The 57,671-nt window shown below is 53.1% G+C and carries 55 protein-coding genes (2 of these 55 only partly in view); 34 read left to right on the top strand and 21 right to left on the bottom strand.

Features of this window, described 5'->3' with window-relative positions; all coding sequences use genetic code 11:
- The 6 genes from topA to acnA all read left to right on the top strand — a co-directional run.
- Positions 1–723: the final stretch of a type I DNA topoisomerase gene (gene topA, locus PYW49_RS04455; protein ID WP_134350540.1), read on the top strand. It extends 1,875 nt beyond the left edge of the window; the window shows 723 of its 2,598 coding nt (coding positions 1,876–2,598); the start codon falls outside the window, past its left edge; the stop codon is at positions 721–723.
- A gap of 187 nt (positions 724–910) precedes the next feature.
- The gene (gene cysB / locus PYW49_RS04450) at positions 911–1,885 is read left to right on the top strand and encodes an HTH-type transcriptional regulator CysB (protein ID WP_006175683.1); all 975 of its coding nucleotides are present in this window, start codon (positions 911–913) and stop codon (positions 1,883–1,885) included.
- Between the two features lie 336 nt (positions 1,886–2,221).
- Complete coding sequence (locus PYW49_RS04445) at positions 2,222–2,362, top strand: YmiA family putative membrane protein (protein WP_216689425.1); 141 nt, start codon at positions 2,222–2,224, stop codon at positions 2,360–2,362.
- Positions 2,363–2,364: 2 nt separating this feature from the next.
- A complete protein-coding gene (locus PYW49_RS04440; protein WP_048339061.1) occupies positions 2,365–2,535 on the top strand; it encodes a hypothetical protein in 171 nt (56 codons plus the stop codon).
- Positions 2,536–2,673: 138 nt separating this feature from the next.
- Positions 2,674–2,772 (top strand): small membrane protein YmiC, encoded by a 99-nt coding sequence (ymiC, locus tag PYW49_RS04435; protein ID WP_407057603.1) that lies wholly within the window; start codon positions 2,674–2,676, stop codon positions 2,770–2,772.
- A 161-nt stretch (positions 2,773–2,933) separates the two neighbouring features.
- Positions 2,934–5,609 (top strand): aconitate hydratase AcnA, encoded by a 2,676-nt coding sequence (acnA, locus tag PYW49_RS04430; protein ID WP_320385796.1) that lies wholly within the window; start codon positions 2,934–2,936, stop codon positions 5,607–5,609.
- Between the two features lie 39 nt (positions 5,610–5,648).
- Here acnA and ribA read toward each other — a convergent pair whose 3' ends face one another.
- Positions 5,649–6,239: a GTP cyclohydrolase II gene (gene ribA / locus PYW49_RS04425; RefSeq protein WP_134350538.1), complete on the bottom strand. Its 591-nt coding sequence runs from the start codon at positions 6,237–6,239 to the stop codon at positions 5,649–5,651.
- A 197-nt stretch (positions 6,240–6,436) separates the two neighbouring features.
- On the opposite strand from ribA, the gene pgpB reads away from it, so the two are divergent.
- The 5 genes from pgpB (at position 6,437) to yciH (ending at position 10,086) form a co-directional block, all read left to right on the top strand.
- Complete coding sequence (gene pgpB, locus PYW49_RS04420; protein ID WP_134350537.1) at positions 6,437–7,204, top strand: phosphatidylglycerophosphatase B; 768 nt, start codon at positions 6,437–6,439, stop codon at positions 7,202–7,204.
- 148 nt (positions 7,205–7,352) lie between these two features.
- Positions 7,353–7,661, top strand: coding sequence for a LapA family protein (locus tag PYW49_RS04415; protein ID WP_023312067.1), 309 nt, complete (start codon positions 7,353–7,355; stop codon positions 7,659–7,661).
- Positions 7,662–7,667: 6 nt separating this feature from the next.
- Positions 7,668–8,837 (top strand): lipopolysaccharide assembly protein LapB, encoded by a 1,170-nt coding sequence (gene lapB, locus PYW49_RS04410; RefSeq protein ID WP_320385795.1) that lies wholly within the window; start codon positions 7,668–7,670, stop codon positions 8,835–8,837.
- 185 nt (positions 8,838–9,022) lie between these two features.
- Complete coding sequence (gene pyrF / locus PYW49_RS04405; RefSeq protein WP_320385794.1) at positions 9,023–9,760, top strand: orotidine-5'-phosphate decarboxylase; 738 nt, start codon at positions 9,023–9,025, stop codon at positions 9,758–9,760.
- A complete protein-coding gene (gene yciH / locus PYW49_RS04400) occupies positions 9,760–10,086 on the top strand; it encodes a stress response translation initiation inhibitor YciH (RefSeq protein ID WP_320385793.1) in 327 nt (108 codons plus the stop codon). Before pyrF ends, yciH begins: the two co-directional genes overlap by 1 nt.
- A gap of 105 nt (positions 10,087–10,191) precedes the next feature.
- Here the strand turns inward: yciH and osmB are convergent, their stop codons facing one another.
- The 3 genes from osmB to PYW49_RS04385 all read right to left on the bottom strand — a co-directional run bounded on the left by osmB (position 10,192) and on the right by PYW49_RS04385 (position 11,652).
- Positions 10,192–10,410 (bottom strand): osmotically-inducible lipoprotein OsmB, encoded by a 219-nt coding sequence (gene osmB, locus PYW49_RS04395; protein ID WP_008501216.1) that lies wholly within the window; start codon positions 10,408–10,410, stop codon positions 10,192–10,194.
- 263 nt (positions 10,411–10,673) lie between these two features.
- Positions 10,674–11,426 carry a DNA-binding transcriptional regulator YciT gene (yciT, locus tag PYW49_RS04390; RefSeq protein WP_134350535.1) on the bottom strand — a complete coding sequence of 251 codons (753 nt, stop codon included), beginning with the start codon at positions 11,424–11,426 and terminating at the stop codon, positions 10,674–10,676.
- Positions 11,427–11,469: 43 nt separating this feature from the next.
- Positions 11,470–11,652: a YciZ family protein gene (locus PYW49_RS04385; protein ID WP_134350534.1), complete on the bottom strand. Its 183-nt coding sequence runs from the start codon at positions 11,650–11,652 to the stop codon at positions 11,470–11,472.
- A gap of 194 nt (positions 11,653–11,846) precedes the next feature.
- Between PYW49_RS04385 and PYW49_RS04380 the strand changes: the two genes are divergently transcribed.
- A complete protein-coding gene (locus tag PYW49_RS04380) occupies positions 11,847–12,716 on the top strand; it encodes a crotonase/enoyl-CoA hydratase family protein (RefSeq protein ID WP_134350533.1) in 870 nt (289 codons plus the stop codon).
- On the opposite strand, the gene pdeR is transcribed toward PYW49_RS04380, so the two are convergent.
- The 6 genes from pdeR to crrC all read right to left on the bottom strand — a co-directional run bounded on the left by pdeR (position 12,713) and on the right by crrC (position 22,768).
- Complete coding sequence (pdeR, locus tag PYW49_RS04375; protein WP_134350532.1) at positions 12,713–14,704, bottom strand: cyclic di-GMP phosphodiesterase; 1,992 nt, start codon at positions 14,702–14,704, stop codon at positions 12,713–12,715. The genes PYW49_RS04380 and pdeR overlap by 4 nt on opposite strands.
- A 322-nt stretch (positions 14,705–15,026) precedes the next feature.
- Positions 15,027–16,961 (bottom strand): exoribonuclease II, encoded by a 1,935-nt coding sequence (locus PYW49_RS04370; RefSeq protein ID WP_134350531.1) that lies wholly within the window; start codon positions 16,959–16,961, stop codon positions 15,027–15,029.
- A gap of 88 nt (positions 16,962–17,049) precedes the next feature.
- Positions 17,050–18,036 (bottom strand): CMD domain-containing protein, encoded by a 987-nt coding sequence (locus PYW49_RS04365; protein ID WP_320385792.1) that lies wholly within the window; start codon positions 18,034–18,036, stop codon positions 17,050–17,052.
- 154 nt (positions 18,037–18,190) lie between these two features.
- Positions 18,191–18,979 carry an enoyl-ACP reductase FabI gene (gene fabI, locus PYW49_RS04360; RefSeq protein WP_134350529.1) on the bottom strand — a complete coding sequence of 263 codons (789 nt, stop codon included), beginning with the start codon at positions 18,977–18,979 and terminating at the stop codon, positions 18,191–18,193.
- Positions 18,980–19,249: 270 nt separating this feature from the next.
- The gene (locus PYW49_RS04355; protein ID WP_320385791.1) at positions 19,250–22,345 is read right to left on the bottom strand and encodes a multidrug efflux RND transporter permease subunit; all 3,096 of its coding nucleotides are present in this window, start codon (positions 22,343–22,345) and stop codon (positions 19,250–19,252) included.
- A 36-nt stretch (positions 22,346–22,381) separates the two neighbouring features.
- Positions 22,382–22,768 carry a colistin resistant protein CrrC gene (gene crrC, locus PYW49_RS04350; protein WP_320385790.1) on the bottom strand — a complete coding sequence of 129 codons (387 nt, stop codon included), beginning with the start codon at positions 22,766–22,768 and terminating at the stop codon, positions 22,382–22,384.
- A gap of 271 nt (positions 22,769–23,039) precedes the next feature.
- Here crrC and PYW49_RS04345 point away from each other — a divergent pair, with 271 nt between their 5' ends.
- A complete protein-coding gene (locus PYW49_RS04345) occupies positions 23,040–23,744 on the top strand; it encodes a response regulator (protein WP_320385789.1) in 705 nt (234 codons plus the stop codon).
- Entirely contained in the window at positions 23,741–24,805 is a 1,065-nt protein-coding gene (locus PYW49_RS04340) for an ATP-binding protein (RefSeq protein ID WP_320385788.1), read from the top strand. The genes PYW49_RS04345 and PYW49_RS04340 overlap by 4 nt, the downstream gene beginning before the upstream one ends.
- A gap of 14 nt (positions 24,806–24,819) precedes the next feature.
- Here the strand turns inward: PYW49_RS04340 and PYW49_RS04335 are convergent, their stop codons facing one another.
- The 7 genes from PYW49_RS04335 to pspF form a co-directional block, all read right to left on the bottom strand.
- A complete protein-coding gene (locus PYW49_RS04335) occupies positions 24,820–25,734 on the bottom strand; it encodes an ATP-grasp fold amidoligase family protein (RefSeq protein WP_320385787.1) in 915 nt (304 codons plus the stop codon).
- A 158-nt stretch (positions 25,735–25,892) separates the two neighbouring features.
- Positions 25,893–26,699, bottom strand: a complete 807-nt coding sequence (gene sapF, locus PYW49_RS04330; RefSeq protein WP_047348277.1) for a putrescine export ABC transporter ATP-binding protein SapF — start codon at positions 26,697–26,699, stop codon at positions 25,893–25,895.
- 1 nt (position 26,700) lies between these two features.
- Entirely contained in the window at positions 26,701–27,693 is a 993-nt protein-coding gene (gene sapD, locus PYW49_RS04325; RefSeq protein ID WP_033145732.1) for a putrescine export ABC transporter ATP-binding protein SapD, read from the bottom strand.
- Complete coding sequence (gene sapC / locus PYW49_RS04320; RefSeq protein WP_134350523.1) at positions 27,693–28,583, bottom strand: putrescine export ABC transporter permease SapC; 891 nt, start codon at positions 28,581–28,583, stop codon at positions 27,693–27,695. The genes sapD and sapC overlap by 1 nt, the downstream gene beginning before the upstream one ends.
- Positions 28,570–29,535: a putrescine export ABC transporter permease SapB gene (gene sapB / locus PYW49_RS04315; protein ID WP_023335929.1), complete on the bottom strand. Its 966-nt coding sequence runs from the start codon at positions 29,533–29,535 to the stop codon at positions 28,570–28,572. Before sapB ends, sapC begins: the two co-directional genes overlap by 14 nt.
- A complete protein-coding gene (gene sapA, locus PYW49_RS04310; protein WP_134350522.1) occupies positions 29,532–31,172 on the bottom strand; it encodes an ABC transporter substrate-binding protein SapA in 1,641 nt (546 codons plus the stop codon). The genes sapB and sapA overlap by 4 nt, the downstream gene beginning before the upstream one ends.
- 88 nt (positions 31,173–31,260) lie before the next feature.
- A complete protein-coding gene (gene pspF, locus PYW49_RS04305; RefSeq protein WP_320385786.1) occupies positions 31,261–32,238 on the bottom strand; it encodes a phage shock protein operon transcriptional activator in 978 nt (325 codons plus the stop codon).
- A gap of 166 nt (positions 32,239–32,404) precedes the next feature.
- Between pspF and pspA the strand changes: the two genes are divergently transcribed.
- From pspA to PYW49_RS04230, 15 genes are all read left to right on the top strand, one after another.
- The gene (pspA, locus tag PYW49_RS04300; protein ID WP_320385785.1) at positions 32,405–33,073 is read left to right on the top strand and encodes a phage shock protein PspA; all 669 of its coding nucleotides are present in this window, start codon (positions 32,405–32,407) and stop codon (positions 33,071–33,073) included.
- A gap of 49 nt (positions 33,074–33,122) precedes the next feature.
- The gene (gene pspB / locus PYW49_RS04295) at positions 33,123–33,347 is read left to right on the top strand and encodes an envelope stress response membrane protein PspB (RefSeq protein ID WP_134350516.1); all 225 of its coding nucleotides are present in this window, start codon (positions 33,123–33,125) and stop codon (positions 33,345–33,347) included.
- Positions 33,347–33,706 (top strand): envelope stress response membrane protein PspC, encoded by a 360-nt coding sequence (gene pspC / locus PYW49_RS04290; protein ID WP_023617934.1) that lies wholly within the window; start codon positions 33,347–33,349, stop codon positions 33,704–33,706. The genes pspB and pspC overlap by 1 nt, the downstream gene beginning before the upstream one ends.
- Positions 33,707–33,718: 12 nt before the next feature.
- The gene (pspD, locus tag PYW49_RS04285; protein WP_320385784.1) at positions 33,719–33,943 is read left to right on the top strand and encodes a phage shock protein PspD; all 225 of its coding nucleotides are present in this window, start codon (positions 33,719–33,721) and stop codon (positions 33,941–33,943) included.
- A gap of 195 nt (positions 33,944–34,138) precedes the next feature.
- Positions 34,139–35,836 carry a sugar phosphorylase gene (locus PYW49_RS04280; RefSeq protein ID WP_320385783.1) on the top strand — a complete coding sequence of 566 codons (1,698 nt, stop codon included), beginning with the start codon at positions 34,139–34,141 and terminating at the stop codon, positions 35,834–35,836.
- Between the two features lie 15 nt (positions 35,837–35,851).
- Positions 35,852–37,144: an ABC transporter substrate-binding protein gene (locus tag PYW49_RS04275; protein ID WP_320385782.1), complete on the top strand. Its 1,293-nt coding sequence runs from the start codon at positions 35,852–35,854 to the stop codon at positions 37,142–37,144.
- 22 nt (positions 37,145–37,166) lie between these two features.
- Positions 37,167–38,048, top strand: a complete 882-nt coding sequence (locus tag PYW49_RS04270) for a carbohydrate ABC transporter permease (protein WP_320385781.1) — start codon at positions 37,167–37,169, stop codon at positions 38,046–38,048.
- Positions 38,035–38,877 carry a carbohydrate ABC transporter permease gene (locus tag PYW49_RS04265; RefSeq protein ID WP_059309892.1) on the top strand — a complete coding sequence of 281 codons (843 nt, stop codon included), beginning with the start codon at positions 38,035–38,037 and terminating at the stop codon, positions 38,875–38,877. The genes PYW49_RS04270 and PYW49_RS04265 overlap by 14 nt, the downstream gene beginning before the upstream one ends.
- 28 nt (positions 38,878–38,905) lie before the next feature.
- Positions 38,906–39,958: a zinc-dependent alcohol dehydrogenase gene (locus tag PYW49_RS04260; protein WP_320385780.1), complete on the top strand. Its 1,053-nt coding sequence runs from the start codon at positions 38,906–38,908 to the stop codon at positions 39,956–39,958.
- A 17-nt stretch (positions 39,959–39,975) separates the two neighbouring features.
- Entirely contained in the window at positions 39,976–40,764 is a 789-nt protein-coding gene (locus PYW49_RS04255) for a sugar phosphate isomerase/epimerase family protein (protein WP_320385779.1), read from the top strand.
- Between the two features lie 2 nt (positions 40,765–40,766).
- On the top strand, positions 40,767–41,834 hold the full coding sequence (locus PYW49_RS04250) for a Gfo/Idh/MocA family protein (RefSeq protein WP_320385778.1): 1,068 nt from the start codon (positions 40,767–40,769) through the stop codon (positions 41,832–41,834).
- Entirely contained in the window at positions 41,828–44,107 is a 2,280-nt protein-coding gene (locus tag PYW49_RS04245; protein ID WP_320385777.1) for a glycoside hydrolase family 65 protein, read from the top strand. The genes PYW49_RS04250 and PYW49_RS04245 overlap by 7 nt, the downstream gene beginning before the upstream one ends.
- A complete protein-coding gene (gene pgmB / locus PYW49_RS04240; RefSeq protein ID WP_134350507.1) occupies positions 44,097–44,762 on the top strand; it encodes a beta-phosphoglucomutase in 666 nt (221 codons plus the stop codon). Before PYW49_RS04245 ends, pgmB begins: the two co-directional genes overlap by 11 nt.
- Before the next feature lie 13 nt (positions 44,763–44,775).
- Positions 44,776–45,858: an ABC transporter ATP-binding protein gene (locus PYW49_RS04235; protein WP_134350506.1), complete on the top strand. Its 1,083-nt coding sequence runs from the start codon at positions 44,776–44,778 to the stop codon at positions 45,856–45,858.
- Positions 45,859–45,923: 65 nt separating this feature from the next.
- Positions 45,924–46,838: an OmpG family monomeric porin gene (locus tag PYW49_RS04230; RefSeq protein WP_320385776.1), complete on the top strand. Its 915-nt coding sequence runs from the start codon at positions 45,924–45,926 to the stop codon at positions 46,836–46,838.
- Between the two features lie 34 nt (positions 46,839–46,872).
- On the opposite strand, the gene PYW49_RS04225 is transcribed toward PYW49_RS04230, so the two are convergent.
- Entirely contained in the window at positions 46,873–47,883 is a 1,011-nt protein-coding gene (locus PYW49_RS04225; RefSeq protein ID WP_320385775.1) for a LacI family DNA-binding transcriptional regulator, read from the bottom strand.
- A gap of 155 nt (positions 47,884–48,038) precedes the next feature.
- On the opposite strand from PYW49_RS04225, the gene PYW49_RS04220 reads away from it, so the two are divergent.
- From PYW49_RS04220 to tyrR, 3 genes are all read left to right on the top strand, one after another.
- On the top strand, positions 48,039–49,436 hold the full coding sequence (locus PYW49_RS04220; RefSeq protein WP_320385774.1) for a YcjX family GTP-binding protein: 1,398 nt from the start codon (positions 48,039–48,041) through the stop codon (positions 49,434–49,436).
- Positions 49,433–50,485, top strand: a complete 1,053-nt coding sequence (locus PYW49_RS04215; protein ID WP_320385773.1) for a YcjF family protein — start codon at positions 49,433–49,435, stop codon at positions 50,483–50,485. Before PYW49_RS04220 ends, PYW49_RS04215 begins: the two co-directional genes overlap by 4 nt.
- A gap of 112 nt (positions 50,486–50,597) precedes the next feature.
- The gene (gene tyrR / locus PYW49_RS04210; protein WP_134350501.1) at positions 50,598–52,139 is read left to right on the top strand and encodes a transcriptional regulator TyrR; all 1,542 of its coding nucleotides are present in this window, start codon (positions 50,598–50,600) and stop codon (positions 52,137–52,139) included.
- Between the two features lie 36 nt (positions 52,140–52,175).
- Here tyrR and PYW49_RS04205 read toward each other — a convergent pair whose 3' ends face one another.
- Entirely contained in the window at positions 52,176–53,384 is a 1,209-nt protein-coding gene (locus PYW49_RS04205) for an aldose 1-epimerase family protein (protein WP_320385772.1), read from the bottom strand.
- 275 nt (positions 53,385–53,659) lie between these two features.
- The gene (gene tpx, locus PYW49_RS04200) at positions 53,660–54,166 is read right to left on the bottom strand and encodes a thiol peroxidase (RefSeq protein ID WP_134350499.1); all 507 of its coding nucleotides are present in this window, start codon (positions 54,164–54,166) and stop codon (positions 53,660–53,662) included.
- 107 nt (positions 54,167–54,273) lie between these two features.
- Here tpx and ycjG point away from each other — a divergent pair, with 107 nt between their 5' ends.
- A complete protein-coding gene (ycjG, locus tag PYW49_RS04195) occupies positions 54,274–55,239 on the top strand; it encodes an L-Ala-D/L-Glu epimerase (RefSeq protein ID WP_320385771.1) in 966 nt (321 codons plus the stop codon).
- Here the strand turns inward: ycjG and mpaA are convergent.
- Positions 55,230–55,943: a murein tripeptide amidase MpaA gene (gene mpaA, locus PYW49_RS04190; protein WP_320385770.1), complete on the bottom strand. Its 714-nt coding sequence runs from the start codon at positions 55,941–55,943 to the stop codon at positions 55,230–55,232. The genes ycjG and mpaA overlap by 10 nt on opposite strands.
- 185 nt (positions 55,944–56,128) lie before the next feature.
- On the opposite strand from mpaA, the gene PYW49_RS04185 reads away from it, so the two are divergent.
- Positions 56,129–57,671, top strand: the 5' portion of a protein-coding gene (locus PYW49_RS04185; RefSeq protein ID WP_320385769.1) for a peptide ABC transporter substrate-binding protein. The gene runs 74 nt beyond the window's last position; the window shows 1,543 of its 1,617 coding nt (coding positions 1–1,543); it begins with the start codon at positions 56,129–56,131; its stop codon lies off the right edge, out of view.

Below are 57,671 nucleotides of genomic sequence, written 5' to 3'. Positions count from 1 at the left end.
CCAAAAGAGCGCTGCAAAACCACCATCAACCTGGTGCCTGAGAATGAAGTTCTCAACGTGCTGGAAGGTGACGATGCGGAAACTAACGCTCTGCGCGCCAAACGCCGCTGCAAAAAATGCGGCACGGCAATGGACAGCTACCTGATCGATCCAAAACGTAAACTGCACGTGTGTGGTAATAACCCAACGTGTGACGGGTATGAGATTGAAGAGGGTGAGTTCCGCATTAAAGGCTATGACGGCCCGATTGTGGAGTGCGAGAAGTGTGGTTCTGAAATGCACCTGAAAATGGGGCGTTTCGGTAAGTACATGGCGTGCACCAACGACGAGTGTAAAAACACACGTAAAATTCTGCGTAACGGTGAAGTGGCTCCACCGAAGGAAGATCCGGTTCCGCTGCCGGAATTACCGTGTGAGAAATCCGACGCGTACTTCGTGCTGCGTGACGGCGCTGCGGGTGTCTTCCTGGCCGCCAACACCTTCCCGAAATCGCGTGAAACGCGTGCGCCGCTGGTCGAAGAATTGCATCGTTTCCGCGATCGTCTGCCTGAGAAACTGCGTTATCTGGCCGATGCGCCACAGCAGGATCCGGAAGGTAACAAAACCGTGGTACGTTTTAGCCGTAAAACCAAGCAGCAGTATGTTGCGGCGGAAAAAGAGGGTAAAGCGACCGGATGGTCAGCCTTCTTTGTCGATGGCAAATGGGTTGAAGGCAAGAAATAATCTTCCCTTACCGTAACTTACCTGTAAAAGGGCCGGATTTCCGGCCCTTTTTTATTGCCTTGTTATTATTTTTTGTTCCGTACTATACAGTCAGGCTATAAATGATATAGTGGTTATAGTTAACCTGTTTTTTATTATTAAATCGTCTTAAGCGATTGACCGCGTGCGCTAAATCGGATGGTCTGGCATGAAATTACAGCAGCTTCGTTATATCGTTGAGGTGGTGAATCACAACCTTAACGTCTCTTCCACCGCCGAGGGGTTATATACCTCACAGCCGGGCATCAGCAAACAAGTTCGTATGCTGGAGGACGAGTTAGGTATCCAGATATTTGCCCGCAGCGGTAAGCACCTCACCCAGGTGACGCCAGCAGGGCAGGAAATCATCCGCATTGCGCGGGAAGTCCTCTCTAAAGTCGATGCAATTAAGTCTGTCGCAGGGGAACATACCTGGCCGGATAAAGGCTCGCTGTATATTGCCACGACGCATACCCAGGCGCGCTATGCGCTGCCGGGCGTCATTAAGGGCTTTATCGAGCGTTATCCTCGCGTCTCTTTGCATATGCATCAGGGCTCGCCAACGCAAATTGCGGAGGCGGTATCGAAGGGCAACGCGGACTTTGCTATCGCCACGGAAGCGCTGCACCTGTATGACGATCTGGTGATGCTTCCATGCTACCACTGGAACCGTTCGATTGTGGTGACGCCCGATCACCCCCTGGCGGGCAAGGGGTCGGTGACTATCGAAGAGCTGGCACAATATCCTTTAGTGACGTATACGTTTGGTTTCACCGGACGGTCTGAACTTGATACGGCTTTTAATCGGGCAGGCTTAACGCCGCGTATTGTCTTTACCGCGACCGATGCCGACGTTATTAAGACCTATGTCCGGCTTGGCCTGGGAGTGGGCGTCATTGCCAGCATGGCGGTCGATCCAGTGTCAGACCCTGACCTTGTGCGCCTTGATGCGCATGATATTTTCAGCCATAGCACCACGAAAATTGGGTTCCGCCGCAGCACCTTCCTGCGTAGCTATATGTATGATTTTATTCAGCGCTTTGCCCCTCATTTAACGCGTGACGTGGTTGATACCGCCGTGGCATTACGTTCAAATGAAGATATCGAAGAGATGTTTAAAGATATCAAACTCCCTGCAAAATAATCACATCCGGTATCTTTCCCTCACGGAAAGATACCGAAATATCGCCTCAAAGCTAAATTAGAATTATCTTCATCTACGCTTCCTGCCATATAATGTCAGTACCCTTTTAATTGGTGTGGTTATAATGTCGTGAATTGGCGACAAAAGTAGAAACTAATTAACGGCTACGCAAATTTTTCTTTTCAATTATTTATTTCTGGTCAAAAGAATGAATATTTCCTGGGTTCCGGTGCGTAAATTCACTGGCTTTTCGGCTAAAGTTTCTTTAGGATTTATCTCAACAGATGATTAATTGTACCAATTGTTTGGTCCTAAATGATAAGCGATATCGATTGTATGAGGTTAGCAATGCCTTCAGGAAGTGAAGAACCGCAAAGGGATCCTGCGCTCAAGCGTAAAGCCTGGCTGGCGGTCTTTCTCGTCTCCGCCCTGTTTTGGGTGGCAGTTGCTCTCCTGGCCTGGAAATATTGGGGTTAAATATGGCAGTGACGGTTCGTACAGCAACGGTAAAACAGATGTGTCAGCATCGTGACAACGGCCACAGAGGGCGTAAAGCACCTGCGACGGTTGTGCCTGCGTCCTGGAAACTGACGCCGCAACAGCAAGCGTTTATTGATGTGTTCGCAGAAGACGAACCTAAAAAACAATAATTTAGTTTATTGCGTAATGATGCAAATAGTCTGAATAAAGACTCTGCACTTTTGTACTCTTTAATAAATACACATCAGCAATATAGCACTGAGGACAAACCTCGGAACTTTTTATAAATAATGCCTGGTGTCCCTATGATGAATAACATGACGTCTCACAAATACTGGTCATGGATCGGCGTTTTTACCGTGTCGATTCTGTTCTGGGGTCAGCTCATCTGGTTGGCCCTCCACTAAATTGTAAAACCTCGCTACGGCGGGGTTTTTTGTTTCTCCCCTCTGGATCAATCTGAAATTTATCAATTTGGGTTGTTATCAAAACGTTACGACATCCTTGTGTTATCTTTAATTACGGCCCTGATGATTGTCAGGGTATCTCTGTGATTAAGGAGGAGCTTATGTCGTTAACCCTACGCGAAGCCAGTAAGGACACATTACAGGCAGAAAATAAAACCTGGCATTACTACAGCCTGCCGCTGGCTGCCAGAACGCTTGGGGACATTTCGCGTTTACCCAAGTCATTGAAAGTTTTACTGGAGAACCTTTTGCGCTGGCAGGACGGTGACTCCGTCACGCTTGAAGATATCCAGGCGCTGGCAGGGTGGCTTGAGAATGCCCATGCCGACAGAGAGATCGCCTACCGCCCGGCAAGGGTCCTGATGCAGGACTTTACCGGCGTTCCTGCCGTGGTTGATTTAGCCGCGATGCGCGAGGCCGTTAAGCGTCTCGGGGGGAATACGGCAAAAGTGAATCCTCTTTCCCCCGTTGACCTCGTCATTGACCACTCCGTCACCGTAGACCACTTCGGTGATGACGACGCCTTTGGTGAAAATGTGCGTCTGGAGATGGAACGTAACCACGAGCGCTACGTATTTCTGAAGTGGGGGCAGCAGGCGTTCAGCCGGTTTAGCGTGGTCCCGCCGGGTACCGGTATTTGCCACCAGGTGAACCTGGAATATCTGGGGAAAGCCGTCTGGAGCGAATTGCAGGATAAGGAGTGGGTGGCTTATCCGGACACGCTGGTGGGCACGGACTCCCATACCACCATGATCAACGGTCTGGGGGTGCTGGGGTGGGGTGTCGGCGGTATTGAAGCGGAAGCCGCCATGCTCGGCCAGCCGGTCTCCATGCTCATCCCTGATGTGGTGGGCTTCAAGCTGACAGGCAAACTGTCTGAAGGCATTACCGCTACCGATCTGGTGCTCACCGTCACCCAGATGCTGCGTAAGCATGGTGTAGTGGGCAAATTTGTTGAGTTCTACGGTGACGGGCTGGATTCGCTGCCGCTGGCCGACCGCGCCACCATTGCCAATATGGCTCCGGAATATGGTGCAACCTGCGGCTTTTTCCCGATCGATGATGTCACGCTGGAATATATGCGCCTTAGTGGCCGCAGCGAGGAGCAGGTGGCGCTGGTGGAGGCGTACACCAAAGCACAGGGCATGTGGCGAAATCCGGGCGACGAACCGGTCTTCACCAGCACGCTCGAACTCGATATGGGCAGCGTCGAGGCGAGCCTTGCCGGGCCTAAACGTCCCCAGGATCGGGTTGCGCTGACTGATGTGCCGAAAGCGTTTACCGCCAGCAATGAGCTGGAAGTGAACGTGGCGAAGAAAGACCACCGTCCAATCGACTATGTTCTGAACGGTCATCAGTATCAGCTTCCGGATGGAGCGGTTGTTATTGCCGCCATTACCTCCTGTACCAACACCTCGAACCCCAGTGTGTTAATGGCGGCCGGTTTGTTGGCTAAAAAAGCGGTAGAGCTTGGGCTGAAACCTCAGCCGTGGGTCAAGGCCTCGCTGGCGCCGGGCTCCAAAGTGGTGTCGGATTACCTTGCTCAGGCCAGGCTGACACCGTACCTCGACGAACTGGGCTTTAACCTCGTGGGCTATGGCTGTACGACCTGTATCGGTAACTCCGGTCCGCTGCCTGAGCCCATTGAAATGGCGATTAAGCAGGGCGATCTGACGGTTGGCGCCGTCCTTTCCGGTAACCGAAACTTTGAAGGGCGCATACATCCGCTGGTAAAAACCAACTGGCTCGCCTCGCCGCCGCTGGTGGTGGCCTATGCCCTGGCAGGGAACATGAACATCAACCTGGTGACCGATCCAATTGGCCACGATCGCAAGAATGACCCTGTCTATCTGAAAGATATCTGGCCGTCATCGCGTGAAATCGCGTTAGCCGTTGAAAAGGTCTCGACCGAAATGTTCCGCAAAGAGTATGCGGAAGTTTTTGAAGGCACCCCGGAATGGAAAGCGATTAACGTCGCAGGTTCGGATACCTATGACTGGCAGGATGACTCGACCTATATTCGTCTGTCGCCGTTCTTTGATGAGATGCTGGCCGAGCCGGCACCGCTTAAGGATATCCACGGCGCGCGCATCCTGGCAATGCTGGGGGATTCTGTCACGACTGACCATATCTCTCCGGCGGGGAGTATCAAAGCCGATAGCCCGGCAGGACGCTATTTGCAAAGCCGGGGGGTGGAACGCCGTGATTTTAACTCCTACGGATCGCGACGTGGCAATCATGAAATTATGATGCGCGGCACGTTTGCCAACATCCGCATTCGTAACGAAATGGTACCGGGCGTAGAAGGGGGTATGACCCGCCATCTGCCGGGTACGGAAGTCATTTCGATTTATGATGCGGCCGTTAAATATCAGCAGGAAGGAACGCCGCTGGCGGTGATTGCCGGGAAGGAGTACGGTTCCGGCTCAAGCCGTGACTGGGCGGCAAAAGGCCCGCGTCTGCTTGGCGTTCGCGTGGTTGTCGCCGAATCCTTTGAACGTATTCACCGCTCGAATCTGATCGGTATGGGGATCCTGCCGCTTGAGTTTCCACAGGGCGTGACGCGCAAAACGCTGGGCCTGACCGGGGAAGAGCAGATTGATATCAGCAGCCTGCAAAACCTGAAGCCGGGTAAAACGGTGCCGGTGCAGTTAACGCGAGCTGACGGGAAGACAGAGGTGCTGGAATGCCGGTGTCGTATTGATACGGCAACCGAGCTGACCTATTACCAGAACGATGGCATTTTACATTATGTGATTCGTAAGATGCTGGATTGATGAAACGAGCCCGGCACACCCGTGCCGGGCTTTTTACGTTTACTCGTTCAGGAGATGGCCCATTTTGGCCGCTTTGGTATCTAAATAGTGGGCGTTTTTCGGGTTACGGCCGACAATCAGCGGGACACGCTCAACGATATTGATCCCGGCTTCGGTCAGGATCTCCACTTTTTTCGGGTTATTGGTCAGCAGGCGAACTTCATCCACGCCAAGCAGCTTGAACATATCGGCACACAGGGTGAAGTCACGTTCGTCAGCGGCAAAGCCGAGTTGATGGTTCGCTTCGACCGTATCGTAGCCCTGATCCTGAAGCGCGTAAGCGCGGATTTTATTCAACAGACCAATGTTTCGGCCTTCCTGACGGTGATAAAGCAGCACGCCGCGACCTTCTTCAGCAATATGAGAAAGGGCCGCTTCCAGCTGGAAACCGCAATCACAGCGCAGGCTGAACAACGCATCGCCGGTAAGACACTCGGAATGTACGCGGGACAGTACCGGCGTCTGCCCTGAAATGTTGCCATACACCAGGGCGACATGATCCTGTCCGGTTGCCAGTTCTTCAAATCCGACCATCAGGAAATCGCCCCATGGGGTTGGCAGTTTGGCTTCTGCCACACGTTTAAGCTGCATGTGATTCTCCAGAGTAGGCTGACACGTTCCGTGTCTTTGCCCTGTTTTGCTTTCTGTATCAGTTCATTTTGCCACAAGCTCAGCACGTTCGCCTAATGGGCACCATGCTATATAAACGTTAAACGCACGATCCGACATATCCACCCGGTGAGTAAATTTCAGTTATGATTGTGGCGCTTAGCAAAAAAGGAGAAGACATGCTTTCAATTGCCAGACGTACGGCAGCAGGTGCAGCCATTTTACTGATTATGCCTCTGGCCGTATGGGTCTCAGGCTGGATGTGGCAGCCCGGGCAGAACGCCACGTGGCTGAAAACATTATACTGGATAACGGAAACGGTTACCCAGCCGTGGGGGATCATAACCCACGTACTCCTCTGCGCCTGGTTCCTGTGGTGCCTGCGCTTTCGTCTGCGCGCGGCGCTGATGCTTTTTGCGATCCTCGGTGCTGCCATTGTTATTGGTCAGGGCGTAAAGTCCTGGGTTAAAGATCGCGTTCAGGAGCCACGTCCTTTTGTCGTCTGGCTGGAAAAAACGCATCATGTTCCGGTGGATGAGTTCTACAATTTAAAGCGTAAAGATCGCGGTGCGCTGGTGAAAGAACAGCTTTCGGAACAGCAGGATATCCCGAAATTTTTACGTAAGCATTGGCAAAAAGAGACGGGGTTCGCGTTCCCTTCCGGTCATACCATGTTTGCGGCCAGCTGGGCGTTACTGGGGGTTGGGCTGCTTTGGCCAAGACGTCGGACGGTCACTATCGCGATTTTACTGGTCTGGGCTACGGGGGTAATGGGCAGTCGCTTATTACTGGGAATGCACTGGCCTCGGGATCTCGTCGTCGCTACGCTGATCTCATGGCTGCTGGTCACGCTGGCGACCTGGCTTGCTGAACGATTCTGCGGTCCGCTAACGCCACCGCCAGAAGAGAAAGAAGAAATAGCCGAAAGGGAGCAAAGCGACGTCTGACGGTTGATATTGCGTATTTTGCCCATAAATCCATAGCTGGCGCGTTACTTTTTCCGTTTCGCGCCCGTCACTAAAATGGTAGTTTATAAGACTGATTGCGGTGAGTTGAACACACTTTATTCGCTTGAACCACATAACGGGAAGTAATGTGAAATATTTACTCATTTTCTTACTGGTATTGGCGATTTTTGTCATTTCAGTCACATTGGGTGCACAGAACGATCAACAGGTGACGTTTAACTATCTGCTGGCCCAGGGCGAGTATCGCGTGTCGAGCCTGCTGGCGGTCTTATTTGCTGCTGGCTTTGCCATTGGCTGGCTAGTTTGCGGTCTGTTCTGGTTGAAAGTCCGTGTTTCACTTGCGCGCGCTGAACGTAAAATCAAACGACTTGAAAATAACATTGCGCCTGCGTCCGACATTCCGGAGAGCTCTGGTGTGCCGGTCGTGAAGGAATAATCGACTATGCTGGAGTTGTTGTTTCTGCTTTTGCCTGTCGCCGCAGCCTATGGCTGGTATATGGGCCGCAGAAGTGCGCAACAAACAAAACAGGATGAGGCCAATCGTCTCTCCCGCGACTACGTTGCGGGGGTGAACTTCCTCCTGAGTAATCAGCAGGACAAAGCGGTAGATCTGTTCCTCGACATGCTGAAAGAGGATACGGGGACCGTTGAAGCGCATCTCACCCTGGGCAACCTGTTCCGCTCGCGCGGTGAGGTCGATCGCGCCATCCGTATCCACCAGACCCTGATGGAAAGCGCCTCGCTGACCTACGATCAGCGTCTCCTTGCGGTGCAGCAACTGGGGCGCGATTACATGGCCGCGGGACTGTACGATCGCGCTGAAGATATGTTCTCGCAACTCGTGGATGAAACGGATTTCCGTATCGGTGCGTTGCAGCAATTGCTGCAGATTTACCAGGCCACCAGCGACTGGCAGAAAGCCATTGATACGGCTGAACGACTGGTGAAGCTGGGTAAAGATAAGCAGCGCGTTGAAATAGCCCATTTCTACTGTGAGCTTGCCCTTCAGCAGATGGGCAATGACGACATGGACAAAGCCATGGCGTTGCTGAAGAAAGGCGCCGCCGCGGATCGCAACAGCGCCCGTATCTCCATCATGATGGGGCGTGTCTTTATGGCGAATGGTGATTATGCCAAAGCCGTTGAAAGCCTGCTGCGGGTTATCGACCAGGACAAAGAGCTGGTCAGTGAAACGCTGGAAATGCTGCAAACCTGCTACCAGCAGCTGGGCAAGCAGGAAGAGTGGGTGGCATTCCTGCGTCGTTGTGTGGAAGAGAATACCGGTGCGACCGCTGAACTGATGCTCTCAGACGTGGTTGAGCAGTATGAGGGGAGCGACACCGCGCAGGTTTATATTACCCGGCAGCTGCAACGCCATCCGACCATGCGGGTATTCCATAAGCTGATGGATTACCATCTGAACGACGCTGAAGAAGGGCGCGCCAAAGAGAGCCTGATGGTGCTGCGCGACATGGTTGGCGAGCAGGTGCGCAGTAAACCGCGCTATCGCTGCCAGAAGTGTGGTTTTACCGCTTATACGCTGTACTGGCATTGCCCTTCATGCCGGGCATGGTCCACCATTAAGCCAATTCGCGGCCTCGACGGGCAGTAATTTTTTTAAAACACCTCATTTTAGTTACAACATACTTGTCCTTTCAAACACCTTCTGGCACCGTGCGGTTTGCCTGTCTGGCAGGAGAGCAAATGGATTCTGTCAATTTGCGGCGGCGGCAGGTAGAATGCTCGCCGTTTATCTGTTCCGCGCCGCTGCGCGCCCATAGACGAAAAGGGCTGGTCATGACGTCTGTTACATCCTCCACTTCCCGCATAGTTACGGATTCTCCTGTTGTTGTTGCGCTTGATTACAATAAGCGTGACGCAGCACTGGCGTTTGTCGACGGTATCGACCCTCGCGATTGCCGTCTGAAAGTTGGCAAAGAGATGTTCACGCTGTTTGGACCGCAAATCGTTCGCGATCTACAACAGCGCGGCTTTGACGTTTTCCTCGACCTCAAATTCCATGACATCCCGAATACCACGGCGCATGCTGTTGCAGCAGCCGCAGAGCTGGGCGTATGGATGGTCAACGTCCATGCGTCGGGTGGGGCGAGAATGATGACGGCTGCCCGTGAAGCGCTCCTGCCGTTTGGCAAAGATGCGCCACTGCTGATTGCGGTCACCGTGTTGACCAGTATGGATGAAAACGATTTACGTGACCTCGGCGTGACGTTGTCACCTGCAGGGCATGCCGAGCGTCTCGCGCGTCTGACGCAGCATTGCGGTCTTGATGGCGTCGTCTGCTCCGCGCAGGAAGCGGTACGTTTCAAATCAGTGCTGGGTCAGGATTTTAAACTGGTCACCCCGGGGATCCGTCCTGCAGGCAGTGAAGTCGGCGATCAGCGCCGTATTATGACGCCTGAGCAGGCGCTGGCTGCTGGCGTTGACTACATGGTCATCGGGCGTCCGGTGACGCAGTCTGCCAACCCGGCAGAGACGCTTAAGGCTATCAACGCGTCGCTGAAAAAGGGGGCATAATGACCGATTCCAACAGTCGCCTGGTCTACTCAACCGATAGCGGGTGTATAGACGAACCGAAGGCGAAAGTAGAGCGTCCGAAGGGAGATGGTATCGTTCGGATCCAGCGTCAGACCAGTGGTCGAAAAGGGAAAGGGGTTTGCCTTATCTCCGGAATTGACCTGGATGATGCGGAGCTGACAAAGCTGGCGGCCGAGTTGAAAAAGAAATGTGGCTGCGGCGGTGCTGTGAAAGACGGCATTATCGAAATCCAGGGTGATAAACGCGATTTAATAAAATCTCTGCTGGAAGCCAAAGGCATGAAAGTCAAACTGGCGGGCGGCTAAAATAAATGAGCCACGGCAAATGCCGTGGCTCGTGTTATATACGTGCGTATGTCAGACCTGAAATGCGTTCAAATATTTCAATACCGCGGAAGGCTTATTGAATAATTATTTGCCAACCTGGTGACCGATAATACCACCGACAGCAGCGCCACCTAATGTACCCAGCGTACTACCATCCGTTAATACTGCACCACCGAGAGCACCGGCACCGGCACCAATCGCGGTGTTACGGTCACGTTTAGACCAGTTAGAGCATGCGCTCAGGGACATTGCTACAGTGATTGCCAGAACAGCGGCGGCTAATTTTTTGCTGGTTAAGGTCATAATACTTTCTCCTGAATTATCGATTCACGGAAAGATGTACACGTTAAGTATAGACGAATCGAATACTTAATTCTGTTCTCCGTGAAAGCTGGTCGCGCAGGCGTTACGTAATCACGCAGGTGATAGTCACTTCCTGTTATATCGCTAACATTAATTTTACGACTTTAGGGCGGGTTAAACAGGTAAAAACTCTTAAATAAGTACCAGGAATCATCTCAGAGAAAGAAGGGCGTGTGCGCCCGAAATTCGGGCGCGGAGAGGGCTCAGGCGGTCGTTTTAATAATATTGACGATGAGACCATCATCTTCCAGTTTATTACGGTGCTCTTCGCTTAAACGTTCGTCGGTAATAACGCGGTTAAAGCGAGAGACGGGCCCCATCGTGTAAGGATGAACAGCGCCGAATTTAGAGCTATCGGTGAGCACAATGGCTTCACACTCTTTTTCCAGTACGGCATTCACGACGTCAGAGCGCATCATATCCCGGCCGGTGAACCCCGTCTCAGGCTGCCAGCCGTCAATCCCGATAAAGGCCTTACTGAAATGAACCTGCTGTACATACTGGCGGGTCAGTGGGCCTACCATGCTTTCACTTTTTTTCTGGTAAATACCGCCCAGAAGAATGACCTCGCAGCGCGTCTCTTTGAGCAAATGCGCAATATAGCTACTGACAGTGATGATGGTAATGTCTTTTTGATCGGCAAGCGTCCGCGCCAGAAGGGCATTACTGCTGCCGTTTTCAATAAAGACCGTCTCGCCATTGTTCACTAAAGAGGCGGCAAATTCCGCCAGTTCACGTTTGAGCGCGTAGTTATTCATCATACGCGTCTCAACGTCATCGCTGTCCAGCGGGACAGCATATCCGTGTGCGCGACGCAGGTAGCTCTGTTTTTCCAGCAGATTAAGATCCTGACGGATTGTGACTTCAGACACGCCGGTCGTTTTAGCAAGCTCGACTACGCTTACGCGTCCCTGGTCGATGACCATCTGCAAAATGAGTTGTTGTCGGGAATTCATAGCATCCATTTAATAAAGCGAAACGAGGTCGGAGACGGTGGGGTTAAACTTCCCACGGCGCTTTTGGCTGTCTGTTTTCGGGTGCCATATCAGTGCCATTCTGAGCAAGAAGTTCAGACTTCAGGATCTCGAGATTACGGATAGCAGAGTGATAATCGCCCGCCACCAGGATATCCAGCACGGTATCAATACGTTGTGCTACAGCTTGTGCATCAATAGTCGACATATTCTCACCCCCAGGCGCGAAAAGTTAATATTTTCAATGATGCAGAAATTAGGATCAAAAGAGAAGGGAAAAAATGCAATTACTAAATTACATAAACGGAAGTGATAAATTTATTCCCCCTCATATAGCGGGTTTATTGAGTGGATTAGTCTAAAACTGCGCGCAACGCGCTTTTTTATAAGAGGAAATAGACTATGACCGTTATCAATCAGCCAACCTGCACACTCTTTACCGATACTGAACGGTTCACACAGCTGTCAGGGTACTATGAGGCGGAGCGACGCACAGTCTGGATGATGCTGCGGGCTCAGCCACGTCCTTGCTTCAACCATGCGTTAATCGAGGAGATCATGAACTTTTCATGGCTGGTTCGCCAGTCTGGTTATGCGGTTGATTTTTGGGTTACCGGATCGCTGGTTCCTGAGATGTACAACGTGGGCGGGGATTTACAGTTCTTCGTCGAGTGCATTCAGAACGGACGTCGGGAAGCGCTGCGGGCGTACGCGCGCGCTTGCGTTGATTGCGTCCACGCGGCATCCCGGGGGTTTGATACGGGGGCCATCTCTCTGGCAATGGTCGAAGGCAGTGCGTTAGGTGGCGGGTTTGAGGCCGCGCTGGCGCACCATTTCGTTCTGGGTCAGCGCGATGCGCGTTTAGGTTTCCCGGAGATAGCCTTCAATCTTTTCCCGGGCATGGGAGGATATTCTCTGGTGGCACGCCGCTCAGGCATGAAACTGGCGGAGGAACTCATCTACAAGGGGGAATCTCATACGGCTGAATGGTATGAACAGCACGGGCTGGTGGATGTCCTGTTTGAGCCTGGACAAAGCTATGTCTCCACCAGAACCTTCATCGATACGCTGCAGCCAAAACTGAATGGCGTAAGGGCGATGCTGCGCGCCCGTACGCGCGTACTGCAATTGCCTCGCAGCGAACTGATGGACATCACGGAAGACTGGGTTGATGCTGCTTTCTGCCTGGAGCCGAAAGATATCGCTTACATGGAGCGTCTGGTGATGCTGCAAAACCGCCATCACGCGGCGGGTTTGCGTAAAGCCAGTTAACGCTGTTTACGCGCTTGATATCGTTTTAGCCATCGCTCGAATGCGGCAGCGGGCATCGGCTTAGCAAACAGAAAACCCTGCCGTTCGTTGACGCCATTCTTGGTCAGAAAGGCGTCTTCTTTTGCATTTTCGACCCCTTCGGCAATCACCTGCAGGTTCAACGCCTGCGCCACCGCGACGATGGCGCGCACCAGAGACTGGGAGATTGACTGCTTATGAATATCCCTGACAAAGGATTGATCGAGTTTAATGGCGTCGATTGGGAAACGGGCTAGCTGGGAGAGGGAAGAGTAGCCGGTACCAAAATCGTCCAGATGAATTTGCGCCCCGAGTCGGCTGAACTGCTGGATGACGGAGAGCGCCAGCTCTTCGTTCTCAATAAGACAGCTTTCGGTTAATTCAACGTCGACGGGGCAGTATTCAAAATCGAGATCCTTTAGCGCCTGCTTTAACTCACTGAAAATAGTCTGGTCGGCCAGCTGTCGCGCAGAGACGTTCACCGCCACGCGCAGGTTTATCCCCTTGTCTCGCCATTTCGCCACCTGGCGAACCACATCGAGCATTACCCAGCGGCCCAGCGGCACAATCAGACCCGACTCCTCGGCATACGAGATAAATTCCAGCGGCGGAATCAAACCGCGTTCCGGTGATTGCCAGCGGACCAGTGCTTCAAGGCTTCTGATTTCCCCGCGCCAGGTTATTTTAGGCTGGTAGTGGATCAGGAGCTGATCGTTATCCAACGCTTTACGCAGGTTGGTATCCAGCCAGAGATATTCAAACACACGCTGGTTCATCTCGGGTGAGAAGACGCAGAACTTGCCGCGACCGTTCTCTTTGGCGGTGTACATGGCGGTATCGGCGTTACGAATGACGCTCTCCCGGTCATTACCGTGTTGCGGAGCGAGGGCAATACCCAGAGAGCAACCGGTGTAAATCTCAATCAGACCGATTCTGAACGGCTGGCGAAGACGGGTTAAAATGCGTGATGCCATCGCTTCCAGAGAACCCTGAGAGGTATTCGTGGCCATGACGATGAACTCATCACCGCCCAGTCGCGCCAGCACCTGGCCCTCATCCAGACAGCTCAAAATGGCGAGAGCGACGGCCTGTAACAGCTGATCGCCAAACATATGCCCGTAGGCGTCGTTGACCTTTTTAAAGTTATCCAGATCGAGATACACCACGCCAACCTGCGTATCGCCGCGGTTGTCGATGGCATCAGAAATCAGTTCATGAATGGCATTGCGGTTTGGCAGGCCGGTGATGGTATCGGTATTGGCCAGTACGCGTAGTCGCTCCTGAGCGCGGCGTTCCTCGGTAATATCGGTTCCGGAACAAATAAGGAAAATTTCATTTTTACCGCTGCCGCTGTGAACGAATTTGTTTCTGAACAGAAACAACCGTTGCCCTTTCCGGGTTTTGATCCAGCGTTCGACTTCGTAGGAGCTGCCATTGCGGAAGAAGCCGGTAATATTACGCTTTGAGGCTGCCGCTTCGCTGCGGCTCATAAACAGCTTAAACACGTTCTGGCCAATCACTTCCTGTTCTTTCAGACCGGTGTACTCTTCGCTCAGCCGGTTAAAACGCTGAATATTGCCGTTATGATCGAGAATAACAATGACGGAGTTGGCCTCTGAGACAACCTGTTCCGCAAAAGAGAGACCCTGAGCCAGATCGCGTGCCACGGAGGGCGTATCGTTCCAGGCGGAAGCGGTGCCGGCCCATTCGCTGCGGGTGATTTTGCGCCCCACAAGATGGACCGGGACATCTTCCCCGTACAAGGAGAGCGACATGGAAATACTGGACGTAATTACGGTTAACTGACGGATGAGATCGGCCTGTTCATCGTCCAGCGCCACCACCTGCGTCACATCGGCATTCTCGCTGGTGGCAAGATGCAGAGCGTTGCTGTCAGCTGACAGGCGCCACCAGGGGCTGTGAGTCCCCATGTAACGAAACAGCAAATTCTGCTCCAGATCGTCCATCACGTTTTCTCCCGCCGCTGTTCATTAGCGCACAAATTATTCATTTGCAGTCGACTTTTCCGTTTTGAAGCAGCGGCAAAACCGAAGTGAACTTATTGTTTTTCCCTGTTTTCTTATAATAAAACGAGTCAGGTCAAAAAGGATACTGAGCGTATAAAAATTCACGTAACCGAATATAACAACACTCTTTTACTGTAGATAATTATGGCGATTTTGGGCGGAGGTAAACGGAAAATAGTAAGAAAAAATAATGGTTTTGTGGTGGGGGTAAAAAGAAAAATTGTCGGCCCTCCGGAAAGGACGTGGCCGACAATTTAACAGGTTATCAGGCGACAGGGCGCGCGATAATACTGCGGGTTTCCATGCGGACTTCGGCGATATTTACGTCAATCACGTCTGTGACTTTGTAAACTGTTTCACCTTTAATTTGCACAGTGCCGTTTTCCTGACTACAGACCATTTCGTCACGGACGGCATGCAGGAACGGAGCAGGGATAAAGGCGACAGCACCGTTATCGACCAGACGGACGCGCATACCCCCGCGGCTAATATCAATGATCTCGGCAGCGAAACGGATATCCGTACCGGTTTTATCCTGCAGGAAGCGCGCGTACAGCCAATCTCCAACGTCACGCTCCGCCATGCGGTTCAGGCGGCGACGTTCGGCCATCTGCAGCGTGGTGTCGTCCTGAGGACGCGCGATTGTTTCGCCTTTGATAATGGCTTTCAGCAGACGGTGGTTAACCATATCGCCATACTTACGGATTGGTGACGTCCAGGTGGCGTAAGCTTCCAGGCCGAGACCAAAGTGCGGGCCAGGCTCTGTGCTGATTTCAGCGAAGGACTGGAAGCGACGGATGCGGCTGTCCAGGAAACCGGAAGGCTGCGCGTCCAGTTCACGACGAAGCTTGCAGAAGCCCGGCAGCGTCAGCACTTCTTCCGGATCAACGTGCACATCGTGATTCTTCAGCAGAGCCGCCAGCGCTTCGGTATTCGCCGGATCAAACCCGGTATGGACGTTGTAAATACCGAAGCCCAGTTTGTCGCGCAGCACGCGTGCGGCACAAATATTGGCGGAAATCATCGCTTCTTCCACGATGCGGTTCGCAATGCGTCGCGGTTCGGCCACAATATCCAGCACTTCACCTTTCTCGCCCAGAACAAAGCGGTAATCCGGACGATCTTTGAACACTAGAGCGTGATTTTTACGCCACTCGCCGCGGTTCAGACAGATGCGATGCAGCAGACGGATCTGCGCGGCAATAGCCTCTGATTCAGGTTTCCAGCTACCGGTATTTTCAAGCCAGTCGGACACGTTATCGTAGGCCAGCTTGGCTTTCGATTCGATGGTGGCGGCAAAGAACTCGATATCGTCTTCAATCGCACCATCCGCGGTGATAGTCATGCGGCAGGCAAGCACCGGGCGCACTTCATTGGGGCGCAGTGAGCAGAGATCGTCTGACAATTCGCGCGGCAGCATCGGAATGTTGAAGCCAGGCAGGTAGTTTGTGAAGGCGCGGATTTTCGCCGCGTCATCCAGCTTGCTCCCTTCGGCAATCCAGGCTGTCGGATCGGCAATGGCGACCGTCAAATGCAGTTTGCCGTCATCGCTCTCTTCAGCGTAGAGCGCGTCATCCATATCTTCTGTGCTGGCGCTGTCGATGGTGACAAACTCCAGGGCAGTGAGATCGCGACGCGTCAAACCTTCGTCCTGCATCTCAGTCGCTACGCCATTCGGTGCTTCTTTTTCAAGATTGTGGCGCGCCAGCGTGACCCACCATGGCACGAAATGGTCGGCGCCAAAGGTAATGAACTGGGTCAATTCAGCATAAAAACCGCGATCGCCTTTCAGAGGATGACGGCGCATTTCTGCTACGGCCCAGTCACCTTCTTTAAAATCATGCTCAACACCACGGGCGGCGCGGCAGGGAATGGCATCTTTCAGCAGAGGATGATCCGGCACGATAGACAGACGATCGTCTTTTCTCTGCACCTTACCCACAAAACGGGTCAGGAACGGTTCGATCAGTTCTTCCGGCTCGGCGGACTCTCGTTCCTTTTCAGTATGAATGACGGCCATGACGCGATCGCCATGCATCACTTTCTTCATCTGCGGTGGCGGAATGAAGTAGCTTTTCTGCGCGTCAACTTCAAGGAAGCCAAAGCCCTTTTCCGTGGCTTTTACGACCCCTTCTGCACGCGGCGTCTGGGAATGCAGTTGCTGTTTAAGCTGCGCTAGCAGCGGGTTGTCCTGAAACATAATGTTCTATTTTCGTAGCCATTGAGCGGCTGACAGTTTTACGCGATTCTCACTGTCTCAGCAAGCGGTCTTTGGGTAATTAGTATGGTTATTCCTCTTTACCAAACGCGACTTTCAGACGCGTAAGCCAGCCATCAAACGCACTTTGGGTAAGCAGTGCGATGGCGTGTTCGGCAGAGAGTCCTTGATCCGTGAGCGGGGTAAACTGTGCGGCACTGAAGCGGTCCGGAGAGCGTGTCAGCAGTTCGACCGCTGCCGAAAGTGCGGGAGATGTCAGAGAAATCTCTTCGCGACTGTTGATCAGGATTTCTCCCGTCAGGTCGAGCAGTGACGGTTCATGGCAAAGAACCGGCGTCAGAATCTCAAGCGCGGATTCTGCCTGCCAGCGGGACAGCGACTCAAGCTGATGTGCACTCGCATAACGCAGCTCGACGACAGGCAAAAGCGGCACCCACGCCTCGTGGCTCGGGGGCAGGGTGTGGGGCTGAATATGATGGCCCGGCAACCAGCGCACGGGTTGTCCTAACAGCGCCTGAAAAACCGCGACCACGCGCGCCTGAAAACCAATAAAGCCGATGATCTGGTTAATCACCACAATGTCGTACGTTGACAGGCCAACCTCATCGAGTTGGTTCTGCGCTTTATCATCAATGACATCTGGGGAGCTGGCGAGCTGGCGGGCATACTGCGTGATTTGCGCCAGGCGTCGGTTGCTTTCGCGCGAGGAGTCCGGGCCGGGTAGCGGGGCGAGGAGGGCGGCGTAATGGTTACAAAGCCGCTGAACGCCACAGGCCTGGGCGACCGTCAATGCGGTACTGAGCCTATCGTAGGCGCTGAGCGTATGCAGACGATTCACGGGAATCGAGAGCGGAAACAGCTGATGGCATAAGGCTCTGGCAGGGGCAAGCCAGCCAGAACAGGCGGCGACAATCTCATCAGGCAAGGCTAAATCGAGCAAAAAACGATCGTCGACGTTAGCGGCTTCGGGCACCAGAGGCAGAACATCCGTCTGCGCGTGGTTTGACTGGGTTTCGTGGTACCAGTGGCCTTTGCCGGAAAAACGGCGTTGTTCCATGTGCGTTCCTTGATCTCAAAATGGCGATCAATATCCTGGCGTAAGGCAGATAAAGGGAAAAATATTGTTAGGTGATAACAAATAGCAGAACGGAATAACGAAGGGGTGGTGCGGGTGGGGAAACTCTCTTCCCGTGCGGGAAGAGAGTCGAAGCTTATTTAATTTCCAGCTCGTTCATTGCAGCGATGTTGAAGCCGCCGTCAACGTGAACCACTTCGCCGGAGATACCTGCGGAAAGGTCAGAGCACAGGAATGCCGCAGAGTTACCCACATCTTCAATGGTAACAGTACGACGAATCGGGGTAACTGCTTCGCAGTGTGCCAGCATTTTACGGAAATCTTTGATGCCGGACGCTGCCAGGGTGCGGATAGGGCCAGCAGAGATGGCGTTAACGCGCACGCCTTCAGGACCCATCGCGTTCGCCATGTAGCGTACGTTTGCTTCCAGAGACGCTTTAGCCAGACCCATTACGTTGTAGTTAGGGATAGCACGTTCTGCGCCCAGGTAAGACAGCGTCAGCAGGGCTGCGCCCGGGTTCAGCATCGCGCGGCAAGATTTAGCCATCGCAACGAAGCTGTAGGAGCTGATGTCATGAGCGATTTTGAAGCCATCACGGGTAACCGCGTTCACATAGTCGCCGTCCAGCTGGTCGCCAGGAGCGAAGCCGATGGAGTGAACGAAGCCGTCGAATTTAGACCATGATTTTGCCAGTTCAGCAAACATGCCATCGATGCTTTCGTCTTGTGCAACGTCACATTCCAGAACAATGCTGGAACCCAGCTGTGCGGCAAACTCTTCAACACGGCCTTTCAGCTTGTCGTTCTGGTAGGTGAACGCCAGCTCAGCGCCTTCGCGATGCATTGCCTGTGCGATGCCGTATGCGATGGACAGTTTGCTGGCAACGCCAGTCACCAGAATGCGCTTACCGGAAAGAAAACCCATAGCTTTAATCCTTATATTCATTGCTTATTTTGCCTTGTAATTCATAGCGTTACAGGCAGTATTTCAAAATCATTCGAAATTAGCTCGAAATTATAGCCCACTCACAGCCCCTTGTGTCACGATTTTTCTCGCTCTTCTCCGAAGACGCATGCCCCATGGTATGAGGCGCGGACGCGCGGGAGCGCAAAATTTCAGCATCCGTCCAGTATATCACCCGGCAGCAGCTTCACCTCATCCAACCAGCGAGGAAGCGTGATCCATCAAGGGTATTCACGCTTTTCTGATTCTGTCGATGAAGCGCGCGATGACGATAAAGAAAACCGGTACGAAGAAAATGGCGAGAAGCGTACCGCTAATCATGCCGCCAAATACTCCGGTGCCAATAGCATGCTGAGTACTGTCGCTTGCACCACTGGCCAGCATCAAAGGAACCACCCCCAGGGTAAAGGCTAACGAGGTCATCAGAATAGGGCGCAGGCGCTGGCTGGCGGCGTGTATCGTTGCTGCCAGGACCGTTTGCCCTTCGCGATGGAGCTGTCTTGCAAACTCAACAATCAGAATGGCGTTCTTGGCCGACAGGCCGATAAGCGTAATCAGGCCGACCTTGAAGAAAACGTCATTCGTCATGCCGGCAACCCATACGGCTGTCACCGCGCCGATAAGTCCCTGCGGAACGACCAGCATGACCGCAAAAGGAATAGACCAGCTTTCATAGAGAGCCGCGAGCACCATAAACACGACCAGTATCGACAGGACGATAAGGCCCGGAAGCTGAGATTCCGATTTTCTCTCCTGCAATGAACTCCCGGCCCACTCGCCCGCCATGCCCTGAGGTAAATCTCTGGACAAACTCTCCATAACCTTCATTGCGGTGCCGCTGGATTCACCAGATGCCGCACTTCCGGTAATGCGAAGAGCAGGGTACCCCTGATAACGCGTCAATTGCTGGGGGGCAACGTTCCAGGAGAGTGTGGCAAACGTTGATACTGGCACCATCTGACCTGGCCGGTTTTTCACTGATAATTTCAGTAGCTGCTCAGGCTGCATTCGATAAGGCGCATCGGCCTGAACAATCACCTGCTGAACGCGACCGTTGTTCGTATAGTCGTTGACGTAATTCGAGCCCATCGTGACGGAGAGCGTCTGGTTGATTTCATCAAATGAGACGCCCAGTGCTTCCGCTTTTTCTCTGTCAACCTGGAGCGCAAGGCTGGCTCCTTCCGGCAGGCCATCTATATAGACATCGCTGAGTTCAGGGCGCTGATTGGCCTGCTGAACCAGTAAATCGGCCGCCTTTTTTAAAGCCTGATAACCCAGTCCGGCTCTGTCCTGCACATACCAGGTGAATCCGGATGAGGTCCCCATATCAGAAATCGCAGGGGGAAGCAGGCTCATCGTGACGGCATCAGAAACGTTCGCCATGCTCTCCTGTATATGGTCGGCTTCATCTTGCGCTGTCGAACCCTGCCGATTTTTCCAGTCCTTCAGCGTGGTGAAGGCCATGGCCGAATTTGGTCCTGAACCTGAAAATCCAAACCCCAGGATCATAATGTTGCTTTCAATATCCTGTCGGGTCGCAATTTCCTCTTCAAATTTTTTAACCACTTTCAGGGTACGCTGCGTTGTGGCATCAGAAGGTAGCTGTATTGAGGACATAAAATAGCCTTGATCTTCATCCGGCAGAAAGGACGTCGGTAAAGACGACAATCCAAAAAACAGCGCAGCGCAAAGCGCAACGTACAGGAGCAACATACGCCCGGTGCGTTTCAAAACGGCACCCAGTCCAGCCTCGTAACAGGCGGTGAGCGAACGAAAGCGCGCGTTAAACCATGGCGCGAACCTTCCACTTCCGCTCTTATCTGACTTATGCGGCTTGAGTAAGGTTGCGCACAGGGCCGGGGTCAGCGTCAGGGCAAGAAACGCCGATAGCAGTATGGAGACCGCCATTGAAATACAAAATTGTCGATAGATAATCCCGACGGATCCTTCAGCAAAACCCATGGGTATAAAGACGGCGGTAAGCACCAGCGTGATCCCTATAATCGCCGGCGTGATTTCCTGCATGGCTTGCCGCGTGGCATCCCGTGGAGAGAGGTTTTTTTGCTCCATCAGTCGTTCGACGTTCTCTACGACCACAATGGCATCATCAACGATAATGCCTATCGCCAGTACCATGCCGAACATCGTCAGAATATTGATGGAGTATCCGCTCAGTAACATCACCGTGAAGGTGCCAAGAAGCGCGACGGGCGCAACAATCGCCGGGATAAGCGTACAGCGTATCTTATGCAGAAACAGCAGCATAACAAGGAAGACCAGGACCATCGCTTCCACAAATGTCTGTACGACTTTCATGATAGAAAGTTTCACAAACGGGGCCGTATCGAAGGGGACCGTAAATGTCATTCCTTCGGGTAACACCTGCGAAAGCGCGTCGATGCGTGCCCGTACGCCAGAAGCGGTGCTCATCGCATTCGCCCCAGGCGACAGCTGTATCGCGGCAGCCGTTGCGGGAACCCCATTTTCGCGTATACCAAAGGCGTAACTTTGCAGGCCAGATTCAACGCGTGCAATGTCGGATAATTTCAGTCGGGCGCCGGACGCGTCAGATTTAAGGGTGATATTCCTGAAAGCCTCTACTGAGGAGAATTGTCCCTCCACGGTGATGGGATACGTCACCCCTTGTCCTTCCGTCGTCGGTTCATCTCCCGTTCTGCCGGGCGAAACAAGGGCGTTTTGCTGGCTGACAGCGGTAAGAACATCGCTCACCGAAAGCCCATAAGCGTGGAGCTTCATTGGATCCAGCCAGATGCGCAGCGCTTTTTCGCCACCAAACAGCTGAACTTTTCCTACGCCAGGTACGCGGCGAAGCTCATCACTGACGTTTCGGGCGAAATAATCGCTTAAATCGGCTTCCTCAAATTTACCTGTCGTGGACTTCAGCCCGACCATCATTAAAAAACCTGAATTAGCGGCCTCGACGTTAATGCCGTTTTGTCTTACCGCCTGAGGTAAACGCGGCTCCACAATCTTAATCTGATTCTGAAGATCCATCTGGGCCAGCTTGATGTCCGTGCCTGGCTTAAACGTGACGGTAATCGATGCTGAGCCGGTTGTGTCACTGGATGATTCGAAATAGAGCAAATTATCTACCCCGGATATTTCACGCTCAATCAACGACACCACTGACGTATTCATGACATCGGGGCTGGCGCCCGGGTAGCTGACGGAAATAATGATCCCAGGCGGAGCCACCGCCGGATACTGGGCTACCGGTAAACGCGGAATAGAGAGTACGCCCGTCAGGATGATAAAAAGCGCCACTACCCAGGCGAAAACGGGGCGTTCAATAAAAAAATGAGGCATTAAATTAATGTCCAGATACGTAAGTAGTGCGATGGCTTAAATCATCCTCATGATGAGGTACAGCGGTGAACCGCCAAAAAAGATGATCAAATAGCATTCGTAGTAAAAGACCAGATCGTCGATATCGGGCGTCGCGTTTAACAGCACAGTGAACGTGATGATGAGATAAACGAAAATCACCATCAGCCAGAAGGCAATGACAAGTAACTCTGTGAGCGCACCGGCTTTATGTTGTATTACCAGAGTGAAAACCGACAACGCGATGCAGCCGTAGATAATGGGTGAAGAAGGCAGCGTCGAGGCGACTTGTTCATCCATTCGGTGTATTAGCACCAGCCAGGTATAAAGTAATCCCCACGACAGCAGCAGGAATAGCGAATATACGCCGATCTTTTTAGGGGAGAAATATTTTGAAAGTTCCATGTTCATTATTTCAGCAAAATTCATAAAGTCTTAATGCATTAGGGTTAATTGGCAACATTCAATGAAAAAAGGTTTATGCCTGAATAGCTATTTTGAACGGGTATTGTCGAGTCTTTATTGCCGGAATGTGTAGCCTGTGTGGAGAAATTGCCGGGCATTTAAATCAACCTCAAAATTTTCACGACCGCGGCACTTTTTCCCGGAGGCTATGTCTTATTGTGCTAAAGACATCTAATAGCGTGCTAAAAGGGATTTCACCCGCGGAGATAAAATGAACAAAAATACGCTGATCCTTGTTGTTGAAGATGAAGACGAAATCGCCGATATACTGATGAGCTACCTGGAGCGTTCGGGAATGAAAACGCTCAGGGCCAGACAGGGCGAGCAAGCGATAACGCTTAATCGCCTCCATAAGCCGGATCTCATATTGCTGGATATTCATTTGCCCGTTTGTGATGGCTGGAGCGTACTCACCACGCTTCGCCATGAAAGTTCCGTGCCCGTTATTATGGTGTCCGCCCTCGATCAGGATGTCGATAAGCTCATGGGACTCAGGCTTGGCGCGGATGATTACGTGATCAAGCCCTTTAACCCTTCCGAAGTGGTCGCACGGGTTGAAGCTGTGCTGCGCAGAACAAAACCCACAGTTCAGCAAACGGGTTCGATGCCTCTTCGTACGCCATTTATTACGGTCTATCCGGATGATTTTTACGTGGAGGTCACCGTGGGCGAAGAGGTTATCTCCCCGGTATTAACGACGACCGAATTTAAATTACTTACTTATCTGGTGAGATATCCGCGAAAGGTGTGTTCCCGCGAAGAGTTACTCAACGCGTGTCTGCCTGAAGGCGATACGCTCGACAGAACGGTCGACAGCCATATGAGCAAGCTGCGTAAAAAACTTGAGCTTGCCGGCCTTTATGGCGTTCCCGAGAGCATCAGAGGGATGGGCTACCGGCTTGGGGAAAAGAAATGAACAAAGAGCCTGTTCTGAGTCGCCAGATCTTAACGTACATGCTGTTGCTGACGTTTACGATAATTGCCATCGCCATACTGGGCTCCTGGTTTTTTTACTCTTTTATTCTGGATCACCTCCCCGGCGGCGCTGCTGCGGGAGATGAAGATCAGATGACGATGTGGGACTGGGTGTGGATCGGGACAGCGACAACCATCAGTCTGATCATTGCCGTATTTTTTACGGTAAAACTCTCTTCGCGAATTCTCACCCCGTTAAACGCGGTGGCATCCAGTCTGAAAAAAATTTCTCAGGGCGATCTGGACGCCCGGGCATTTTGTGCCAGTTCCCGGCTTGGGGAGATCAACCACCTTGTCACGGATTTCAATGAAATGGCGGAAAAACTCCAGACGCTGGATATCCAGCGGAAATCCTGGAATGCCGCGATTGCGCATGAACTGAGAACGCCGGTCACAATTTTACGCGGGCGGCTTCAGGGGCTGGTTGACGGCGTTTTTGCCCCGGATCCAGTACTGTTTAATAACCTTCTCAAGCAGACGGAAGGGTTAACCCGTCTGATTGAAGACCTCCGGGTTATCAGTTCGGACGGTGGGGCGGGATACACGTTATATCAATCCAGAACCGATCTAAAAGGGACAATACAGGATGCTCTCGATACTTTTATGCCCGAGTTCAACCGTAAAGAGTTCATCATTAATACAGAACTGAGGGAGCAGCAATGTGTGTTCGATCCGTTGCGTATCAATCAGTGTCTGACCGTCCTATTTGACAACGCATTACACTATTCAACCTCGCGCAAACTCATCGTCAAAAATGGGGTTTCAGATAAAGGAAATTATATCCTTATTCAGGACGGGGGACCGGGCATCCCCAGAGAGTTTCATGACTTCTTGTTTCATCCCTTCCAGCGCGATAATAGCGCCAGACGGGTGAACCCGGAGGGCTGTGGGTTAGGCTTATCGGTGGTAAAAGCCATCATGCTTGCTCATGGTGGCGATGTTACCTATACCTTATCGACGCAAAATCACTCGATTTTCAAACTCACCTGGCCAGATTCCTGAGTTTCAGCGGCTGGTCAAACGTGCCTGCCCGTAGATAGCGGTAAGTGCCATATTTTTCCTAACCTGGCATCCCATTCCCGTGGGGTAATGGTCAGTTTACCGCGTCTCGGGCTCAGGGTTATTTCACTGAAATAGATTTCATGCTTTTTTAGCATCAGATCAACGCGACAGTAGTCAATTCCAGCCGCCAGCTCCTGGGATGCCAGCAATGCCTGTCGGAACAATGCCGGCTCGCCTGGCTGTACCAACGTATTCGGATATTCCATCTGGAAAGGCTGTAAATTCCAGTGCCTGTCGTAAACGTTGATAAACCCGTTGCCATTATTGTCCGTAAAATCCGCTTCAACGTAGTGGGCAACACCATGAAAGCAGTGAATCCTCAGCATTTCCGGCGTGGTGTTTCTGTCGGCATCATCAAAGAGATCGATAAACGGTTCGCAAAGTATCATCGGGGTAATGTTTTTGTACTGCCATTCACGTGTGGTGTAGTACAAATTTTTCTTTAATGCGAGGCTCAGCTTTTTACACGCTTCCCTGTAATTAAATTGCGCTTTGTTTTTGCATACAATTGTGCTGCCGCTATCATGATTGCACTTAAGGACGAATTTATCCGGGAGTATTGTGAAATCAATTTGCGACGCCTTGCTGTAAACACCAATTAATGGCACCGTTGTTACTCGTTTTGTTCTCGATGTAACGTATTTCCGAACGGCGAGTTTATCGGCAAGCGTTGTGTAGAGGTCATTGCGATCGTAAACCAGTCGATGACATATTTTTTCACTCAACGTCGTGGGCGATTTAATGTCAGGCTCTTTTCCTGAGATTTTTTTGAGCCTGTTCGTATGAAAAATTAGGTCCGTCATTAAAAAAGAGCGGCATTTTCTGATGAGATACTCGGTGTATTTTAGTACGTAAGTTGCGTTATTCATTTCTTCTCCTCCGTAATGTCCGGGTATTCTGGAGAAGAACTGTTGATTGATATTGATTAGAATATGGAGCAGGAATGGAGACGCAAATTTAAAGGGTTAAATAGTCTCTACAGACTATTTAACCCTTATATTCGCAGAGTAATTTTTTACCGTCGCGCCTAGCGGTCTTTTCGCCACGCATCAGCCGTTAATGCTTCACCGAAATGACCGGCAATCAGTCGTTTTGTCAGTTCGTGGAGCGGGGAGGCCATCACATCTGCCGTGCTGCCGCGCTCGACGACTTCCCCCTGGTGCATGACCATCACCTGATCGCTGATGTGCTTCATCATCCCCAGATGTTGGGTGACGTAGATATACGAGATCCCCTGTTTTTCCTGCAGCTCCAGCATCAGGTTAATCAGCTGCGAACGCATCGACATATCCAGCGAGGCAAGCGCTTCATCCGCAATGATCACTTTTGGCCGCAAAATCAGCGCACGCGCCAGACCCAAACGCTGTTTCTGGCCGGGGGCCAGCATATGCGGGTAGTAGCTTTCGTGATCCGGTAACAGCCCAACCATGCGCAGGGTTTCAAATACGCGCTTACGGCGCGCCTCCGGCTCCAGATCGGTGTTCAGACGCAGTGGAAAATCGAGGATTTGCGAAATGCGCTGGCGCGGATTAAGCGAGGTAGACGGATCCTGGAAGATCATGCGGATGCGCTGGCTGCGGAAAGAGTAATCCCCGAATGCCAAAGGGTGATCGTCAATCAATACTTCCCCGGCGGTGGGTTCAACCATGCCGGCGAGCATTTTCGCCAGGGTAGATTTCCCTGAACCGTTCTCCCCGATGATCGCCAGGGTCTGTTTTTCACGCAGGGTAAAGCTCAGGGGTTTTACCGCTTCGACGGTTTGCCGGTGAAACAGCCCCGTACGGTAGCGAAAGGTCTTACTCAGGTTGCGGACTTCCAGTAAGGTTTCGACCATTTCACTCTCTCTCCATGTTCAGCGGGAAATGACAGGCGTAAAGATGATTTTTGGCCCCGGTCAGGCGTGGCGTCTCGATACATTTGCGCTGAGCATAAGGGCACCGCGGCCCCAGACGGCAGCCTATCGGCAAGGATTCCAGCAACGGAATCGCCCCTGGCAGAGTATTCAGGCGGCTCTTATGCGGCATGGCGCTGCCAAAATCCGGAATGGCGCGGATAAGCGCCTGCGTATACGGATGATGCGGGGCGCCGATCAGATCTTCACTCGGCGCGGTTTCGACCGTTTGCCCGCAGTACATCACGTCAATTTTATCCGCCCATTTGCTGAGCATCTGCAGGTCATGGCTGATCAGCAAAATGGTGGTGTTGTTATTCTGGTTGAGACGCGATAGCAGGCGGAAAATTTGCGCCTGCGTGGTGGGCTCCATCGCGTTCGTGGGTTCATCTGCAATCAGCAAACGCGGCTGATTGGCCAGGGCGATGGCAATCATCACTTTCTGACACTCGCCGTCGGTCAGTTCATAAGGGAAGCTGCGCATCGCATCTTTGTGATCTTTGATCCCGACGCGGTGTAAAAGCTCAATAGCGCGACGCTTGCGCCAGCCAACGCGCTGCCACCAGCGGCCTTTATAGGTCCAGCCGGGAATGTTCTGCATCAGCTGTTTGCCCACGCGTTCGGACGGGTCGAGACAGGATTGCGGCTCCTGGAAAATCATCGAAACGTTATGCCCGACCAGCTTACGCCGCTCGCGAGGGGAAAGGCGCAGCAGGTCGATATCATCAAACCGCATACGGTCAGCGGTCACGCGCCAGTTGTCTTTTGCCACGCCGCAGATGGCTTTGGCAATCAGGCTTTTTCCGGAGCCGGATTCCCCCACCAGCCCGCGAATTTCACCCTCCGCGAGGGTGATGCTGATGCGATCGACGGCTTTAACCCAGCCTTCACCGGTTTTGAATTCAATGGTGAGGTTACGAATATCAAGAAGCGGCATTATTGCACCCCCGCGTTAATTGCACGGCGTATACCGTCGCCCAGCAGGTTAATAAGCAACACGCTCACCATAATGGCCGCACCTGGCAGCATGACCGTCCACGGCGCAACGTAGATTAACTCCAGCGCGTCACCGAGCATCGCGCCCCATTCAGGCGACGGCAGCTGTGCGCCAAGATCCAGAAAGCCGAGCGCAGCGATGTCCAGAATCGCCATCGACAGGGCGCGGGTGATTTCGGTGACGAGCCCGGCGGCAATATTTGGCAGAACGGCAAACCACAGGATATTGAAGGTCGTCGCACCGTCCAGACGGGCCGCGACGACATACTCTTTTTCCAGCTCATCATGGACCATGCTGTAAACCGATCGCACGATGCGGGGCAGAATAGCGAGCCAGACGGCGAACATGGCATGCGACAGATGCGGGCCGGCAAAGGCAACGACAATGATCGCCAGCAGCAGAGACGGAATAGAGAGCAGCGTATCCAGAATGTGGTTAAGCACCGCCGAACGCAGGCCATGCGTGGAGCCCGCAAAAATACCCAGCGCCAGTCCACAGATCGTGGCCGCGAACGTCACCACAAATGCACCGCCTACCGTCGGGGCGGCGCCGCTCAGCAGGCGACTTAGCACGTCGCGTCCGAGATCGTCCGTCCCCAGGAAGAAAGAGACTTCACCGTAGCGGGACCAGGAAGGCGGCAGCAGCTGATAGCCAAGGAACTGCTGGTCAATGCCATACGGCGCAAACCACGAGCCAAAAACGCAAAGCAACACCAGCCCGGCGCAGCCATAGAGGCCGATCATTGCGGTAGTGTCACCATAGAATTTACGCCACACGGTGCGCAGCACACCGGGCGTGCGCTTTTCACTGTATACGCTATCGTAAGGCATACCATTCCTTATGCTTCAATGGGTTGGCCATAGCACCCAGAATATCGGATAACACGTTAACAATAATCACCAGCGAACCAATCACCATCACACCCGCGGAAATAGCCGCATAGTCCTGCTGGCGGATGGCGTTGATCAACCACCGCCCCAGGCCAGGCCAGCTAAAGACCATCTCGGTGATCATGGCCAGCGTGAGCATGGTGGAAAACTGTAATCCCAGACGCGGAATTACCGGTGGTAGCGCGTTATGCAGGACGTTGCGGCGCAGTATGGTCAGACGCGATAACCCGCGCGTGGCGGCGGCTTTGACATAGTTCTGGTCAAATACCTCGATAGTGCTCAGGCGCATCAAACGGATCACTTCTGTCGTCGGGGCAACCGCCAGCGTCAGCACCGGCAATACCATATGGCGCAGGGCGCTGACGATCATCTCATGACGCCACACTGAATCGGACAGCCACGCGTCAATGATGGCAAAGCCCGTCACCGTTTTAACCGTATAGAGCAGGTCAAAACGACCGGAGACCGGCAGCCAGCCCATTGTCAGCGAGAAGAAAAGCGTCAGCAGCAGCGCCAGCCAGAAGACCGGGATGGAGAAGCCGAGCAGGGCGAGAGCACTGATAAACTTATCCTGCCATTTGTTGCGATAAATCCCGGCCAGCATGCCCACGGGGATCCCGACCATCAGTGCAAAGCCGAAGGCCAGAATGCACAGCTCCATCGTGGCCGGGAAAACCTCTTTCAACTGCTCGGAAATCAGCTGCCCGTTAATGCTGGACACGCCAAAATCCCAGTGCAGCAGCCCGTTAAACCAGAAGAGCCAGGCATCCCACAGCGACGAGCCCTGGAGCGGGGCGTGCGGTGTGAAATAGCTCAGGCTGAAGCCGACAAAGTTCAGAAAAAAGAGCGTCACCAGCAGCAAAAGGAGCCGACGTAAGGTAAAAATAATCATGGTTTTTTCACCTCGTGTTCTTTTTCACGCGACACGCCGGCGAACGAAGCGTTGCCGAACGGGCTCAGCACCAGGCCTTTAATATCGTAGCGATAGGCCTGGAGACGCAGGGAAGAGGCCAGCGGCAGCACCGGCAGTTCCTGGGCAAGGATCTTCTGCGCTTCATCATAGGCGTCGATGCGAGAGGCCAGCTGTTGAGAAGCGAGCGCTTTTTGCAGCACGGCGTCAAACTCCCGGTTACACCAGTGGGCGTAGTTGGTCTGCGAGTTTATCGCCGCGCAGCTCAACAATGGTCGGAAAAAACTGTCCGGATCGTTACTGTCGGTGGCCCAGCCGGTCAGGGTTAAATCATGATTCATGTCCATCAGGCGCGCCTCCTGGAAACGGCCTTCTACCGGTACGATGATCACTTTGACGCCCACCTGAGCCATATCCGCCTGCAGCAATTCGGCGGTTTTGAGCGGGCTCGGGTTCCACGCCTGGGAACTGGTTGGCACCCAAAGTTGCAGCGTAAGGTTTTCCGCTCCTAACGCTTTCAGCTGTTCACGCGCTTTTGCCGGATTGTATTCTGTAATTTTAGCCTCACCGTCATAGGCCCACGAGGCGCGCGGTAAAATTGAGGCGGCGGTTTCCGCTGTGCCGTAGTAGATGGACTGCATCAGGCGCTGGTTGTTAATCGCCAGCGCCAGGGCATGACGAACGGCAGGGTTGTTCAGCGGCGGCTTATCCGTGTTAAAAGCCAGATAAGCGATGTTCATGCCGGGACGTAACGTCAGACGCAGACGCGGGTCGTCGCGCAAAATAGTGAGCTGGCTGGCAGCGGGCCAGGCGAGCACGTCACATTCCCCGGTGAGCAGTTTCGACAGACGTCCTGTCCCGCCAGAACCCAGATCGACCACCACCTGCGGCATGAGCGGGGTACCGCGCCAGAAATGTTCATGGCGCTGCAGACGAATATATTGTCCGGCGCGGTATTCGGCCAGCTGGAACGGACCGGTGCCGACCGGCTGACGATCGAGCAGTTCCTGACGATCTTTTTTCGTCAGCTTCGCCGCGTATTCGGCAGACATAACCGACGCATAGTGGGTCGCCAGGTGCCAGAGGAAGGAGGCATCCGGGCGCGTCAGGCTGAATTCAACCGTCCGGTTATCCAGCTTGCGCACGCTTTTAACCGTATCGGCAAACTGCAGGCTGTCGAAGTAGGGGAAGTTGCCGCCGTTAACGTTATGCCACGGGTGGTTGCGGTTAAAGATACGCTGGAACGTAAAGACCACGTCATCTGCGTTCAGCTTGCGCGTGGGGGTAAACCACGGTGTACGCTGAAATGCGACGTCATCGCGCAGATGAAAACGGTAGGTAGCGCCGTTATCCAGCACTTCCCAGCTTTCCGCAAGCTCGGGTACCAGACGGTAGGTGTAAGGGTCGACATCAAGCAGACGATCGTAAAGCTGTGCGGCAAGGGTATCCACAATCAGGCCGCTGCCCGCTTTCTGCGGGTTGAAGGTGTCCACCTGGCCGCTTACGCAATAGACGAAGCCGCTGTCACGAATGTCAGGCTGCGGCGTTTGCCCGGGCGCAGCGAACGCCAGGCTGCTAAACAGACCGAGTGCAAAAAAGGACGATAAAACCAGACGCATAATTTTTAAGGTTTTTAGGTTCGATCTGCAAAGTGTATCGCACTTACGCCTGCTTCGTAAAAATGTCTGCGGGTAAGTGCTGATATTGTCAGCGCATTTGATGCTTTTTGAGCAGTGCCCTTAATTGATGGTAGGTAAGACCCAGCAGTTCAGCCGCCCGTTTCTGGTTATACTTCGCCGCCTTCAGGCTTTGCTCCAGCAGTCGTTGCTCCTGGTCGTGCTGGAACTGGCGTAAATCAAGGGGGAGAGTGGGGACATCGCCTGAAGATGTCGGTGTGGACAGCGGCGGTGCGCTGCGCTGAAAAGGATCGATAATAATATTGTCCAGCTCCGTCTCGCTGCTGCCGTGACGGTACACAGAGCGCTCCACGACGTTTTTTAGCTCGCGGATATTTCCCGGCCAGTGGTAAGCAAGCAGGGTCTCCTGCGCATAATCGCTGAAGCCCGGGAACAACGGCAGTCCAAGCTCACGGCACATCTGAATTGCGAACTGTTCCGCCAGCAGCATGATGTCGCTTCGCCGCTCGCGCAGCGGAGGAAGCTGAACGACGTCAAAGGCCAGTCGGTCAAGCAGATCGGCACGGAATTTCTCCTCCGCCACCATCTCCGGCAGGTTGGCGTTAGTGGCGCAGACCAGGCGCACATTGACCTGCAGCGGCTGGCTACCGCCGACGCGTTCGAGCTCGCCGTACTCAATCACTCGCAGCAGTTTTTCCTGCACCAGCATGGGCGCAGTGGCCAGTTCATCAAGAAACAACGTGCCGCCGTCGGCGCGCTCAAAGCGTCCGGGATGGCGTTTCTGGGCACCGGTAAACGCGCCCGCTTCATGGCCAAAGAGTTCGGTGTCGAGCAGGTTTTCATTCAGCGCCGCACAGTTAAGGGAAATGAAGGGGCCATCCCAGCGTCCGGATAAATAATGCAGACGGTTGGCTATCAGCTCTTTCCCTGTTCCGCGTTCACCGATGATGAGCACCGGTTTATTGAGCGGCGCAAGACGGGAAACCTGTTCCAGCACTTCCAGAAAACTGTTTGCTTCGCCGAGTAAATTGTCTTTGTATCCAGGCATGATGAAATTAACCACTCCTTAGCGATATTCACCAGGGAAGAATAGTTCTTCATTGCGTGAAAATCAATCAGCGTCAGTGAAATCAATAAGATAAAAAGTTGGCATGAGATTTGTATTATCGGTACAGCAGGGCATCGCCCGATAACAGAAATATGAGGATTAGATTATGGGTATTTTTTCTCGTTTTGCCGACATCGTGAACGCCAACATCAACTCTCTGCTAGAGAAAGCGGAAGATCCGCAGAAGCTGGTACGTCTGATGATTCAGGAGATGGAAGACACGCTGGTTGAAGTGCGTTCCACCTCCGCCCGCGCACTGGCGGAAAAAAAACAGTTGACGCGCCGTATTGAGCAAGCCACCGCTCAGTTGAACGAATGGCAGGAAAAAGCGGAGCTCGCGCTGCGCAAAGACAAAGAAGATCTGGCTCGAGCGGCGTTGATCGAAAAACAGAAGCTGGCAGATATGGTTGCCACGCTCGAGCATGAAGTGACGCTGGTAGATGACACGCTCGTCCGTATGAAGAAAGAGATTGGTGAGCTTGAAAACAAATTGAGCGAAACGCGGGCTCGTCAGCAGGCGCTGACCCTGCGTCACCAGGCGGCAAGCTCTTCCCGCGACGTGCGTCGTCAGCTGGACAGCGGTAAGCTTGATGAAGCGATGGCGCGTTTTGAATCATTTGAGCGCCGTATCGACCAGATGGAAGCGGAAGCCGAAAGCCACAGCATCGGTAAACAGAAGTCGCTGGATCAGCAGTTCGCCGACCTGAAAGCAGACGATGAAATCGGCGAGCAACTGGCGGCACTGAAAGCCAAAATGAAGCAAGATAACCAATAATAATGCCTGCGGCACCTGAGCGTGCCGCATCATAAGACAAGGAGTACACATGAGCGCGCTTTTTCTGGCCATTCCCCTGACTATTTTCGTGCTGTTCGTATTGCCGATTTGGCTATGGCTGCACTACAGCAACCGTTCTTCACGAGGCGAACTTTCCCAGAGTGAACAACAGCGTCTGGCACAGCTCTCCGATGAGGCGAACAGAATGCGTGAACGCATTCAGGCGCTGGAGGCTATCCTGGATGCCGAACATCCAAACTGGAGGGACCGTTAATGTCTGGACTGAATCTGAACAAAAAGTTGTGGCGTATTCCGCAGCAGGGCATGGTGCGCGGCGTCTGTGCCGGGCTGGCCCATTATCTTGATGTCCCGGTTAAACTGGTGCGCGTGGTCACGGTGCTTTCGATCTTCTTCGGTCTGGCATTTATTACCCTGGTGGCGTACATCGTGCTGTCGTTTGTCCTTGACCCGATGCCGGAAGGGGAGCTGGCTGCGGAAGGGGCACCAACCAGCAGCGATCTCCTCAATGCCGTTGATGAGCAACTCGCCGCCGGTGAGAAGCGATTACGGGAAATGGAGCGCTATGTCACGTCAGATACCTTTACGCTGAGAAGTCGTTTTCGTCAGCTTTAAGAGAGAGAAGAGATGAAACAAAACTGGCAACAGGCCGGTCAGAAGGTAAAACCCGGCCTGAAAATCGCAGGTAAACTGGTCCTGCTGACTGCATTACGTTTCGGCCCGGCAGGTGTGGCGGGGTGGGCGATAAAATCCGTTGCCCGCAAGCCGGTCAGGATGTTGCTGGCCGTGGCGCTCGAACCGCTGTTGCAAAAGGTGGCAAAACGGCTTTCACGCCGCTACTTATCCCAATGATTCCCACTCGCGTTAGCCCTTACTCTTCAGAAAAGGGGCTAGCGGCGATTAACCGCGTTATCTCTTCTTCCGTACTTTCTTTGCGGCAGCTCACAATATTGCGCTGAGCTGCTTTGCAATCATGTTTTTCTCCTTCCCGGTCCGTTGACAGATATTTTCCATGGGAGTAGATTGCCACTTCGTGGGACCGCTACCATGGAAAATGAAATGAATACAAAAATTAAAGAACTCATTAATCTTGTTTACGGGGAAACGTTTTCTGAGGCACATTTTAATGTGCTTTTTGAAAATATTGGAAAGGCCGCTTCTGTTATTACAGAAAAGCGTAAAACGGATTGGGATGAAAAAGATGTTGTTTTGATTACCTATGCCGATCAATTTTCGGTGAAAGGAGGGAAGGCACTGCCGGTTTTTACACGTTTTTATAACAAATGGCTTTCTCACTCTTTTTCTCACGTCCATCTCTTACCCTTTTATCCATGGTCTTCTGACGACGGTTTTTCTGTCATTGATTATCAAGAGGTTGCACCTGAAACCGGAACATGGCAAGACGTTGCCGAATTAAAACAGTCAACCAGTTTGATGTTTGATTTTGTATGCAACCATATGTCTGCCAAAAGCAAATGGTTTGCTAATTACCTTAAGCAAATACCAGGATATGAAGATTTCTTCATTTCTGTCGATCCTGAAACAGACTTATCTGCGGTGACTCGCCCGCGTGCATTACCCCTTCTTACGCCTTTCACGCTTCATGATGGCAGCGTGCGACACCTGTGGACCACCTTCAGCGAGGACCAGGTCGACCTCAATTTCGCCTCTCCGCGGGTGTTGATTGCGATGGTCGACGTGTTACTGCATTACCTGATTGAAGGGGCGCGATACATTCGTCTGGATGCTGTTGGGTTTATGTGGAAAATACCTGGAACACGCTGCATCCACCTTGAACAAACCCACCAGCTCATCCAGCTTTTCCGCGCCATTACCGAGGCTGTGGCCCCCGGAACGGTGATTATCACTGAGACGAACGTTCCGCATAAAGATAACGTTGCTTACTTCGGTGACGGTGAAAATGAAGCACAGATGGTTTATCAGTTCTCTTTGCCCCCGCTTGTGCTGCATGCAGTGCATTGTCAGGACGTCCGGACGCTGAGTCAGTGGGCAACGTCGCTTGCGTTACCCTCCACGAAAACCACCTGGTTCAACTTCCTGGCCTCGCATGACGGAATCGGCCTTAATCCGTTACGCGGAATTTTACCTGAGTCGGAGATCCTCTCGCTTGTGGAGAAACTTCAGACCGAAGGCGCGTTAGTTAACTGGAAAAATAACCCGGATGGTACACGCAGTCCTTATGAAATTAATGTGACCTATCTGGATGCATTAAGTACGGGTGACTGTGATGATAATGATCGCGTTGCCCGGTTTATTCTGGCTCACGCCGTACTTTTAAGTTTCCCGGGTGTGCCTGCAATCTATATTCAAAGTATTCTTGGCTCCCGTAATGATTATGCAGGTGTTGAACGCCTGGGATACAACCGTGCAATAAACCGCGAGAAATACGTTGCAGGGCAAATTGATGGCGTGCTTGAAGGTAAAAACAGCCTGCGTTATCAGGTCTATTATAAATTAAGCCAGTTAATCGCGCTGCGTCGGAAAGAAAAAGCTTTCCACCCTGATAGTGAAGCTTATTTTAGTGCGTCAGGGGAACATGTTTTAAAAATTACTCGCGTGGCGAGCTCTGGCGAGAGAATAACAGCAGTGTTTAATTTCAGCGATCGCGCTCAAAAGGTTGAATCTGATATTCAATCTGGAAGAGAGTTGATCGCCGGAGAGGATATTACAGATACGGCTCTGACCCTTACTCCATGGCAGGTGTTGTGGATTAAAGAAAACTAAAAAAGGACCTTAAACATGAAAATGCCCAGAATTGTGCTGATATCAGCACTGGTCTCGTGCGCCTTGTTATCAGGCTGCAAGGATGACAAACCGACTGCTGTCACCATTGAGTTTATGCACTCGTCAGTAGAGCAGGAGCGTCAGGCGGTTATTACGAAACTGATCGAAAAATTCGAGAAAGAGAACCCCGGTATTACCGTAAAACAGGTGCCGGTGGAAGAAGATGCCTATAACACCAAGGTGATTACGCTGGCCAGGACGGGCGCGCTGCCAGAGGTGATTGAAGTCAGCCATGACTACGCAAAAGTTATGGACAAGGAGCAACTGCTGGATCGCGAGGCTATAGGCGAAGCCATTAAAGCCGTAGGGGAAAACACCTTCTATGACGGTATCTTGCGCGTTGTTCGTACGGAAGACGGTTCTGCCTGGACAGGAGTCCCCGTCAGTGCCTGGCTGTCCGGCGTCTGGTATCACAAGGATGTGCTTGCCGCGGCGGGTATTGAAGAGCCGCGTAACTGGGAACAGCTGTTGAAGACCTGCCAGAGTCTTAACGACCCGGCTAAAAAACATTACGGCATTGCGCTGCCAACCGCAGAAAGCGTGATGACCGAACAGGCATTCTCTCAGTTTGCCCTGTCCGGCGGTGCGAACGTTTTTGATGCTAAAGGGAATGTCGACGTCGATACCCCTGAAATGGCGAAAGCCCTGGCATTTTACAAAGCCTTGGCCGCAACCACCATGCCTGGCTCCAACGATGTCATGGAAATCAAAGACGCCTTCATGAACGGTTCTGCGCCAATGGCCGTTTACTCCACCTATATCCTGCCGGCGGTCTTCAAAGATGGAAATCCTGCCAATCTGGGCTTCGTCGTCCCCACTGAAAAAACGTCTGCAGTCTACGGCATGGTTACATCACTGACGATCACCACCGGCCAAACTGAAGATGAAACTAAAGCGGCAGAGAAATTTGTCACCTGGATGGAACAGGCTCAACACGCCACTGACTGGGTAATGATGTCGCCGGGTGCGGCTTTGCCTGTGAACAAGCTGGTGGTTGGTACGGATACCTGGAAAAACAACGATGTGATTAAAGCGTTTGGGCAATTGCCTTACGAACTGATCGCGCAGTTCCCGAATGTGCAGGTGTTTGGCGCGGTGGGAGACAAAAACTTCACCCGCATGGGGGATGTGACGGGGTCCGGCATTATCAGTTCCATGGTGCATAACGTCACGGTGGGGCAACAAGATCTCAGCGCGACCTTAAGCAACAGCCAGAAGCGACTGACTGACCTGATTTCACAACGATAGGAGCGCTTTGCGGAAGGAAATTATGAAGACGTTGTTTTCTGGTCGTTCAGATATGCCTTTCGCCATGCTGCTGTTGGCCCCCAGCCTGATTTTGCTGGGGGGCCTGGTGGCCTGGCCGATGATTTCCAATATCGAAATCAGTTTTTTACGCTTGCCGCTTAACCCGCGCATTAGCGCTGTGTTTGTCGGGCTGGACAATTACATTCGCATTCTCAGTGATGCTGCATTCTGGCATTCGCTGTGGATGACCTTCTGGTACACGGCACTGGTTGTGATCGGTAGCACGGTGCTGGGGCTGGCCGTTGCCATCTTCTTTAACCGGGAATTTCGTCTGCGAAAAACGGCGCGTTCGCTGGTGATTTTGTCCTATGTCACCCCGTCCATTTCGCTGGTATTTGCCTGGAAATACATGTTCAACAACGGCTACGGCATTGTGAACTATCTGGGCGTTGACGTGCTGCATCTGTATGACCAGGCGCCGCTGTGGTTCGACAATCCTGGCAGCAGCTTTATGCTGGTGGTGCTGTTTGCCATCTGGCGTTACTTCCCGTACGCGTTCATTTCGTTCCTGGCGATTTTACAAACCATTGATAAATCGCTGTATGAAGCCGCGGAAATGGACGGAGCAAATGCCTGGCAACGTTTTCGCATCGTCACGTTGCCCGCGATTATGCCGGTGCTGGCAACGGTGGTCACGCTCCGCACTATCTGGATGTTCTACATGTTTGCGGATGTCTACCTGCTGACGACCAAGGTCGATATTTTAGGCGTCTATCTTTACAAAACTGCCTTCGCTTTCAACGATTTGGGTAAGGCAGCGGCTATCTCCGTCGTGCTGTTCGTGATCATCTTCGCGGTGATTCTGCTGACCAGAAAAAGGGTAAACCTCAATGGCAACAAATAAACGCGTACTGGGTCGTATTGGCTTTTACCTGGGGCTGGCGGTGTTTCTGGTTATCACGCTGTTCCCGTTCTTCGTGATGTTAATGACGTCATTAAAGAGCGCGAAAGAGGCGATATCGCTTCACCCGACCATACTGCCGCAGGAGTGGACGCTGCAGCATTACGTCGACATTTTTAACCCGCTGATTTTCCCGTTTGTGGACTATTTCAGGAACAGCATGGTGGTGTCGTTGACCTCATCGGTGATTGCCGTGTTTCTCGGCACGCTGGGGGCTTACGCCTTATCCAGGCTGCGTTTTAAGGGCCGCACGACGATCAATGCAAGTTTTTACACCGTCTACATGTTCTCCGGGATATTGCTGGTGGTACCGCTGTTCAAAATCATCACTGCCCTGGGGATCTACGACACCGAGCTGGCGCTGATTATCACTATGGTGACTCAAACGTTACCGACCGCGGTGTTTATGCTGCGCAGTTATTTCGACACCATTCCGGACGAAATTGAAGAAGCCGCGATGATGGACGGGCTCAACCGTCTGCAAATCATCTTTCGAATCACCGTGCCGCTGGCGATTTCCGGCCTCGTATCGGTGTTTGTTTACTGCTTTATGGTGGCGTGGAACGACTACCTGTTTGCGTCCATTTTCCTGTCCAGCGCCAGCAATTTCACTCTGCCGGTTGGGCTGAATACGCTCTTTAGCACGCCAGATTATATCTGGGGTCGCATGATGGCGGCATCGCTGGTGACGGCGCTTCCGGTGGTCATCATGTACGCCCTGTCTGAACGTTTTATTAAAAGTGGTTTGACCGCCGGCGGCGTGAAGGGCTGAGGCAGTCAATTTTAACAAGGAGTCAGTCATGAAAAAATTAGTTGCGACCGCGCCTCGTGTGGCGGCGCTGGTGGACTATGAAGATCGTCAGGTTGCCGTACATGAAGTGAAAATTCGTGCACGCTTTGGCGCACCAAAACACGGGACTGAAGTGGTGGATTTCCGTGCGGCAAGTCCGTTTATTGATGAAGAGTTCAACACGGAGTGGCAGATGTTTACCCCGCGTGAAGAGGGCTCGGCCCGCGGGATCGAATTCGGTAAGTTCCAGCTGGGCAATATGATTGTTGGCGACATTATCGAATGCGGTGATGACGTTACAGAATACCAGATTGGCGATCGCGTCTGCTGCTACGCACCGCTGCAGGAGACGGTCATTGTGAATGCCGTCAACAACTACAAGCTGCGCAAAATGTCGCAGGGTGCCTCCTGGAAAAACGCCGTTTGTTACGATCCAGCGCAGTTTGCGATGAGCGGCGTACGCGATGCTAACGTGCGGGTAGGCGATTTTGTGGTGGTGGTGGGGCTTGGTGCGATTGGGCAGATTGCGATCCAACTGGCCAAAAAAGCCGGTGCGTCAATCGTCATCGGCGTCGATCCTATCGAACACCGTTGCGAGATAGCCCGTCGTCACGGTGCCGACCACTGCCTTAATCCGATCGGGACTGATGTCGGTCTGGAAATCAAAACGCTGACCGGGAAACAGGGCGCGGATGTGATCATCGAAACCAGCGGCTTTGCAGATGCACTGCAGTCCGCGCTGCGCGGACTCGCCTACGGCGGCACAATCTCCTACGTAGCCTTCGCGAAGCCGTTCGCGGAAGGTTTCAACCTCGGCCGAGAAGCGCATTTCAATAATGCGAAGATTGTCTTCTCGCGCGCCTGCAGCGAACCCAATCCGGATTATCCACGCTGGAACCGCAAACGCATTGAAGAGACCTGCTGGGAACTGCTGATGAACGGTTATCTGAATTGCGAAGATCTGATCGACCCGGTCGTGACCTTCACCACCAGCCCGGAAAGCTACATGACGTATGTCGATCAGCATCCGGAACTCAGTATCAAAATGGGCGTCACTTTTTAAGCTAAGGAGAGCAAATCATGAAAATCGCGACACAAAATCAGGCTTTTTTTCCGACGTCGATTCTGGAGAAGTTCCAGTATATCAAGGCGATGGGTTTTGATGGCTACGAAATTGATGGCCGACTGCTGGTCGATAATCTCGACGACGTGAAAGCGGCAATCAAAGCTACTGGCCTGCCGGTGACGACGGCCTGCGGCGGATATGATGGCTGGATTGGCGACTTTATTGAAGAACGCCGTCTTAACGGGTTAAAGCAGATTGAACGCATTCTGGAAGCACTGGCAGAGGTGGGCGGAAAGGGCATTATCGTGCCTGCCGCGTGGGGGATGTTTACCTTCCGACTGCCTCCGATGACCTCTCCACGCAGTCTTGAAGGCGACCGTAAAGCGGTGAGTGCTTCACTGTGCTGGCTGGATGAAGTGGCGGCGCGCACCGGGACGACCGTCTACCTGGAACCGCTGAACCGCTATCAGGATCACATGATCAACACCCTGGCGGACGCGCGTCGCTATATCGAAGAGAATGGCCTGAAACATGTGCAGATCATCGGCGATTTCTATCATATGAACATTGAAGAAAATTCGCTGACGGACGCGCTGCATCAAAACCGCGATCTGCTGGGTCATGTGCACATTGCTGATAACCACCGCTATCAGCCGGGCAGCGGTAGCCTCGATTTTGCCAGCCTGTTCGCACAATTGCGTGCGGACGATTATCAGGGCTATGCGGTGTATGAGTGCCGCGTCCGCGCCGACGATCCTGCTCGGGCTTACCAGGATTCACTGACTTATTTGCGTGAATGCTAAGGATGGCAAGCGCGATGAGCCCTTCAACACCTTCGCTACTGCGCGTCGCCATAATTGGCGCCGGGCAGGTTGCGGAAAAAGTCCATGCCTCGTACTACGCCACACGCGGTGATGTTCAGATGGTGGCTGTTATGGATAGCCACCCCGAACAGGCACGGGCGTTTGCTGAACGTCATGCCATCCCTTCTGCATGGCATGATGCGCGAGAGATGCTCAAGGCGGTTAAGCCGGATGTGGTGAGCGTCTGTTCGCCTAACCGGTTTCATTTTGAACACGTTATGGCAGCGCTGGAAGCAGGCTGCCACGTGATGTGCGAAAAACCACCTGCGATGACGCCACAAGAGGCTGAACGGATGCGTAACGCCGCGCGCAAGGCGGGAAAAGTGCTGGCGTATGATTTTCACCATCGTTTTGCACTCGATACGCAATTGCTGCGTGAGGCCGTGATGAACGGTGCGTTGGGTGAAATTTATTTCACCTCGGCACAGGCGCTACGGCGCTGCGGAGTTCCGGGCTGGGGCGTCTTTACCAACAAATCATTACAGGGCGGTGGACCGCTGATTGATATCGGCATTCATATGCTTGATGCCGCGATGTACGTGCTGGGGTTCCCGGCGGTAAAAAGGGTGACGGCGCACAGTTTCCAGAGGCTGGGAAACCGCAAAAGCAGCGGCCAGTTTGGCGCGTGGGATCCCGCTCAGTTTACCGTTGAAGATGCCCTGTTTGGCACCATTGAATTTTGCAACGGCGGCATTCTGCGTCTGGACACGTCGTTTGCGCTGAATATCCGTGAGCAATCGATCATGAACGTCGCATTCTGCGGTGAAAAAGCGGGCGCCACGCTTTTCCCTGCCCACATTTACCACGACGAGTCCGGTGTTTTACAGACCGTCATACAGCGTGAAGAAGCTGACGATCAGCGTCATTTGCGCAGTATGGATGCTTTTGTACGCCATGTTCTGGGGGAACCCGTAATGATCGCTGATGCGGAGCAGGGGCTGGTTATCCAGCAGCTTGTCGCCGCGCTGTATGAGGCGGCAGAAACAGGGGAAAGCGTAACATTATGCTAAACGTGTCTGTCTTAACTGAGCCGGGCTTTTGCCCACACAGCCTGAATAAATACGCCTCCATCATGGCCTGCGGTAATGGCTACATAGGGATCCGTGCTGCGCATGAAGAAGATTACACCCGGCAAACCAGAGGCATGTATCTTGCGGGTCTTTATCATCAGGCGGGTCGTAACGAGACCACTGAACTGATTAACCTGCCAGACATCACCGGTATTGATGTTGAGCTGGATGGTGTTAATTTTACCCTGCTTTCAGGCGATATCCTTGAGTGGCAGCGCGAGCTGGCATTTGCCAATGGCGAACTTCGCCGCAGCGTCGTCTGGCGCTCGCCCGACGGGAAACGCTATCGGCTGGAGAGCCGTCGTTTTGCGTCGCTGGACCAACTGTCGTTAGCGGCAATGCAGATTTCGATCACCCCCCTTGATGCCGTCTCGCAGATCGTACTGAAAACCGGCATTGATGCGACGCAAACCAATAGCGGCAGGCAGCATCTGGATGAAGTTTCGGTCAGAGTGTTCGACCAGCATTACATGCAGGGCGTGTATGAAACGCAGGACCGGACCTCAGATGTTGTTATTTCGGCGTTTTGTCAGCTCTCAACGAAGAGCGACAGCTGTTTCACCGCCAAAAATCGTCGTCTCAGCGTTCATCATTCGCTGACGGTAGCTCAGGGTGACACTGTCACGCTTGAGAAAATCGTCTGGGTGACACATCGCAGCGATAAATCACTGTCGCAGGCGTCATTCGCTCGTAGTGCGCTGGCCGATCTCAAAGTCTGTGCGGCAAGAGGCTACAACGCGTTGCTTGAGAGTTCATCGTATGCCTGGAAAGACGTCTGGCTTGACGCTCGGGTGGAGGTCACTTCAGCGGAACATCAGGATCAGATCGCGCTGGATTACGCCGTCTGGCATCTGACCACCATGACGCCAGCCCATGATGAACGAAGCAGTATTGCCGCCAAAGGGCTAACGGGTGAGGGGTATAAAGGCCACGTCTTCTGGGATACCGAAATTTTTCTGCTGCCTTTCCATCTCTTCACGCGTCCCCTGGTCGCCCGTAGTCTCCTACGTTATCGTTGGCTCAACCTGTCCGGGGCTCGGGAAAAAGCCCGTCGTAACGGCTGGCCTGGTGCGCTTTTCCCGTGGGAAAGTGCTGCGAGCGGGCAGGAAGAGACGCCGGAGTTTGCCGCCATCAACATTCGAACGGGCACGCGCCAGAAAGTGGCGTCCGCACTGGCTGAACATCATATCGTGGCGGATATTGCCTGGGCCGTCGTCGCGTACTGGCAGGCGACGCACGATGATGCATTTATGCGCAATGAAGGTCTGACGTTACTGGTGGAAACCGCCACGTTCTGGATGGGCCGCGCAACGGAAATCAAGGGTCGTCTGGAAATCCATGACGTGATCGGACCGGACGAATACACGGAACACGTGAACAACAACGCCTACACCAACTATCTGGCCTGGCACAACGTTGCCAGCGCATGCCGCTTTATGGCGATGTTTGGGCGTGAGGATGCGGGTTTTACGCAGAATGCCAAACAGTTCCTGGCGCGCTTATGGCTGCCTGAGCCTCGCACAGACGGTGTGATCCCACAGGATGATAGCTTCATGGCGAAACCGGCCATTGACCTGAGCCGCTATAAAGCGAAAGCGGGTAAGCAGACCATCCTGCTCGATTATTCCCGCGCGGAAGTGAACGAGATGCAGATCCTCAAGCAGGCAGATGTGGTGATGCTGAACTACCTGTTGCCGGAACGGTTTACGCCGCAGCAATGTGTCGCCAATCTGGCGTTCTACGAGCCCCGCACGATCCATGACTCTTCGTTGAGCAAGGCCATTCACGGCATTGTGACTGCCCGCTGTGGTGATACCGAAGGTGCCTACGCCTTCTGGCGCGACGGCGTCGCCATAGATCTTGGGGACGATCCGCACAGCAGCGATGACGGTATTCATGCCGCAGCGACCGGCGCTATCTGGTCCGGCGTCATTCAGGGATTTGCCGGCATGCAGATTGTGGAAGGGGAGCTGCACCTTGCGCCGAAATTACCCGCCCACTGGAGAAGGCTTGCTTTCCCGTTGCGCTGGCGCAACGCGCGTATGCATTTCGCTTTTGAAAATGAAGTGTTGACGATCGACACCTCTTCACCCGTCACGTTCACCCTGTGGGGTAAAACGGTGTGCATATCGGAGCGTCAGGCTTTGTCTTATCAGGATTTTCTTACATCTGTTAATGGGACCGCTACCATGGAGGCGAGCCATGACGCCTGAAGCTGTGGTCTTCGATCTTGATGGGGTTATCACCGATACCGCACATCTGCACTTTCTTGCCTGGCGTGCTGTGGCGCAGGAGATTGGCATTTGCATCGATGAGGTTTTCAACGAGGAACTGAAGGGAATAAGCCGCATGGAATCTTTGCAGCGGATCCTGCGACAGGGTGGAAAAGAGGGGGCGTTTGACGACAAACAATGTCTGGCACTAGCGAGTAAAAAAAATGCGCTTTATGTCCAGTCTCTGGCGTCGTTGACGCAGGACTCTCTGCTTCCTGGCATCCGCGACGTACTGGCGGAAATACGTGCGGCGAAAGTCAAAATTGGGCTCGCCTCCGTTTCCCTGAATGCTCCTGGCATATTACATGCGCTGGGCATTCAGAACGCCTTTGATTTTTGCGCCGATGCCTCACTCATTGTCTGTTCGAAACCAGACCCGGAGATCTTCCTCGCAGCCTGTGCAGGTCTGAATGTGCGTCCTGAAGCGGCCATGGGTATTGAAGATGCCCCGGCTGGCGTTGAGGCGATCAACGCAGCGGGAATGCTATCGGTTGGGATTGGAACTGGCCTGAACCATGCGGGATTACAACTTCATTCAACGCGGGAACTGACCTGGAAATGCCTGACCGATTTCTGGGCATCCCGGACGTATTGATAAGGAATTAACAATGGCCCAACTGTCACTGAAACATATTCAGAAAATCTATGATAACCAGGTCCACGTGGTTAAGGATTTCAATCTCGACATTGAGGATAAAGAGTTTATCGTTTTCGTCGGTCCGTCAGGCTGCGGCAAATCGACAACGCTGCGGATGATTGCGGGGCTGGAAGAGATCTCCGCCGGCGAACTGGTGATTGACGGCGTTTGCATGAACGACGTGCCAGCCAAGTCTCGCGACATTGCCATGGTTTTCCAGAACTATGCGCTTTATCCGCACATGACGGTCTACGACAACATGGCGTTTGGCCTGAAAATGCAAAAAATAGCGCCTATGGTCATTGAGGAACGCGTGAACTGGGCGGCCCAGATCCTCGGTTTGCGGGAATATCTTAAGCGTAAACCGGGTGCGTTGTCGGGCGGCCAGCGTCAGCGCGTGGCGTTAGGCCGGGCGATCGTGCGCGAAGCGGGTGTCTTCCTGATGGATGAGCCGTTATCCAACCTCGATGCCAAGCTTCGCGTGCAGATGCGGGCTGAAATCAGCAAGCTGCATCAGAAGCTTAACACCACGATGATTTACGTGACCCACGATCAGACGGAAGCGATGACGATGGCCACCCGCATCGTTATCCTGAAGGATGGCATTATTCAGCAGGTGGGGGCACCGAAGCAGGTTTATAACGAACCGGCGAATATGTTTGTTGCAGGTTTCATTGGTTCACCTGCCATGAACTTCATCCGCGGCGCGCTCGACGATCGTTATTTCGTGACGGAAACGCTGCGCCTGGAGATCCCGGGTGATACGCTCGCGGCACTCAATAACGCGGGATATCAGCGTAAAGCTGTTGTCTTTGGGATCCGCCCGGAAGATATTCTGACGCTTCAGAACCGTGATGACGACATTGCCGCGAAAGTCAGCGTAGCCGAATTGACTGGCGCGGAGTTCATGCTCTATGCCACGGTTGGCGGGCATGAACTGGTTGTTCGTGCAGGGGCCGCGAATGATTATGCCGCAGGGGATAATATCGGCATTCAGTTCGATATGAATAAGTGCCATTTCTTCGACGCTGAAACCGAAGCAGCTATTAGATAAGAAAGGTGTTCGCCGGAAATGAAAATTTCCGGTTTTTTGTTTGTTACTTATAAAGGGAATATTTAATGAGTACTCTACTAAAAAGTGCTGCGCTCGTTCTGTGCGCAGGGGTTAGCTACGCACAAGCATCAGAAACAACTAAGCAGTGGGAATTTAATATTGGCGCAATGTATGAAATTGAAAACGTCGAAGGTCAGGGCGACGATAAAGATGGATTATATGAGCCTTCCGTGTGGTTTAATGCCACCTGGGATGCATGGACGATTTCGCTGGCGATGTATCAGGAAGGACCGGTTGATTACAGCAGTATGACCCGCGGCACCTATTTTGATCGTCCTGAATTCGAATTACGCTATCGCTTTATCGGAACCGATGATTTTACTTTCGGTCTGACCGGTGGTTTCCGTAATTATGGTTATCACTTTAAAGATGAACATGGTGCTAAAGACGGCAGCGCTAATATGCAGCGCTACAAAATCCAGCCGGACTGGGATATTAAATTAACCGACGACTGGCGTTTTGGTGGCTGGTTTGCCATGTATCAGTTCGCCAACGATCTGGAGAAAACCGGTTATGCTGACAGCCGTGTCGAAACCGAAACGGGCTTCACCTGGACCATTAACGAAACCTTTGCGGCTAAAGTGAATTACTATTTAGAGCGCGGTTTCAATATGGACAGTTCCCGAAATAATGGCGAGTTTTCTACCCAGGAAATTCGAGCGTATTTGCCTATTTCGTTGGGCCAGACCACCTTAACGCCCTATACCCGTTTGGGGCTTGATCGCTGGTCGAACTGGGACTGGCAGGACGATCCGGAGCGTGAAGGACACGATTTCAACCGACTCGGTCTCCTCTACGCTTATGATTTCAACAATGGTTTATCCATGACGCTGGAATACGCCTATGAGTGGGAAAACCACGATGAAGGCGAAAGCGACCGCTTCCACTATGCGGGTGTTGGCGTAAACTACGGGTTCTGACAGACGGCACACCAGGGGCAATAAGCCCCTGGTTTTAGCGAAGGGAGGCAGCCAACAAAAAATGGGTATCAACCAGTACTTTTTGCGGGGCGGGATGGCCGGCAATACGCCTGAAGAGAAGATCGCAACTCTCTTCACCCAGTTTGCGGGTGGGAATATCAAAGCCGCCCGGTGCTGGCGTTAAAATGAGAGACAGCATCGGGTCACTGTATCCGGCTATCACCACCTGCTCTGGGATCATCAGATTTAACTCATCTGCCGCACGATAGAGGCTGAGTAACTTCATGCTGTCGGTAGCAAATACTGCATCAGGCGGTGTGGGTGAGGATAATAATTCAAGCGCCGCCGCGAGCGCGCTCTCATGGGTATAACCGCCATCCATAATCCAGCCAGGAGTAATAGCGATGTTATGCTTTTTCAGGCTGGCTTTATAGCCTGCAAGACGATCAATCGAAACATGATAATCAAGTGGCGCATGCAGACAAGCAATTTTACGGCGACCATTTTTAATAAAGGTTTCCGTCAGCGTAGCGCTGTCATGAAAATTATCCGTATCGACGGAGTAGATATTCTGATAATCACCTTCAACTTTACCGATGACCACTACCGGTACGCCATAGGCATCCAGCGTAGTGAAAAAGGATTCATTTGCCGGTGAACTTAGCATAATGATCCCTTTGATCATCTTCTGTTTTATTTTACTCACACATTTCAGCAGATCGTCTTCACTGCTTTTTGACGTTTGCAAAATAACATCAAAACCTTCTTGTTCCGCTTTTGCCGTAATGGCATGAAGGACATCGGAGAAAAAAGGGTTACCGGCGGTGGTTTTGGTTGAACGGGTCGAAATAACCATAATGGCGTCGAAACCCGAAGAGGTCAGGGCACGGGCCAGTTTGTTGGGTTGATAATTTAATTCGTCAATCGCCTTCAGCACTTTTTCACGCGCTTCGGGAGAAATATTTGTTTGTTTATTCAGAACGCGGGAAACGGTTGATTTCGATACGCCCGCAACCCGTGCGATATCATAAATGGTGGGTGACATACACCTTACTCACTCCGGACTGACAGCAATGCCGTTCATCTTACTGGAGAGAAAACGGCAATAGCAATAAATAAGAATTGATAATCAACGATCTGCCCCCATTTATTGTATTCTGAAGCAATGCATTCAAGGCTTCCGGGCAACGAAGGACGGCGATGAAGCGACTTAAAAACGAACTCAATTCACTGATGAACCGCGGCGTTGACCGTCATTTGCGTCTGGCGGTAACAGGGCTGAGCCGCAGCGGTAAGACGGCGTTTATCACCGCGATGGTGAACCAGCTACTGAACCTGCATGCCGGTGCGCGCCTGCCGCTGCTGGGCGCGGTGCGGGAAGAGCGTCTGTTGGGCGTTAAGCGCGTCCCTCAGCGCGATTTTGGCATTCCACGTTTTACCTATGACGAAGGGCTGGCGCAGCTCTATGGCGATCCGCCCACGTGGCCGACGCCGACGCGAGGGGTCAGTGAAATTCGCCTTGCGCTGCGTTTCCGCTCGAATGAATCCCTGATGCGCCACTTTAAGGATACCTCCACCCTGTACCTTGAAATCGTCGATTACCCCGGCGAGTGGCTACTCGACTTGCCGATGCTGGCGCAGGACTACCTCGGCTGGTCCCGGCAGATGACAGGGTTGTTGCAGGGACAGCGTGCCGAGTGGTCGGCCAAATGGCGACAGCTGTGCGAAGGCTTAGATCCGCTTGCCCCGGCCGATGAAAACCGTCTGGCGGCCATTGCCGAAGCCTGGACGGCGTATCTGCATCAGTGTAAGCAGGAAGGGCTGCACTTCATTCAACCGGGTCGCTTTGTCCTGCCCGGCGATTTAGCGGGTGCGCCTGCGCTTCAGTTCTTCCCGTGGCCGGATGTGGATGGGGTTGGCGAGTCGAAGCTGGCGCAGGCCGACAGGCACACGAACGCCGGAATGCTGCGCGAGCGTTACAATTACTACTGTGAAAAAGTGGTCAAAGGATTCTATAAAAACCACTTCTTGCGTTTTGACCGCCAGATTGTGCTGGTGGATTGTCTGCAGCCGCTCAACAGTGGGCCACAGGCCTTCAACGATATGCGCCTTGCGCTAACGCAGCTGATGCAAAGTTTTCACTACGGGCAGCGGACGCTGTTTCGCAGGCTGTTCTCACCGGTGATCGACAAACTGCTCTTTGCGGCCACAAAGGCCGATCACGTTACGGTCGACCAGCATGCCAATATGGTGTCGCTGCTGCAGCAACTGGTGCAGGACGCCTGGCAAAACGCCGCCTTCGAAGGGATCAGCATGGATTGCCTGGGGCTCGCGTCCGTGCAGGCGACGCAAAGTGGGCTGATTGACCTTAACGGCGAGAAAATACCCGCATTACGCGGAAATCGACTCAGCGACGGCGAACCGCTTACCGTATATCCGGGCGAAGTGCCCGCGCGTCTGCCGGGCCAGGCCTTTTGGCAGAGCCAGGGCTTCCAGTTTGAAGCCTTCCGCCCGCAGGTCATGAGCGTCGACCAACCGTTACCGCACATCCGTCTGGATGCGGCGCTGGAGTTTTTGATTGGAGATAAATTGCGATGACGGAACCGTTAAAACCGCGCATAGACTTTACCGGAACGCTTGAGCAGGAACACCAGGAGGCGTTTAAAACGGCACAGACGTTCAGCGGCACGCAGGCTGATAACTTTGCCCCGGCGCTAACGGAGGAGCCTGACGTCGAGGACGGTCCTGCGGAGGCGGTCGTGGAGGCTGCCTTGCGTCCGAAGCGTAGCCTGTGGCGTAAAATGGTCACCGCCGGTCTGGCGCTGTTTGGCGCAAGCGTGATTGGGCAGGGCGTACAGTGGACCATGAATGCCTGGCAAACTCAGGACTGGGTCGCGCTGGGCGGGTGTGCCGCGGGCGCGCTGATCGTGGGGGCGGGCGTCGGGTCGGTTGCCACCGAGTGGCGTCGGCTCTGGCGTCTGCGACAGCGCGCGCATGAGCGTGATGTCGCCCGGGATCTGCTCCACAGTCACGGCACCGGGAAAGGTCGTGCGTTCTGTGAAAAGCTGGCCAGCCAGGCCGGAATCGATCAGTCACACCCTGCGCTTCAGCGCTGGTATGCCGCCATCCATGAAACCCAGAACGACAGGGAAGTGGTAACCCTCTATTCGCACATGGTTCAGCCGGTGCTGGATGCACAGGCGCGACGCGAGATCGGCCGTTCGGCGGCGGAATCGACGCTGATGATTGCCGTCAGCCCGCTGGCGCTGGTCGATATGGCCTTTATCGCCTGGCGTAACCTGCGCCTGATCAACCGTATCGCGAACCTTTACGGCATTGAGCTGGGTTACTACAGCCGGCTCAGACTGTTTAAACTGGTTCTGCTCAATATCGCGTTTGCTGGTGCGAGTGAGCTGGTGCGCGAAGTGGGAATGGACTGGATGTCGCAGGATCTGGCGGCGCGTCTTTCTACCCGTGCCGCTCAGGGCATCGGCGCCGGATTATTGACCGCGCGTTTAGGGATTAAAGCGATGGAAGTCTGTCGTCCGCTGCCCTGGATTGATGGCGATAAGCCCCGGCTGGGGGATTTCAGGCGTGAGTTGATCGGCCAGCTCAAAGAAACGCTCAATAAAAAACCTGCTCCGTGATGTTTTGTTCACTAATCGTGCTGGCTGTCAATATTTGTTGACAGCCATCTTCCGGATCACCGTGTTCTGACATATCATTTTAGTGTTATTGGCTTAAAACGGTGAATTTCCCATGCGTCTTGAAGTCTTCTGTGAAGACCGTCTCGGTCTGACCCGCGAATTACTCGATCTTCTTGTTTTACGTAGCATTGATTTACGTGGCATTGAGATCGATCCTGTCGGGCGAATTTACCTCAATTTTGCCGAAATTGAATTTAATACATTCAGTAGCCTGATGGCGGAAATCCGCCGTATCGCTGGCGTTACGGATGTACGCACCATTCCCTGGATGCCGTCTGAGCGCGAGCACCTGGCGTTGAGCGCGCTGCTGGAAGCGATGCCTGAGCCGTTCCTCTCTCTGGATTTAAAAAGTAAAGTGGAGCGCGTAAATCATGCGAGCTGCCAGCTTTTCGCACAGAGCCAGGAGAAGCTCAGCAATCATAACGCCGCACAGCTGATCCCCGGTTTTAACTTCCAGCGCTGGCTGGACAGCAATCCGCAAAACACGCATAGCGAGCATGTGGTGATTAACGGGCAGAATTTCCTGATGGAGATCACGCCGGTTTATCTGAAAGGGGAAGGGAATACCCGCGTGTTGACCGGGGCGGTGATCATGCTGCGGTCAACGTTACGCATGGGCCGTCAGCTACAGAACATTTCCAGTCAGGACGTTGGCGCTTTCAGCCAGATTATTGCCGTCAGTCCGAAAATGCGCCATGTCGTTGACCAGGCGCGCAAGCTCGCCAGCCTGACCGCACCGCTGCTGATCACCGGCGATACCGGCACCGGGAAGGACCTGCTGGCTCATGCCGTGCATCTGGCGAGCCCGCGTGCGGCAAAACCGTATCTGGCGCTTAATTGCGCTTCTATCCCGGAAGATGCCGTCGAAAGCGAGCTGTTTGGTCATGCTCCGGAAGGCAAGAAAGGGTTCTTCGAGCAGGCGAATGGTGGCTCGGTGCTGCTGGACGAGATCGGCGAAATGTCGCCACGTATGCAGGCTAAACTGCTGCGTTTCCTGAACGACGGCACATTCCGCCGCGTCGGTGAGGATCACGAAGTGCATGTGGACGTGCGCGTCATTTGTGCCACTCAGAAAAACCTGGTCGAACTGGTGCAAAAGGGGATCTTCCGCGAGGATCTCTATTACCGTCTCAATGTCCTGACGCTGAATATTCCACCGCTGCGCGATTGTCCACAGGACATTATGCCGTTAACGGAGCTGTTTGTGGCCCGCTTTGCCGACGAGCAGGGGGTTCCGCGTCCGAAGCTTTCTGCCGATCTCGGCACGGTGCTAACGCGCTACGGCTGGCCGGGCAACATTCGCCAGCTCAAAAACGCCGTCTATCGTGCGCTGACGCAGCTGGAAGGGTATGAACTGCGTCCACAGGATATTTTGTTGCCTGATTACGACGCCGGGACGGTATCGGTCGGCGAAGAGGCGATGGAAGGCTCGCTGGATGACATCACCAGCCGTTTCGAGCGCTCTGTGCTGACGCAGCTGTATCGCAGCTATCCAAGCACCCGAAAACTGGCAAAACGTCTTGGTGTCTCGCACACCGCGATTGCGAATAAGCTCCGTGAGTACGGTTTGAATCATAAGAAGGGTGATGAATAACAAAAAGCCTCTGTAAAGAGGCTTTTTACTTTACGCTTATTCCTTCGCCAGAGGCGTGGTCACGATTTCTGTTTTTGTCTCCCCCTGAATCGACGCAATCCTGCTTTCAACATCTTTTACCTGCTGTGGGCTGTGAAGCAGGGTATAGGTCAGGTCAAACTGCGCGCTGGCACCAGGCTGCAGCTGCTTGACGCGCTTCTGCTCGCGTTCAATCGTAACGGGGTAGGCGTAGCTGGTGCCAGGTTCAATGCCCGTGACATAGCCCTGCTTCAGCGTGTCGGTATTTTTCCATAAGGTCAGCACGGGCAGCTGGCGGGTATCAAACTGAATTGACGCGCCTTTATCTCCGGCTTTATTGACCACTGCTGCGAGCGTTTCATGGTTATTGTCCGCAAGCGGTTTGATGTTAAAGACCATTTCATCAAAACCTTTTGTCGGCCCGGCATAGGTTTGCCAGTCGTTAACGCCCGCTTTGGCGTAATCATTGAATGGGCTCACGCTCACCGCCGGTGCAAGGAAACGAGCGCCTTCTTCGAGGAGCGGCGTCCCGAAGTTGCTGTGATAGATGATCTGGTAATCATGAGGGTAATCTGCATGGTTTGTCAGAACATCGTGCAGGCTGAACTGATTGGTTCCAGGAACGTAACGCAGTTCGGTCATGGTTTGCAGATCGGCTTTTTTAAATGTGCTCTCTTTAATCAAACCCCGTACACGGATCTCATGCGGGGCGGCATCCGCAACCTCGACCTCTACCTGCGACACAGGGGTATTGCCGGCTTTGCCGTGAAGAGTATAAATTTGTCCGTCCGCGGTGACCGGGTGTCCTGTCCACTCATAGCCACAGCGCACCATCATTTCGTTGAAACCATCCAGCCAGCCGAGTCCGTTTCGGCTTTCCAGATTAATATAAGCCGGGTTAACGACCTCTTTGACGGGAGAATTCCACCCCAGTCTGGTGCCAAACCCTTCAACGTGCAGAAGGTTCATCCCGCGGGTCGGGCTTAAGGTAATAGTCAGGCCGTCTTTGCTACTAATAACGATGATTTTACTGCCTTCCTGTTTCCCGCCGTGTAAGACTTTTTGCTCAATGCTGAACGGGTGAGCCTTAACGTTCAGCTCATCACTGGAAACCTTCCAGTTTCCTTTCTCTATGCTGCTTTCAGCACTTGTCAGCACCCAGGTTTTAGCCGCTGCATGGCCAGAAATCATTACCGCAAGGAGCGTAAAAGCGAGTTTGATCTTCATATTTTATCCTTTTTGCTGAAACGATTATTTTCTTTCGTAAGCAAATCTAATGTTTAGACAAAAAGGGAAATGTGATGTGCTTCACTGGGGGCGAAAATAGAGAATTTTAACGATAATAATGCGTTACTGGTCACGTTAATATTGGATGCTATGATTTTTGTTGCATCATTAATGTGAGTTGTGATTGTTTGTGCTTTAACGATTCAGCTTTGAGTTAATAAAAAACCCCGCCATGGCGAGGTTGATAATTAATTGTATAGAATGCTCAGTACTTATTATGCTTTCAGCACGTCCAGCGCGGCAGAGTAGTCCGGCTCGGTGGTGATTTCGTTAACCAGTTCGCTGAAGACGACAGTGTCGTTTTCATCAAGAACCAGTACAGCGCGTGCCGCCAGACCTTTCAGAGGGCCTTCCGCGATGCTGACGCCGTATTTTTCGAGGAAATCCGCGCTGCGCAGGGTGGAGAGGGTAATGACGTTGCTCAGGCCTTCGGCACCGCAGAAACGGGACTGGGCAAACGGCAGGTCAGCGGAAATGCACAGCACAACGGTGTTGTCCATTTCAGTCGCCAGCTGGTTGAATTTACGCACGGATGCGGCACAAACGCCGGTATCAATGCTTGGGAAAATGTTCAGCACTTTGCGTTTACCGGCAAACTGAGCCAGTGTGACGTCAGACAGATCTTTAGCCACCAGAGTAAAAGCCTGAGCTTTGCTGCCAGCCTGCGGAATAGAACCTGCAACAGCAACCGGGTTGCCCTGGAAATGAACGAGTTGTGACATAGATATCTTCCTGTTTACATATAGTTAACGTCGGGGCTAGTGTATGCCATCAGCGGATAACACGGCAAACCAAATTTTTCGCCTTTCCGGGCCGCAAGGAGTCAGTGATGAGAAGCGTTAAGGTCTATGAAGAAGCCTGGCCATTGCATACCCCGTTTGTGATCTCCCGCGGCAGCCGAAGTGAAGCCAGCGTGGTCGTGGTTGAAATCGAAGAAGAGGGTTTTAAAGGTGTCGGGGAATGTACGCCTTACCCGCGCTATGGGGAAAGTCTTGCATCTGTGATGGCGCAGATCATGACTCTGGTACCTGACCTGCAAAAAGGGCTGACGCGCGAGTCGCTACAGCAGCGTTTGCCCGCCGGTGCGGCGCGCAACGCCATCGACTGTGCGCTCTGGAACCTTGAGGCCGCCAGGCAGCAAACATCGCTGACGTCATTGCTGAGCGTGGCGCTACCGCAATCGGTCGTGACCGCGCAAACGGTCGTAATTGGTGAGCCGGAACAGATGGCAGCCAGCGCAAAAGCGCTCTTTGACGCCGGGGCCACGCTGTTAAAAGTGAAGCTCGACGATCGCCTGATCAGCGAGCGGATGGTCGCCATTCGCTCGGCGGTACCCTCGGCCACGCTGATTGTTGACGCCAACGAGTCATGGCATCCCGAAGGGCTTGCCGCGCGATGTCAGCTGCTGGCTGACCTCGGCGTGGCCATGCTGGAGCAGCCTCTGCCGGCGAAGGACGATGCGACGCTGAAGAATTTTATCCATCCGCTGCCTGTCTGTGCGGATGAAAGTTGCCATACTCGCGCGAGTTTGAGCGAGCTTAAGGGCAGCTATGACATGGTCAACATTAAGCTCGACAAGGCCGGTGGGCTGACAGAAGCGCTGGCCCTGGCGGCGGAAGCCCAGGCCCAGGGTTTTTCACTGATGCTGGGATGTATGCTCTGCACGTCCCGGGCTATCGGCGCGGCGCTGCCGCTGGTCAATCATGTCCGTTTCGCCGATCTGGATGGCCCGACATGGCTGGCTGTTGACGTTTCACCGGCGCTCAATTTCAGCAGCGGCGTGCTTCATCTCTGAGGCTGCCAGCGCAGAAGCTCCATCATGGGTTTTAAGTATTTTTCGCTGGCTTCGTCGGAGGAGATCGGCGGGAATTCAGCGGTGATGCAGGGCAGACTCAAATCGGCACACCAGCTACCGAATGAACCGGGTGTTTCATAGCCCACGCTGGTGACGAGTGGCAGGGTGAACGCCTGTGCCAGCCACGCACCCAGATCGGAGTGGCGCGGATCTTCAATACAGGCCAGCGGATCGTGGAAGGAGACAACCCAGGCAGGGTGGATCTTATGGATAAGCTGGCACAGCGCCTGCGTTTCCGGCTCCGATCCGGGTTTGTCTCCCGTCAGCAGGACCACGTCCCGCTCCTCGGCGGAGCTGTTCCAGCGATAAACCGTTTCCCCGGCGCGCCAGTTTGCTGCCGGAAAATTACGGTTCAGGTCGACTCCTCTTGCATTAGCCCGTAATCCAAGCTGACAGCCATCCGGATTCACGGCAAGAATCACATGATGTCGTCGTAGTGAAGGGGTTAGCGTGCGCAGCGCGCATGAGAGCGTGACGACGGACGAGTTCTCATCCCCGTGCGTGCCGGCAATGATCAAACCGCTGTCGCGATCGGCATCGGGTGCCGGGAACCAGATCAACGATGCGCCTAAGAATGAGCGGCCATATTGCTCAGCGCCCGGCGGAAAGGCGCCGCGTTCGGCTCGTGGTCGGGTGATTGCCATACGAAATCCTGATAAAGAAGTCTCTACTGGCAGTGTTGTGTAAAACCCGCCGTTAATCAAATAGTTTCCGTAACGGCTGAGAATTGCCTTAAATCACTATTCAGGAGTAAGTTATTTGCATTTCTTTTTGTCGAAACAAATAATTACGCATCTGCTTGTTACCTGAGTTCATTAAAGGGGATCTTATGAAGCATCCTGTTTCGCGTCTTTTCGCCGCACTGTGCCTGTGCGGACTCTCTACACTCTCGTACGCTGCCGATGTGCCACAGGGCACGGCACTGGCGCAAAAACAGGAGCTGGTCAGACATATTAAAGACGAACCGGCTTCGCTCGATCCGGCAAAAGCGGTGGGGCTGCCAGAGATTCAGGTGATTCGCGATCTTTTCGAAGGGCTGGTGAATCAGAACGAAAAAGGGGAACTGATACCGGGCGTGGCGACGCGCTGGCAGAGCAACGATAACCGTATCTGGACGTTCACCTTGCGCGATAACGCGAAATGGTCTGACGGTACGCCTGTCACCGCGCAGGATTTTGTCTACAGCTGGCAGCGTCTGGTTGACCCGAAAACGACCTCTCCGTTTGCCTGGTTTGCGGCGCTGGCGGGTATCAACAACGCACAGGCGATCATTGACGGTAAAGCGGCACCTGATACCCTGGGCGTGACGGCGGTGGATGCCAGAACGTTACGCGTCCAGCTGGACAAACCGCTACCGTGGTTTAGCAACCTGACGGCAAATTTTGCCTTCTATCCGGTGCAAAAAACGAACGTTGAAAGCGGTAAAGAGTGGACTCGCCCGGGAGCCCTGGTCGGCAATGGCGCATACGTCCTGAACGACCGCGTGGTGAATGAAAAACTGGTTGTCGTTCCGAATACCCATTACTGGGACAATGCGAAAACTGTCCTGCAAAAAGTGACCTTCATTCCGATTAATCAGGAATCGTCCGCCACGAAACGCTATCTGGCGGGGGACATTGATATTACCGAATCATTCCCGAAAAACATGTATCAGAAGCTCCTGAAGGACATCCCAGGACAAGTCTATACGCCGCCTCAGCTCGGGACTTACTACTATGCTTTTAACACGCAAAAGGGCCCGACGGCCGATGCCCGGGTTCGTCTTGCGCTGAGTATGACCATCGATCGCCGCATTATGGCGGAAAAGGTATTAGGTACAGGCGAGAAGCCAGCCTGGCATTTTACCCCTGACGTGACGGCGGGTTTCACGCCTGATCCTTCACCGTTCGAGCAGATGTCGCAGCAGGAGCTGAATGCACAGGCGAAAACCTTGCTCCAGGCGGCTGGCTATGGTCCTCAGCGCCCGCTGAAGTTGACCCTGCTGTACAACACCTCGGAAAACCACCAGAAAATCGCGATTGCGGTGGCGTCCATGTGGAAGAAAAACCTCGGTGTGGATGTCAAACTGCAAAACCAGGAGTGGAAAACCTATATCGACAGCCGCAATACCGGCAATTTTGATGTGATCCGCGCCTCATGGGTAGGCGATTACAACGAGCCCTCAACATTCCTGTCCCTGCTGACCTCCACCCACAGCGGCAATATTTCGCGTTTCAACGACCCGGCTTACGATAAGATTATCCACCAGGCGACGCTGGAAACCACGGCGAAAGCGCGTAATACGGACTACAACATGGCGGAGAAAATCCTCATGGAGAAAGCACCTATCGCGCCCATTTACCAGTACACAAACGGTCGCCTGATTAAGCCCT

The sequence above is a fragment of the Enterobacter chinensis genome, assembly GCF_034008295.1.
Taxonomy (GTDB): Bacteria; Pseudomonadota; Gammaproteobacteria; order Enterobacterales; family Enterobacteriaceae; genus Enterobacter; species Enterobacter chinensis.
Note: the sequence above shows the minus strand (reverse complement) of the source record. Positions and strands in the feature narration are given on the sequence as shown.

Excerpts from the sequence above, each read along its gene's own strand:
- cysB (WP_006175683.1), top strand. The coding sequence starts at position 911 with ATGAAATTACAGCAGCTTCGTTATATCGTTGAGGTGGTGAATCACAAC.
- PYW49_RS04445 (WP_216689425.1), top strand. The coding sequence starts at position 2,222 with ATGAGGTTAGCAATGCCTTCAGGAAGTGAAGAACCGCAAAGGGATCCT.
- PYW49_RS04440 (WP_048339061.1), top strand. The coding sequence starts at position 2,365 with ATGGCAGTGACGGTTCGTACAGCAACGGTAAAACAGATGTGTCAGCAT.
- ymiC (WP_407057603.1), top strand. The coding sequence starts at position 2,674 with ATGAATAACATGACGTCTCACAAATACTGGTCATGGATCGGCGTTTTT.
- acnA (WP_320385796.1), top strand. The coding sequence starts at position 2,934 with ATGTCGTTAACCCTACGCGAAGCCAGTAAGGACACATTACAGGCAGAA.
- ribA (WP_134350538.1), bottom strand. The coding sequence starts at position 6,239 with ATGCAGCTTAAACGTGTGGCAGAAGCCAAACTGCCAACCCCATGGGGC.
- pgpB (WP_134350537.1), top strand. The coding sequence starts at position 6,437 with ATGCTTTCAATTGCCAGACGTACGGCAGCAGGTGCAGCCATTTTACTG.
- lapB (WP_320385795.1), top strand. The coding sequence starts at position 7,668 with ATGCTGGAGTTGTTGTTTCTGCTTTTGCCTGTCGCCGCAGCCTATGGC.
- pyrF (WP_320385794.1), top strand. The coding sequence starts at position 9,023 with ATGACGTCTGTTACATCCTCCACTTCCCGCATAGTTACGGATTCTCCT.
- yciH (WP_320385793.1), top strand. The coding sequence starts at position 9,760 with ATGACCGATTCCAACAGTCGCCTGGTCTACTCAACCGATAGCGGGTGT.
- osmB (WP_008501216.1), bottom strand. The coding sequence starts at position 10,410 with ATGACCTTAACCAGCAAAAAATTAGCCGCCGCTGTTCTGGCAATCACT.
- yciT (WP_134350535.1), bottom strand. The coding sequence starts at position 11,426 with ATGAATTCCCGACAACAACTCATTTTGCAGATGGTCATCGACCAGGGA.
- PYW49_RS04385 (WP_134350534.1), bottom strand. The coding sequence starts at position 11,652 with ATGTCGACTATTGATGCACAAGCTGTAGCACAACGTATTGATACCGTG.
- PYW49_RS04380 (WP_134350533.1), top strand. The coding sequence starts at position 11,847 with ATGACCGTTATCAATCAGCCAACCTGCACACTCTTTACCGATACTGAA.
- PYW49_RS04370 (WP_134350531.1), bottom strand. The coding sequence starts at position 16,961 with ATGTTTCAGGACAACCCGCTGCTAGCGCAGCTTAAACAGCAACTGCAT.
- PYW49_RS04365 (WP_320385792.1), bottom strand. The coding sequence starts at position 18,036 with ATGGAACAACGCCGTTTTTCCGGCAAAGGCCACTGGTACCACGAAACC.
- fabI (WP_134350529.1), bottom strand. The coding sequence starts at position 18,979 with ATGGGTTTTCTTTCCGGTAAGCGCATTCTGGTGACTGGCGTTGCCAGC.
- PYW49_RS04355 (WP_320385791.1), bottom strand. The coding sequence starts at position 22,345 with ATGCCTCATTTTTTTATTGAACGCCCCGTTTTCGCCTGGGTAGTGGCG.
- crrC (WP_320385790.1), bottom strand. The coding sequence starts at position 22,768 with ATGGAACTTTCAAAATATTTCTCCCCTAAAAAGATCGGCGTATATTCG.
- PYW49_RS04345 (WP_320385789.1), top strand. The coding sequence starts at position 23,040 with ATGAACAAAAATACGCTGATCCTTGTTGTTGAAGATGAAGACGAAATC.
- PYW49_RS04340 (WP_320385788.1), top strand. The coding sequence starts at position 23,741 with ATGAACAAAGAGCCTGTTCTGAGTCGCCAGATCTTAACGTACATGCTG.
- PYW49_RS04335 (WP_320385787.1), bottom strand. The coding sequence starts at position 25,734 with ATGAATAACGCAACTTACGTACTAAAATACACCGAGTATCTCATCAGA.
- sapF (WP_047348277.1), bottom strand. The coding sequence starts at position 26,699 with ATGGTCGAAACCTTACTGGAAGTCCGCAACCTGAGTAAGACCTTTCGC.
- sapD (WP_033145732.1), bottom strand. The coding sequence starts at position 27,693 with ATGCCGCTTCTTGATATTCGTAACCTCACCATTGAATTCAAAACCGGT.
- sapC (WP_134350523.1), bottom strand. The coding sequence starts at position 28,583 with ATGCCTTACGATAGCGTATACAGTGAAAAGCGCACGCCCGGTGTGCTG.
- sapB (WP_023335929.1), bottom strand. The coding sequence starts at position 29,535 with ATGATTATTTTTACCTTACGTCGGCTCCTTTTGCTGCTGGTGACGCTC.
- sapA (WP_134350522.1), bottom strand. The coding sequence starts at position 31,172 with ATGCGTCTGGTTTTATCGTCCTTTTTTGCACTCGGTCTGTTTAGCAGC.
- pspF (WP_320385786.1), bottom strand. The coding sequence starts at position 32,238 with ATGCCTGGATACAAAGACAATTTACTCGGCGAAGCAAACAGTTTTCTG.
- pspA (WP_320385785.1), top strand. The coding sequence starts at position 32,405 with ATGGGTATTTTTTCTCGTTTTGCCGACATCGTGAACGCCAACATCAAC.
- pspB (WP_134350516.1), top strand. The coding sequence starts at position 33,123 with ATGAGCGCGCTTTTTCTGGCCATTCCCCTGACTATTTTCGTGCTGTTC.
- pspC (WP_023617934.1), top strand. The coding sequence starts at position 33,347 with ATGTCTGGACTGAATCTGAACAAAAAGTTGTGGCGTATTCCGCAGCAG.
- pspD (WP_320385784.1), top strand. The coding sequence starts at position 33,719 with ATGAAACAAAACTGGCAACAGGCCGGTCAGAAGGTAAAACCCGGCCTG.
- PYW49_RS04280 (WP_320385783.1), top strand. The coding sequence starts at position 34,139 with ATGGAAAATGAAATGAATACAAAAATTAAAGAACTCATTAATCTTGTT.
- PYW49_RS04275 (WP_320385782.1), top strand. The coding sequence starts at position 35,852 with ATGAAAATGCCCAGAATTGTGCTGATATCAGCACTGGTCTCGTGCGCC.
- PYW49_RS04270 (WP_320385781.1), top strand. The coding sequence starts at position 37,167 with ATGAAGACGTTGTTTTCTGGTCGTTCAGATATGCCTTTCGCCATGCTG.
- PYW49_RS04265 (WP_059309892.1), top strand. The coding sequence starts at position 38,035 with ATGGCAACAAATAAACGCGTACTGGGTCGTATTGGCTTTTACCTGGGG.
- PYW49_RS04260 (WP_320385780.1), top strand. The coding sequence starts at position 38,906 with ATGAAAAAATTAGTTGCGACCGCGCCTCGTGTGGCGGCGCTGGTGGAC.
- PYW49_RS04255 (WP_320385779.1), top strand. The coding sequence starts at position 39,976 with ATGAAAATCGCGACACAAAATCAGGCTTTTTTTCCGACGTCGATTCTG.
- PYW49_RS04250 (WP_320385778.1), top strand. The coding sequence starts at position 40,767 with ATGGCAAGCGCGATGAGCCCTTCAACACCTTCGCTACTGCGCGTCGCC.
- PYW49_RS04245 (WP_320385777.1), top strand. The coding sequence starts at position 41,828 with ATGCTAAACGTGTCTGTCTTAACTGAGCCGGGCTTTTGCCCACACAGC.
- pgmB (WP_134350507.1), top strand. The coding sequence starts at position 44,097 with ATGACGCCTGAAGCTGTGGTCTTCGATCTTGATGGGGTTATCACCGAT.
- PYW49_RS04235 (WP_134350506.1), top strand. The coding sequence starts at position 44,776 with ATGGCCCAACTGTCACTGAAACATATTCAGAAAATCTATGATAACCAG.
- PYW49_RS04230 (WP_320385776.1), top strand. The coding sequence starts at position 45,924 with ATGAGTACTCTACTAAAAAGTGCTGCGCTCGTTCTGTGCGCAGGGGTT.
- PYW49_RS04225 (WP_320385775.1), bottom strand. The coding sequence starts at position 47,883 with ATGTCACCCACCATTTATGATATCGCACGGGTTGCGGGCGTATCGAAA.
- PYW49_RS04220 (WP_320385774.1), top strand. The coding sequence starts at position 48,039 with ATGAAGCGACTTAAAAACGAACTCAATTCACTGATGAACCGCGGCGTT.
- PYW49_RS04215 (WP_320385773.1), top strand. The coding sequence starts at position 49,433 with ATGACGGAACCGTTAAAACCGCGCATAGACTTTACCGGAACGCTTGAG.
- tyrR (WP_134350501.1), top strand. The coding sequence starts at position 50,598 with ATGCGTCTTGAAGTCTTCTGTGAAGACCGTCTCGGTCTGACCCGCGAA.
- PYW49_RS04205 (WP_320385772.1), bottom strand. The coding sequence starts at position 53,384 with ATGAAGATCAAACTCGCTTTTACGCTCCTTGCGGTAATGATTTCTGGC.
- tpx (WP_134350499.1), bottom strand. The coding sequence starts at position 54,166 with ATGTCACAACTCGTTCATTTCCAGGGCAACCCGGTTGCTGTTGCAGGT.
- ycjG (WP_320385771.1), top strand. The coding sequence starts at position 54,274 with ATGAGAAGCGTTAAGGTCTATGAAGAAGCCTGGCCATTGCATACCCCG.
- mpaA (WP_320385770.1), bottom strand. The coding sequence starts at position 55,943 with ATGGCAATCACCCGACCACGAGCCGAACGCGGCGCCTTTCCGCCGGGC.